Source organism: Aminobacter sp. AP02 (genome assembly GCF_003148805.1).
GTDB lineage: Bacteria > Pseudomonadota > Alphaproteobacteria > Rhizobiales > Rhizobiaceae > Aminobacter.
In genome coordinates this window covers 54540-103499 of sequence record NZ_QGGX01000018.1, presented here as the reverse complement: position 1 = coordinate 103499, position 48960 = coordinate 54540, and the positions used below count along the sequence as shown (strand labels likewise).

General features: G+C 62.5%; 46 protein-coding genes (1 of these 46 cut by a window edge). 20 read left to right on the top strand and 26 right to left on the bottom strand.

Annotated features, from left to right (window positions below; translation table 11 throughout):
- The first annotated feature begins 446 nt into the window (after positions 1–446).
- Positions 447–1367, top strand: coding sequence for an ABC transporter permease (locus C8K44_RS21285; RefSeq protein WP_109577772.1), 921 nt, complete (start codon positions 447–449; stop codon positions 1365–1367).
- A gap of 7 nt (positions 1368–1374) precedes the next feature.
- On the opposite strand, the gene C8K44_RS21280 is transcribed toward C8K44_RS21285, so the two are convergent.
- The 4 genes from C8K44_RS21280 to C8K44_RS21265 form a co-directional block, all read right to left on the bottom strand.
- A complete protein-coding gene (locus C8K44_RS21280; RefSeq protein ID WP_109577771.1) occupies positions 1375–2847 on the bottom strand; it encodes a M81 family metallopeptidase in 1473 nt (490 codons plus the stop codon).
- 53 nt (positions 2848–2900) lie between these two features.
- The gene (locus C8K44_RS21275; protein ID WP_199227161.1) at positions 2901–3728 is read right to left on the bottom strand and encodes a carbohydrate ABC transporter permease; all 828 of its coding nucleotides are present in this window, start codon (positions 3726–3728) and stop codon (positions 2901–2903) included.
- On the bottom strand, positions 3725–4594 hold the full coding sequence (locus C8K44_RS21270) for a sugar ABC transporter permease (RefSeq protein ID WP_109577770.1): 870 nt from the start codon (positions 4592–4594) through the stop codon (positions 3725–3727). The genes C8K44_RS21275 and C8K44_RS21270 overlap by 4 nt, the downstream gene beginning before the upstream one ends.
- An 81-nt stretch (positions 4595–4675) precedes the next feature.
- On the bottom strand, positions 4676–5911 hold the full coding sequence (locus C8K44_RS21265) for a sugar ABC transporter substrate-binding protein (RefSeq protein WP_109577769.1): 1236 nt from the start codon (positions 5909–5911) through the stop codon (positions 4676–4678).
- Positions 5912–6104: 193 nt separating this feature from the next.
- Between C8K44_RS21265 and C8K44_RS21260 the strand changes: the two genes are divergently transcribed.
- From C8K44_RS21260 to C8K44_RS21220, 9 genes are all read left to right on the top strand, one after another.
- Positions 6105–6869, top strand: coding sequence for an SDR family oxidoreductase (locus tag C8K44_RS21260; protein WP_109577768.1), 765 nt, complete (start codon positions 6105–6107; stop codon positions 6867–6869).
- A gap of 5 nt (positions 6870–6874) precedes the next feature.
- The gene (gene ugpC, locus C8K44_RS21255; RefSeq protein ID WP_109577767.1) at positions 6875–7945 is read left to right on the top strand and encodes a sn-glycerol-3-phosphate ABC transporter ATP-binding protein UgpC; all 1071 of its coding nucleotides are present in this window, start codon (positions 6875–6877) and stop codon (positions 7943–7945) included.
- Positions 7942–8823, top strand: a complete 882-nt coding sequence (locus C8K44_RS21250) for a MurR/RpiR family transcriptional regulator (protein WP_109577766.1) — start codon at positions 7942–7944, stop codon at positions 8821–8823. The genes ugpC and C8K44_RS21250 overlap by 4 nt, the downstream gene beginning before the upstream one ends.
- Position 8824: 1 nt before the next feature.
- Positions 8825–9298: a hypothetical protein gene (locus C8K44_RS21245; protein WP_109577765.1), complete on the top strand. Its 474-nt coding sequence runs from the start codon at positions 8825–8827 to the stop codon at positions 9296–9298.
- 167 nt (positions 9299–9465) lie between these two features.
- Positions 9466–10302: a MurR/RpiR family transcriptional regulator gene (locus C8K44_RS21240; protein WP_245417578.1), complete on the top strand. Its 837-nt coding sequence runs from the start codon at positions 9466–9468 to the stop codon at positions 10300–10302.
- 20 nt (positions 10303–10322) lie between these two features.
- A complete protein-coding gene (locus C8K44_RS21235) occupies positions 10323–11444 on the top strand; it encodes an ABC transporter substrate-binding protein (protein WP_109577763.1) in 1122 nt (373 codons plus the stop codon).
- Positions 11445–11556: 112 nt separating this feature from the next.
- Positions 11557–13302 (top strand): iron ABC transporter permease, encoded by a 1746-nt coding sequence (locus tag C8K44_RS21230; protein WP_199227160.1) that lies wholly within the window; start codon positions 11557–11559, stop codon positions 13300–13302.
- Complete coding sequence (locus tag C8K44_RS21225; RefSeq protein WP_109577762.1) at positions 13299–14396, top strand: ABC transporter ATP-binding protein; 1098 nt, start codon at positions 13299–13301, stop codon at positions 14394–14396. The genes C8K44_RS21230 and C8K44_RS21225 overlap by 4 nt, the downstream gene beginning before the upstream one ends.
- On the top strand, positions 14396–15001 hold the full coding sequence (locus tag C8K44_RS21220) for a histidine phosphatase family protein (RefSeq protein WP_109577761.1): 606 nt from the start codon (positions 14396–14398) through the stop codon (positions 14999–15001). Before C8K44_RS21225 ends, C8K44_RS21220 begins: the two co-directional genes overlap by 1 nt.
- A 292-nt stretch (positions 15002–15293) precedes the next feature.
- On the opposite strand, the gene C8K44_RS21215 is transcribed toward C8K44_RS21220, so the two are convergent.
- A complete protein-coding gene (locus C8K44_RS21215; RefSeq protein WP_109577779.1) occupies positions 15294–15689 on the bottom strand; it encodes a cytochrome c family protein in 396 nt (131 codons plus the stop codon).
- 241 nt (positions 15690–15930) lie between these two features.
- On the opposite strand from C8K44_RS21215, the gene C8K44_RS21210 reads away from it, so the two are divergent.
- The gene (locus tag C8K44_RS21210; protein WP_109577760.1) at positions 15931–16773 is read left to right on the top strand and encodes a DUF2189 domain-containing protein; all 843 of its coding nucleotides are present in this window, start codon (positions 15931–15933) and stop codon (positions 16771–16773) included.
- Positions 16774–16863: 90 nt separating this feature from the next.
- Here C8K44_RS21210 and C8K44_RS21205 read toward each other — a convergent pair whose 3' ends face one another.
- From C8K44_RS21205 to C8K44_RS21175, 7 genes are all read right to left on the bottom strand, one after another.
- Positions 16864–17334, bottom strand: a complete 471-nt coding sequence (locus tag C8K44_RS21205; RefSeq protein ID WP_109577759.1) for an aminoacyl-tRNA deacylase — start codon at positions 17332–17334, stop codon at positions 16864–16866.
- A 122-nt stretch (positions 17335–17456) separates the two neighbouring features.
- Complete coding sequence (locus C8K44_RS21200) at positions 17457–17837, bottom strand: cytochrome C oxidase subunit IV family protein (RefSeq protein ID WP_109577758.1); 381 nt, start codon at positions 17835–17837, stop codon at positions 17457–17459.
- A gap of 9 nt (positions 17838–17846) precedes the next feature.
- Positions 17847–18569 carry a heme-copper oxidase subunit III family protein gene (locus C8K44_RS21195; protein WP_109577757.1) on the bottom strand — a complete coding sequence of 241 codons (723 nt, stop codon included), beginning with the start codon at positions 18567–18569 and terminating at the stop codon, positions 17847–17849.
- A gap of 10 nt (positions 18570–18579) precedes the next feature.
- Positions 18580–19284 (bottom strand): cytochrome c oxidase subunit 3, encoded by a 705-nt coding sequence (locus tag C8K44_RS21190; protein WP_109577756.1) that lies wholly within the window; start codon positions 19282–19284, stop codon positions 18580–18582.
- Complete coding sequence (locus C8K44_RS21185) at positions 19281–21053, bottom strand: cbb3-type cytochrome c oxidase subunit I (RefSeq protein ID WP_109577755.1); 1773 nt, start codon at positions 21051–21053, stop codon at positions 19281–19283. Before C8K44_RS21185 ends, C8K44_RS21190 begins: the two co-directional genes overlap by 4 nt.
- Before the next feature lie 75 nt (positions 21054–21128).
- Complete coding sequence (coxB, locus tag C8K44_RS21180) at positions 21129–21974, bottom strand: cytochrome c oxidase subunit II (RefSeq protein ID WP_109577754.1); 846 nt, start codon at positions 21972–21974, stop codon at positions 21129–21131.
- A 246-nt stretch (positions 21975–22220) separates the two neighbouring features.
- On the bottom strand, positions 22221–22418 hold the full coding sequence (locus C8K44_RS21175; RefSeq protein WP_109577753.1) for a heavy-metal-associated domain-containing protein: 198 nt from the start codon (positions 22416–22418) through the stop codon (positions 22221–22223).
- 268 nt (positions 22419–22686) lie between these two features.
- Between C8K44_RS21175 and C8K44_RS21170 the strand changes: the two genes are divergently transcribed.
- From C8K44_RS21170 to C8K44_RS21140, 6 genes are all read left to right on the top strand, one after another.
- Positions 22687–25221: a heavy metal translocating P-type ATPase gene (locus C8K44_RS21170; protein ID WP_109577778.1), complete on the top strand. Its 2535-nt coding sequence runs from the start codon at positions 22687–22689 to the stop codon at positions 25219–25221.
- A 59-nt stretch (positions 25222–25280) separates the two neighbouring features.
- The gene (locus C8K44_RS21165; protein ID WP_109577752.1) at positions 25281–25550 is read left to right on the top strand and encodes a glutaredoxin; all 270 of its coding nucleotides are present in this window, start codon (positions 25281–25283) and stop codon (positions 25548–25550) included.
- A gap of 8 nt (positions 25551–25558) precedes the next feature.
- A complete protein-coding gene (locus C8K44_RS21160; protein WP_109577777.1) occupies positions 25559–26572 on the top strand; it encodes a 2Fe-2S iron-sulfur cluster-binding protein in 1014 nt (337 codons plus the stop codon).
- A 553-nt stretch (positions 26573–27125) separates the two neighbouring features.
- Positions 27126–28643, top strand: coding sequence for a multicopper oxidase family protein (locus C8K44_RS21150; RefSeq protein ID WP_109577750.1), 1518 nt, complete (start codon positions 27126–27128; stop codon positions 28641–28643).
- A gap of 115 nt (positions 28644–28758) precedes the next feature.
- Entirely contained in the window at positions 28759–29157 is a 399-nt protein-coding gene (cueR, locus tag C8K44_RS21145) for a Cu(I)-responsive transcriptional regulator (protein ID WP_109577749.1), read from the top strand.
- A gap of 16 nt (positions 29158–29173) precedes the next feature.
- Positions 29174–29614 (top strand): YqaA family protein, encoded by a 441-nt coding sequence (locus C8K44_RS21140; protein ID WP_109577748.1) that lies wholly within the window; start codon positions 29174–29176, stop codon positions 29612–29614.
- Positions 29615–29860: 246 nt separating this feature from the next.
- Here C8K44_RS21140 and C8K44_RS21135 read toward each other — a convergent pair whose 3' ends face one another.
- The 3 genes from C8K44_RS21135 to C8K44_RS21125 all read right to left on the bottom strand — a co-directional run bounded on the left by C8K44_RS21135 (position 29861) and on the right by C8K44_RS21125 (position 34427).
- Complete coding sequence (locus tag C8K44_RS21135) at positions 29861–30937, bottom strand: ABC transporter ATP-binding protein (protein ID WP_109577747.1); 1077 nt, start codon at positions 30935–30937, stop codon at positions 29861–29863.
- Between the two features lie 205 nt (positions 30938–31142).
- Positions 31143–33398, bottom strand: a complete 2256-nt coding sequence (locus C8K44_RS21130; protein ID WP_109577746.1) for an iron ABC transporter permease — start codon at positions 33396–33398, stop codon at positions 31143–31145.
- 3 nt (positions 33399–33401) lie between these two features.
- Positions 33402–34427, bottom strand: coding sequence for an ABC transporter substrate-binding protein (locus C8K44_RS21125; RefSeq protein ID WP_109577745.1), 1026 nt, complete (start codon positions 34425–34427; stop codon positions 33402–33404).
- Between the two features lie 197 nt (positions 34428–34624).
- Between C8K44_RS21125 and C8K44_RS21120 the strand changes: the two genes are divergently transcribed.
- Complete coding sequence (locus C8K44_RS21120) at positions 34625–35116, top strand: NUDIX hydrolase (protein WP_109577744.1); 492 nt, start codon at positions 34625–34627, stop codon at positions 35114–35116.
- A gap of 143 nt (positions 35117–35259) precedes the next feature.
- Complete coding sequence (locus C8K44_RS21115) at positions 35260–36279, top strand: substrate-binding domain-containing protein (RefSeq protein ID WP_109577743.1); 1020 nt, start codon at positions 35260–35262, stop codon at positions 36277–36279.
- Here the strand turns inward: C8K44_RS21115 and C8K44_RS21110 are convergent.
- The 10 genes from C8K44_RS21110 to C8K44_RS21065 form a co-directional block, all read right to left on the bottom strand.
- Positions 36237–37961, bottom strand: a complete 1725-nt coding sequence (locus tag C8K44_RS21110) for a metallophosphoesterase (protein ID WP_109577742.1) — start codon at positions 37959–37961, stop codon at positions 36237–36239. The genes C8K44_RS21115 and C8K44_RS21110 overlap by 43 nt on opposite strands.
- A 30-nt stretch (positions 37962–37991) precedes the next feature.
- A complete protein-coding gene (locus C8K44_RS21105) occupies positions 37992–38624 on the bottom strand; it encodes a dual specificity protein phosphatase (protein ID WP_109577741.1) in 633 nt (210 codons plus the stop codon).
- Between the two features lie 33 nt (positions 38625–38657).
- Positions 38658–39479, bottom strand: a complete 822-nt coding sequence (locus C8K44_RS21100) for an inositol monophosphatase family protein (protein ID WP_109577740.1) — start codon at positions 39477–39479, stop codon at positions 38658–38660.
- A 165-nt stretch (positions 39480–39644) separates the two neighbouring features.
- A complete protein-coding gene (locus tag C8K44_RS21095; RefSeq protein WP_109577739.1) occupies positions 39645–40508 on the bottom strand; it encodes an inositol monophosphatase family protein in 864 nt (287 codons plus the stop codon).
- A complete protein-coding gene (locus C8K44_RS21090) occupies positions 40505–41311 on the bottom strand; it encodes an HAD-IA family hydrolase (RefSeq protein WP_109577738.1) in 807 nt (268 codons plus the stop codon). The genes C8K44_RS21095 and C8K44_RS21090 overlap by 4 nt, the downstream gene beginning before the upstream one ends.
- 80 nt (positions 41312–41391) lie before the next feature.
- Positions 41392–42540 carry an ABC transporter substrate-binding protein gene (locus C8K44_RS21085; protein WP_109577737.1) on the bottom strand — a complete coding sequence of 383 codons (1149 nt, stop codon included), beginning with the start codon at positions 42538–42540 and terminating at the stop codon, positions 41392–41394.
- A 67-nt stretch (positions 42541–42607) separates the two neighbouring features.
- Positions 42608–43744: an ABC transporter substrate-binding protein gene (locus C8K44_RS21080; RefSeq protein ID WP_109577736.1), complete on the bottom strand. Its 1137-nt coding sequence runs from the start codon at positions 43742–43744 to the stop codon at positions 42608–42610.
- Positions 43745–43842: 98 nt separating this feature from the next.
- Positions 43843–44973 carry an ABC transporter ATP-binding protein gene (locus C8K44_RS21075; protein ID WP_109577735.1) on the bottom strand — a complete coding sequence of 377 codons (1131 nt, stop codon included), beginning with the start codon at positions 44971–44973 and terminating at the stop codon, positions 43843–43845.
- A 1-nt stretch (position 44974) separates the two neighbouring features.
- Positions 44975–46798 (bottom strand): iron ABC transporter permease, encoded by a 1824-nt coding sequence (locus C8K44_RS21070; protein WP_109577734.1) that lies wholly within the window; start codon positions 46796–46798, stop codon positions 44975–44977.
- Between the two features lie 534 nt (positions 46799–47332).
- Positions 47333–47791: a L,D-transpeptidase gene (locus C8K44_RS21065; protein ID WP_109577776.1), complete on the bottom strand. Its 459-nt coding sequence runs from the start codon at positions 47789–47791 to the stop codon at positions 47333–47335.
- 653 nt (positions 47792–48444) lie between these two features.
- Here C8K44_RS21065 and C8K44_RS27760 point away from each other — a divergent pair.
- Positions 48445–48609 carry a hypothetical protein gene (locus C8K44_RS27760; RefSeq protein ID WP_199227159.1) on the top strand — a complete coding sequence of 55 codons (165 nt, stop codon included), beginning with the start codon at positions 48445–48447 and terminating at the stop codon, positions 48607–48609.
- Between the two features lie 22 nt (positions 48610–48631).
- Here C8K44_RS27760 and C8K44_RS21055 read toward each other — a convergent pair whose 3' ends face one another.
- Positions 48632–48960, bottom strand: the 3' portion of a protein-coding gene (locus C8K44_RS21055; protein ID WP_109577732.1) for a response regulator transcription factor. 394 nt of this gene lie beyond the right edge of the window; 329 of the gene's 723 nt are visible here — the last part of the coding sequence; the start codon falls outside the window, past its right edge; its stop codon occupies positions 48632–48634.

Here is a 48960-nt window from a genome sequence, read left to right as displayed (position 1 = left end):
ACCAGCACCTCGCCCTCGCGCGGCCCCTCAAGGTCCACCTCCATGATCTCGAGCGGCTTTCCGGCTCCAACGGCTACGGCGGCGCGGGTTTTCATTTATCTGTCTCCCAGTCTCGGACGCCGGACCAATTGCCCAGCGTGGATAGTCGTTCCGGGCACGATTGCATCTGCAGCGGGTCGCCGGATAGTCCTGTCTGGGAACACCGGCTTGCCATGATTTTCCACGTCAGGCGGGCCGGAGACGTTGGGGCGGTGCCATGAGCCCCTTCTGCATCGCGGACTCGGTGGATTGTTAATGTCCCTGCTTTTCCTCAGCGGCGAAGCAGTGCAAATGAATTCTGGCCTGTCTGCTGCGTTTACCCGCATCTCCAGGGCATGTTGCTGTTCTTTTGATTGCCGCTGACTTTTTCATTTTCTACCGGCTAGCCGTATTCCGGAGCATGCCTGATGGACTTGTTCATCGCCATTTTCACCGGCACCATCATTGCCGCAACCCCACTCGTCTTCGCCGCCCTGGGCGAACTCGTCGTCGAAAAATCAGGCGTCCTCAATCTCGGCATCGAAGGCATGATGCTGGTGGGCGCGGCCTTCACCTTCTGGGCGATGATCGGCGGGCTTCCGCTGCCGGTCGCTATTGCGGCAGGCGCGCTCGCCGGTGCGGCTGCATCGCTGTTGTTCGGTGTGCTGGCACTTACCTGCCAGACCAACCAGGTTGCCACGGGCCTAGGGCTGGCCATTCTCGGCGCCGGCGTTGCAACCTTGGTGGGTCGCAACTTCGGCTCCGAACCTATCGATACGCTCCAGACACTCAACGTGCCGTACCTGTGCGACCTTCCGGTGATCGGGCCGATGTTGTTCCGCTTCGACCCGATGGTCTATTTCGCCATCGTCATGTTCTTCGCGGTCTGCTGGTTTCTGCACCGAACCAAGGACGGGCTGGTGCTGCGTACCATCGGCGAGGCGCCCGAGACGGCCTATGCCATCGGGTACCCGGTGATCAGGATCCGTTATCTCTCGGTGCTGTTCGGCGGGCTAATGGCAGGTCTTGCGGGCGCGTATCTGTCGCTCGCTTCCTCCCCGCTGTGGGTCGACAACATGACCGCCGGCAAGGGCTGGATCTCCTTGGCGCTGGTTGTCTTCGCCACCTGGCGGCCGCTACGCGTACTGCTCGGCGCCTGGCTGTTCGCCGGCATGAGTGTCCTGCAGCTTCAGGGACAGGCGCTCGGCGTCACGGTTCCCTTGGAACTGCTCCAGGCCATGCCCTACCTCGCAATCATCATCGTGCTGGTGGTCATGTCGCCAAACCGCCAGCTGCTGGCGCTGAACTTCCCCGCCTCACTCGCCAAGCCGTACCGGCCTCCAGCGTAACAGGCGCTTACGCCCAGGGATTTTCGACGCGCGGCCAGACCGGGCGGGTCAACTTGGTGTAGTTGGTCTCGCGCGGATCACTCGGATACGAACTCGGCGCTTCGACATAGATGATCTCGGCCGCCACCGGCGCGAAACCGGCGTAGAAATGGTTCGTCGACTTGACGAGCAGAATGTCCTTGCTTGCCGGATCGATGCCGAGATTGGAAAAGATGTCGGGCTCAAAGGTTTGGGTACGGTTGGTGTTGAGGATGACGTCGACCTCGGTGCCAACGATGCGAACCAATGCCGTAGGCCCGAGCGTCACGCGGCTCGGCCCGAAGCTCTGCCAGCCTTCGTCGGCCACCTTCAGCACCTGAACCTGGGCATCGATCGGCTCGCCGGCCTGAGGGCCTGCCTTGCCGCCGAAGCGTAGGTCGATCAGGGCACCTTCACCCGCGGCATGGCAGAAGGTCACGGCGATCGGGTCCCAGATGGTCGCGACGCCAACCCTATCGATACCGCGTTCCAGCATCCTTCGCAGCACGATGGTCCCGTCGCCGGCAACCCCGCCGCCAGGGTTGTCCCAGACGTCGGCAATGACGGCGGGCTTGGCCGGATGGGCCGCGCGCGCCGCAAGGGCCCTGTCGATGCCCTCGTCGGTGTCCACCATGTCCATCGCCGTCTTTCCGCGCATGGCGTAGAGTTCCATGCCGAGTCTCTCGGCCAGCGCGTCACCCTTCGCCTTGTCGTTGTCGGTGACGACGACGATGCGCGTGCCCATCTCCGGGACATCGGCGGCCATGAAACCGTGGATCACCGAAACCGACAATATTCCGTCCTTGCCGTGCATCGCCTTGAGGCGGTCGACGAAGGAGCGCATCGGCTCGCGGCTGGTTGGCAGGACGGCGATCATGCGGCAATCGAAGGCAGAGATGACGGGCGTGATCTCACCTTTGGCTGCGGCAAGCCCTAGCTCGACCACATGTTCGCCGCGCTCGTAGAAATCGGTGTGGGGGAACTCGAGGAAGGCCGCGAGGATATTGCAGGCCGCAACACGCTTGGGCGTCAGATGGCTGTGCGGATCGAATTCGCACGCAATCACAACGTCACGCCCGACGATCTCGCGCACCCGGGCCAGCAGATCGCCTTCGCAGTCGTCGTAGCCCTGCGCCACCATGGCGCCATGGAGGCCGAGGATCACCGCATCGACCGGCAGGGCTGCCCTGAGCTGGTCCAGGATTTCGTCGCGCAGTGCCTCGAAGGTCTGTTGCTGGATCAGTCCACCCGGCTCGGCCCAGGTGGCGGTGCCTTCGATGACCGTCAGACCTTCCCCAGCAGCGCGCTTGCGCAGCGCCACGATCGGCGACGAGCACAGCGTCGGCGTATCCGGATGTTGGCCCGGCCCGGCATAAAACGCCATCTCGAAGGAGGCGCGGTCCGTCGGCACCGGCGAAAACGTATTGGTCTCGGTGGCCAGCGAGGCGGTGAAGATGCGCATGCTCAATTCGTTTCTTTATGGTTGCGCCAAGAAGGCCCGTTGCGCGGCGTCATTCATTTGACCGCGCCGAGGGACAGCCCTCGGACGAGATAGCGCTGGAGCCATACGAACAGAATGGCGACCGGCACGGTAGCGATGAGCGTGGCAGCCATGACGTAGTGCCATTCGACCGTGTAGCGGCCAGCGACGAGAGAGAAGACCTGGATCGGCAGGGTGTAGCTTTCCTGACTGCGCAGCATGGTCAGCGCCACGACGAATTCATTCCAAGCATTGATGAAGGTGAAGATGGCCGTCACCGCGATCGCCGGCACGCACAGCGGCAAGAATACCTTGCGCAAAGTGAGCCAACGGCTGCCGCCCTCCATCCACGAAGCCTCTTCAAGGTCGCGCGGTATGGTGTCGAAGTAGCTCTGCAGCATCCAGACGGTGAAGGCGATGTTGAACGCCATGTAGACGCCGCCAACGGCGTTCAGGTTCTCGATCAGACCGAATGCCGCAAGCAGCCGAAACAGGCCGAGCACCAGCACGATCGGCGAGATCATCTGCGAGATGAGCAGGAACTGCCGGAACGCGCCATGGCCGGCGAAGCGGAAGCGGGACATAGCGTAGGCAGCTGGGATTGAGACGATGAGCGCGCCGATGGTTGCGATCAGCGATACATGCAGCGAGTTGACCAATGCGCGGCCGAAGCCTGCCGCCGCCCACATCCCAGAAAAATTGCTCCAGCGGAATTCGCTTGGCCACCAGTTCGGCGTCAGCACTTCCTGCGCCGGCTTGACGGCGGTCAGGAACATCACAGCGAACGGAAACAGGGTGACGACGACCAGCGGCAGCAGCAGGCCCCAGGCAACGATCGTGCGTTTGAATTTTGGGGACATCATGCCCGCTCTCCCCGCATGGCGAGCCTGACATAGATGGCGGTGAAGACCAGCAGGATCGCCAGCATGACCAGCGATACGGCCGATGCCTCGCCCAGTTTGCCGATGCGGAAGGCGAGCTTGTAGAGATAGGTGACCAGGATGTCGGTGGAGTTCGCCGGCCCGCCTTGCGTCATCACCCAGATGATGGGGAACGAATTGAAGACGTAGATCGTGTTGAGCACGATGGCGATGTTTATGAAGGGCTTGAGCAGCGGAAAGGTGATGCGCCTGAACTGCTGCATGGGGCTCGCACCTTCAAGTGCCGCCGCCTCGTAGAGATCGTCCGGGATCGACGAGAGGCCTCCCAAAAAGATGGTGGTGGTGAACGGCACCGTTACCAGGATGCCGATCATTATCTGCATCGGAAAGGCCGTCGCAGCACTCGCCAGCCACTGGATGTTCTGGTCGATCAGGCCTAGCCCGCGAAGCGCCGAATTGAGCATGCCGCTTTCGCCATTCAGCGCCCAGCGCCAGACGATCGCTGTCATGGTCAGCGACACGGCCCAGGGCAGCATGACGATGACGCGCGCCACCGAGCGGCCGTAGAAATCCGTATTGAGGATGATCGCCACCGGGATCGATACCAAAAGCGCACCGCCGACAACAGCAGCGGTCCACACGCCGGTGCGGATCAACGCCCTGATGAAATCCGGATCGGCCAGCAGGGCTCGGAAATTCTCCGCCCCGCTGAAATCGCGAAGTTGGCCGAAGCGGCTGACATCATGCGTCGCGATCTGGATCAGGTCGAGAACCGGCCAGAAGATCACCACCGCAGCCAGGATCAGGCTCGGCAGCGTCAACAGATATGGCAGTGCGCGATTGTGCATGGGAGCCTTGGCGAAGAGCGCATAATGGAAGCCGGCGGCGCATCCTGATCTAGGGTGCGCCGCCGTCCGAAGCAGGCGAAATTACTTCTTCAGGATCCCGTTGGCCTTGGCCGCCGCTTCCTTGAGGACGGCTTCGGGATCGCCTTCACCGAGATAGACTTTCTGCATCGCATCCGAAGTGATCTGCGCGATTTCCTCCCAGCCAGGAATGACCGGCGCAAAGCGGGCGTCGGGCAAAAGGGCTGTGAAGGCGGCAAGGTCGGCGTTGTTGACGTAATAGTCCATCTTCGCCTCTTCCTTGTTGACCGGAAGGAAGCCTTCGCCCTGCGTGAACTTGGCGCGCCAGTCGGTCTGGAACAGGAAGTCGAGCAGCTTCCAGGCCTCGTCCTTGTTCTTGGAGTTGGAGAACATGACGATGGAATCGGTCACGCCGTAGGTGCCGCGCGCACCGGTCGGGCCTGCTGGAATGGCGGCCACGCCATATTTCAGGTTAGGCGCTTCCTCCTTGATCTGGTTGGACAGGAAGGGCGCGGTAATCATCATGCCGACCTTGCCCTGCTTGAACAGGTTCTGGACGTCTTCACGGGCGTAGGAGGTGACGCCGGGCTGGGTCAGGCCCTCGTCGATCATCGACTTGTAGAGCTTGGCCGCCTCGATGGCGCCGGGGCTATCGAGGCCCGACGTTCCGTCCTTGTTCAGGATTTCAGAACCTTGCGACCACATGCCGTAATAGTAGTAGACGTCGGTTTCGATCTCCTTGCCCTGCAGGCCAAAACCGTAGTTCTCGCCGCCGAGCGCCTTGATCTTGGCGGCCGCGTCCTTGAGTTCGGCCCAGGTCGCCGGAGGGTTTGCGACGCCCGCCTTTTCGAGCAATTCCTTGTTGTAATACATGGCGCGCGCGGAGGCGGCGATCGGAAGGCCGTAGGTCTTGCCGTCCATGACAGATGGCGACAGGAAGGTATCGATGAAGCGGCCCTTGAAGTCGTCCGTGATGTAGCCGTCAAGCGGCTCGGCAACACCTTGCTGGACGAAATCGATCAGCCAGCGCGTGCCGATGATGGACAGGTCCGCATTGGTGCCGGCGGTGATGTCGGTGGTCAGTTTCTGCAGCAGCACATCCCACGGAACGATCTCGAACTTGACGTCGATTCCCGGGTTGGCCGCCTCGAACGCCTTTTCGACTTCCTGGAAATAAGGACCCGTCTTCGAGCTGTATTCCGCGACCGTCACCCGCACTTCGCCGGCATTCGCGTGAGCCGCCATCGCCAGCACGCTCAGCCCGGCCAGAAGGCCTGTCTTCCACTTCGCAATCGCCATGTCAGTGTTCCCTTGCTCCCACGGGCCGAGGCCCGCTCCTCAGGCGCTTTTGCGCGCCGTTTGATTAAGTGACTTTCTTACAGTATCCAGCAATTTCAGTATTTCAAGCCGAATATTTCTGTTGCTAAATTACATTTTCGACCATAGTCCTGAGGCAGTAAAGCGGCCAAGATCGCTTGGGAGCCTGCCAGGAATGCAACACAGCGAATTCAACGGAAAATCCGTATTGATTACCGGTGCCGGCGGTGGCCTCGGCCGCGCGCTGGTCGCAATGTTCGGCGAGCGCGGGGCCCGCATCATCGGTTGCGACCAGACTGTCGAGGCGATGAGCGGGCTCGCTCTCGCCGCGCACGCCTTTGACCTGCTGGACGGGACGAGCATCGAACCCGCAATGCAGGCGCTTGTCGAAGCCGAAGGGGTGCCCGACATCGTCATCAACAATGCTGGCTGGACGCGAGCAGAGACTGTGCCGGCGTTGACCCAATCGCGCATCGAAACAGAGATTGACCTCAACCTGACGGGTGTCGTCGCCCTTACCAACGCGCTGCTCAAGCCGATGGCGGCGCGCGGCTCCGGCTCATTCGTCTTCATCTCGTCGGTCAACGCGATCGCGCATTTCGGCAATCCGGCCTATGCTGCGGCCAAGGCGGGCATCAACGCTTTTGCCCGCGCCATTGCGGTCGAGCACGGCCGACAGGGAATCCGCGCGAATGTGGTGTGCCCGGGCTCGATCCGCACACCCGCCTGGGATCATCGCCTCGCCAAGGATCCGGCCATCCTTGGCAAGCTGCAGCGGCTCTATCCGCTCGGCCGCATTGTCGACACGCGCGAAGTGGCTGAAGCCGTCGCCTTCCTCGCGTCCGAGCGGGCGTCGGGCATCACCGGTGCAGTGCTGCCCGTCGATGCCGGACTGACTGCCGGCTGCCTGCCCTTCATTGACGATATTCTGGGAGCGTGAAGACAATGACTGGCGTCGCCTTCCGCAACCTCTCCAAGTCGTTCGGCCAGCACAAGGTGCTCGAAGACATCAATCTCGATATCGACAGCGGCGAGTTCGTCGTGCTTGTCGGCCCCTCAGGCTGCGGCAAGTCCACGCTGCTGCGCATGCTGGCCGGGCTCGAGCCGATCAGCAACGGCGATCTTTTGATCGGCGGCACACGCGCCAACGACCTGCCGCCGCAGAAGCGCAACATCGCCATGGTGTTCCAGTCCTATGCGCTGTTTCCCCATCTCACCGCGTCCGAAAACATCGGTTTTGGCCCCAAGATCCGCGGCGAGTCGGCAGCAGTCGTCGACAAGAAGATCAAGGACGCTGCCGCGATCCTCAACCTTCACGACTATCTCGACCGTTATCCTCGCCAGCTTTCAGGCGGCCAGCGCCAGCGCGTCGCCATGGGCCGCGCCATTGTGCGTGAGCCCAAGGTGTTCCTGTTCGACGAGCCGCTCAGCAATCTCGACGCGCAATTGCGCGTGCAAATGCGTACCGAGATCAAGGCGCTGCATCAACGCTTGAAATCAACGGTGGTTTACGTGACACACGACCAGATCGAGGCCATGACCATGGCCGATCGCATCGTGGTCATGAACCAGGGAAAGATCTTGCAAGTGGGCGCTCCGCTCGAACTCTACGATAGGCCCGCGACCAAGTTCGTCGCGAGTTTCATTGGCTCGCCTTCGATGAGTTTTGTCTCGGGCGGCCTGCGCAGCTCGGCATCGGGTGCGCATTTCGAGACGGCTACCGGCGAAAAGCTGTCGCTGAACGGCGGCAGGTCTTCGTCGTTCTCCGGCCCTGTCGAGGCCGGCATCCGTCCGGAACATTTCATCATCGATGACAGCACCAACGGCTTGCAGCTCAAGGTCGACGTCATCGAGCCGACTGGCTCTGAAACACATATCTACGGCTCGATCGGCGGCGAACAGGTGCGCGCCGTGTTCCGCGATCGCGTATCCGTGCGCCCGGGCGACACCTTGCCTGTGACGGCCGATCCGAAAAACATCCACCTCTTCGACAAGGCGACCGGCCTGCCCGTATGAGCAACATCGCCGACATCATCACCCGGCTTCAGGTCGCGGCGCAGGACGGTTCCAAATCCGACCGGCGCCTGGCAAGCCTGGTGCTGTCGGATCTCGACTTCGCCTCCAAGGCCGCCATCTCGGAGATCGCCGCCCGCGCCGGCGTCAGCGAACCGACTGTGACACGTTTCTGCCGTAACCTAGGCTGCGACGGCGTGCGCGACTTCAAGTTCTTTCTCGCCCAGGCCATCGCAATCGGCGGCCAATACCTGAAGCCCGAGCCGCTCAACCGAGATATCCGTGAGCAGCGTGTGGCCTCCGCCGTCACCGAAGCGGCCGTCGCCGCGATCCAGCGCGCATCCGACAACCTCGACATGGCAACACTGATTGCGGTCGCGGAGCGACTATCGGCCTCGCAGAACATTCTTTGCCTCGGCTCAGGCGGCATCTCGTCGATGATGGCGACCGAGATGCAGAACCGCCTGTTCCGCCTTGGCCTATCGGTCGTCGCCCAGGTCGACGGCCAGTTGCAGCGCATGTACGCGGCGGTCGCAACGCCTGAGACCACTGTCGTTGCCTTTTCCGTTTCGGGCCATGCGCGCTCGGTGGTCGATGCCGTCCAGGTCGCCCGGCAATATGGCGCCCGTACGGTTGCGATCACCGCCCCCGGCTCGGCACTCGCCAAGGTCGCCGACACGGTGATCGCGTTCCAACTGATCGAAGACGGCAATATCTACAAGCCGACGTCGTCGCGCTTTGCCCTGCTGGCTATCCTCGACATGATCGCAACGGCCACCGCCGAGACCCGGGAAACCAGGGTGCTCGAAGGCCTGCGCCGCATCAAGCAAAGCCTCAACACGTTGAAGGTCGACGACCCTCGGCTGCCTCTAGGTGACTGAAATGGCCCGTATCGAAAATCCGTTCGCCAATGACGCCGACCGCGCCGCTATCTGGGAGATGCTGGTCGAGCGCGACATCGCCGCCTTCGTCGGCCAGGACTGGTCTATGGTGGCGGATGATTTCGACGAAAGCCGCTTCCTCGGCATCCATGCCCACAACTCGACCAATCCCGACGAGTGGAACGCGGCCTTCCCGTCGCTTTCGGCCTATCGCGACGAGTGGCTGCGCCAGGCTGCCGAGACGGCAGCGACCGAATTCGCCGAGCCGCTTGCCGATGGCATCCACCGCGCCACGCGCCTGACCGAGATCGACATCACTGGCGACGTCGCCGTCGCCCGCAAGAAATTCGACGGCGCCGTCCGGCGCGCCGACGGCACCAACGACGTGCTCAACTGGCAGACACTCTACTTCTGCCGCAATGCCGGCGACCGCTGGAAAATCACCGGCTTCGTCGGCTACATGAAGTACAAGTGATGCCTTTCGCGCGCTTCTGACTAGCCTACTCGTCCATGCAAAGGCGCTCCCCGGAGCGCCTTTTTTCATTCCGCCTGCAAGACAGAAAAACCAATCTTGCACACGTTTGCACTTGACTGCAAGATACCTTGCATCATATGAGTCCAGTGCAACATGAGTGCAAGATCATGACATTGCTGGATCGCATCAAGAGCCATTCGACCCGCCTTACCGAGGCCGATCAGCGCCTCGTCTCCGCACTGCTCGAAAACGCCGCCGAAGCCGCATTTCTTTCGAGCGCCAGGCTCGCCGAACGCGCCAGCGTCCATGAGGCCGCAACAACGCGGCTGGCACAAAAACTCGGCTTCAAGGGCTATCCCGAACTGCGCTCGCAGCTGCAGCGCGAGCTGGTCGAGAGCCAGGATGCCGCCGAGCGCATGCGCCGCTCCGTCGCCAAGGTCGAGCATGGCGATTTCCTGCTCGACTTGATCGGCAGCGAGATCGCGGCGCTCGAACATCTCCGCCTTGCCGTTTCGCAGGAAAGCATCAACAGCGCCGCCGACATGATCGTCGACGCTGAGCGCATCTTCCTGTTCGGCCAGGGCCATGCCCAGTCGATCACCCAGTTCCTGCGCCGCCGGCTCGACCGTTTCGGCATGACCACCATCGTGCTTGAAGGTCGCGGCCGCGATATCGCCGAGCGCGTGGTCAGTATGCGCAAGGGCGATCTGGTGTTGGCGCTCACTTTCCGCAAGCAGCCGACCAGCTACGCTCCGCTGGTCGAGCATTGCCACGCCCAAGGCGCCAAGGCCGTCCTCGTCACCGACATTGCCGGCACCATGATGCAGCCTGAGGCCGATCTGGTGCTGGCAGCACCACGCGGCCGATCGGGCAGCGAATTCCAGACCCCGACTGTGCCCTTCGCCATCGTCAACGCCATCCTGCTGACCATTGCCGGCCGGCATCAGACGCGCGTCATGGGCGCGCTCGAGCGCTTGTCGGGCCTGTTCGACGAATTCGATTGAGAAAACCTGGGAGGGAAAACATGCTCAAGTCGATGAAACTGACGCTTTTCGCCGCCGTCGCCCTGCTGCCTCTGGCAGCCAGCGCCGCCGAACTCGATGCGATGAGCACGGCCGAATTGCTGCCGCTCGCGCAGAAAGAAGGCAAGGTCACGGTCTTTTCGCTGTCGAGCCGCATTGCCAAGGTCGAAAAGGCCTTCGAGGAAGCATATCCGGGCATCGATCTGGTCGGCATCGACATGAGCTCGGTCAAGCAGATCGCGCGCGTCGTTGCCGAGCAGACAGCCGGCGTCAACGCTGTCGACGTGCTCTATATCGCTGACACGCCGGTGGTCTATGAGGACCTGGTCAAGACCAACCGCGTGGTCCCATACGTACCGCCGCGCGTAGCCGGCGAGCTTGCCGACGAGTACAAGGCCCCGCTGCTGACGCAGCGCCTGTCGACCAAGGTGCTGATGTACAACGAAGCCGCCAATCCCAACGGCGCGCCGGTCAAGAATCTCTGGCAGCTGACCACGCCCGAATGGAAAGGTCGGGTCCTGATGGTCGACCCGATGCAGCGCGGCGAACTGCTCGACCTTCTGGTCGAATTCTCGCTGCGGCCCGACGAGATGGCCAAGGCCTACGAAGCGCAGTTCAGCAAGCCGATCGCCGTCGACAGTGACCTGCAGGGCGCTGGCGACCAGTTCATCCGCGACCTCTTCGCCAACGACCTCGTGCTGGTGCCCAACTCCGACGCCATCAACAAGGCAATCGGCGACAAGACAGCGGCCAATCCACCCGTCGGCTTCGCCACCTACTCGGATCGCCGCGACAATGAAAAGGAAGGCTGGGCGCTGCAGGTCGCCAACGACGTCGAGCCGACCAACGGCATCCTGTTCCCCGCCGTACTGGCGCTGGTCGACAAGGCACCGAGCCCGGCTGCCGCGCGCCTGCTGATCGACTTCATGATGGGCGACAATTCGGCAACCGGCGGGCCGGCCTTCGAACCCTTCAACGTTGCCGGCGATTACGCGGTCCGTCCCACCGTCAAGGACAATGCGGATTCGGTGCCGCTGAAGGATCTTAAGGCTTGGCGCATCGATCCGGTCAAGACGGCCGCCGCACGCAAGCGCATCGCCGATCTGGTTCTCACGCTGCAGTAGCGCGGACGGGGTGGCGCCTTCGGGAAGGCGCCGCCCCGCTCCCATGGCCTGTCACTTCGCCCCAGAGCGTGGTGTCAGGCCGTCCATTCTCTTGTCCGTGAGAAAGTTCGTCATGTCCGCCGTCACAACATCCGTGTTGTCCCGGAGAGGCTTTTTGCGCTCCGAAACGCTCGTGCCCATTGTCCTGATCCTCATCGTTTCAGTCCTTGTGATCGCTCCGCTGGTCAAGATCGTCTTGTCCACCCTGACCGTCGAAGGCCGCGACGCCTGGCAGGCCGTGCTCGCCTCCAAGATGTCCGAAAACCTTTGGTGGCGCCCGCTGTGGAACACCATCCTGCTTGGCGTAGGCGTTGCCGCCGGCTGTATCCTGATGGGCGGCTTCCTCGCCTGGCTGGTGATGCTCACCGACGTGCCCGCGCCCAAGACCCTCGGCCTGCTGGCCACCATGCCGTTCATGATCCCGAGTTTTGCGGCGGCGCTCGCGTGGGGCGCGCTGTTTCGCAACAGCAGGCTCGGCGGCTCGGTCGGCTTCTTCGAAGCCAATAGCTACGTCGTGCCGGACTGGCTTGCCTGGGGCCTTTTCCCGACACTGATCGTCCTCATAGCGCACTACTACTCGCTCGCCTTCACCGTCATTTCAGCGGCCTTGAGTTCCATCGGAGCCGATCTTGTCGAAGCAGCTCAAGTGGCAGGCGCGAAACGCTCGCGCATCTTCTTCGGCATCATCCTGCCGGTGGTGACGCCCGCGCTGGTCGCCGCTGCTTCGCTGACCTTCGCAGGCGCCGTGTCCAACTTCGCCGCCCCTGCCCTGCTCGGCTTGCCGGTCAGGATGCAGACGTTGTCGACCCGCCTGTTCGGCATGATCGAGACCGGCCAGACCGAACGCGGCTTCGTCATCGCGCTCCTATTGATTGTCGTATCCGCTTCGTTTCTGTGGCTCGGCGAAAGGCTGGTCGCCGGCCGCAAGAACTATGTCACGGTCACCGGCAAGGGCGGTCGCACCAAGCGCTTCCCCCTCGGCAAATGGCGCTGGCCGTTGTTTGGCGTGGCCGTTGTGCTTTGCCTGCTCACCACCTTCCTGCCAGCGCTGATCCTTACCGCTTCGAGCTTCGCGCTGCAGAACGGCTCGCTTTTCTCCAACTGGACGACGCATTTCTGGATCGGCGAAGGCGGTACCGACATGGCCCAGGGCCAGGCCGGCATATTCCGCAATCCCGTGCTGATCGAGGCTTTGTGGACGACGCTGAAGCTCGCCGTCACGGTGGCGCTGACCACCATGGCGCTCGGCCTGGCGCTGGCTCACACCATCTCCCGCAACAAGGGAACCCTGTTGGCCACCCTGCTCGGCCAGGTGTCGTTCACCCCGATCCTCATCCCCAGCATCGCCTTTGCCGCTGCCTACATCGCGCTGTTCGGTGCGCCCATCGGCCCGCTGCCGTCGCTCTATGGCACGTTCCTGCTACTGGTGCTCGCGGCTTCCGCCCATCTGCTGCCTTATGCGGTGCAGTCGGGCCGCTCGGTGCTCGGCCAGATCTCGGCCGACATAGAGGAAAGCGCGCGGCTCACCGGCGCCGGCTTCTTCCGCCGCATGGGCGCCATCATCATGCCGCTCGCCATTCGCGGCCTGCTTGCCGGCGCTCTGCTGGTGTTCGTCAAGATCGTCCGCGACCTGTCGCTGGTCGTGCTTCTCTTCACCTCGACCTCGCCCGTGCTCAGCATGCTCGCCTACCGCTACGCGGCCGAAGGCTTCATGCAGTTCGCCAACGCCATCACCATGGTGATCCTCGTCCTCTGCGTCGTCGCCACGCTCCTTGCGCACCGTCTGCAGAACCGCGTCCAGAAGTGGAAATCCGCATGAGCACGACAAACGGCTCCTCCGCACCGGCGATCGCGATCCGCAACATCACCAAGCGCTTCGGCGGCTTCACCGCCGTCGACAATGTCGACATCGCGGTGCCGCAAGGCGCGTTCCTGGTGCTGGTCGGTCCGTCGGGCTGCGGCAAGTCCACGCTTCTCCGCATGCTGGCGGGGCTTGAGACGCCGAGCGAAGGCGAAATGGCCTTCATGGGCCGCACTGTCTCCGACGGTACGCGCGGTCTCGTGGCCGATGCTGGCGCGCGCGACGCCGGCCTGGTCTTCCAGAGCTATGCGTTGTGGCCCCACATGACTGTCGCCGGCAACATCGAGTGGCCGCTCAAGGTCGCAAAATGGAGCAAGGCAGATCGCGCCGCACGCGTCGACGAAGTGCTCGGGCTGCTCGGCATCTCGGCTCTCAAGGAGCGGTACCCCGCCGAGATATCGGGCGGGCAGCAACAGCGCGTGGCGATCGCCCGCACCATCGGCCCCAAGCCGAGCATCCTGCTGCTTGACGAACCGCTGTCCAATCTCGACGCCAAGCTGCGCATCGAGATGCGCAGCGAGCTGATGCGCATCCACCGCGCCACTGGTGCTACGTCCGTCTATGTCACCCACGACCAGGTCGAGGCGATGACCATGGCAAGCCATGTCGCCGTGCTCAACAACGGCAGGGTCGAGCAATTTGGCGCACCGCTGGAGCTTCTGGAAAATCCGCGAACCACCTTCGTCGCGACCTTCCTCGGCACGCCTCCTGCCAATCTGATCGAAGTCAGGAAGAGCGGCGACGGCCTTGTCTATGAAGGCCTACGCCTGGCCGACGCCAGCCGAGCCGAAGCACGAGAGGATGCCCAGCTTCTGTATCGTGCTCACGACCTGATGGTCGGAGAAGTGCCGGGCCGACCGGCGATCACGGCACGCTTCGAGGAGGCGGCCCCCATCGCCGGGCGCACGATGGTGACGGCCTTTTCCGGCGGGCGGCGGCTTACCGCCATGGCCGATGGATATTTCCGAGCCGCGATCGGCGATCCGATACGCCTCAGCTTCCTCAACGAGCCGAGCGCGGTTTTTGCAATGACTGGTGAAAGGATCAACTGATGAGATTGGTAATGGTGCGCCATGGCGAGACCACCTGGAATGCCGAACACAGGCTCCAGGGCCACGACAACGCGCCGTTGTCGCCACGCGGAATCAAGCAGGTCGAGAGCTTTGCATCCTTCGCCAGGGCGATGGCGCCCGATCAGGTCATCGTCTCCGACCTTGGACGCACACGCCAGACGGCCAAGCTGCTCGGCTATGGTGATGCCCCGCTCGACCCGCGCCTGCGCGAGATCGACATGGGCAACTGGACCGGGCGGATCAAGCACGAGCTCGAAGAGGAACGGCCCAACGAGTATCTGGCATGGCGCGCCGGCACATTTACGCCCGACAGGGGTGAACCATGGGCGGATTTTTGCGCCAGGATCGTCGAAGGCTTGAGGGACTGCCTGAGAAGATGCAACGGCGACACCTTGGCCATCGTCCATGGCGGCGTCATTCGCGCTGCGTGCCATGCTTTCCTGGGCCTGCCGCCTTCACGTGTGGTGCCGGTGACGCCGGGTACGGCAACGATCCTGAGCTTTGATGCGGCGGAGGCGCCGACCGCGCGGCTCGAAGCCTACAACATCGCGGCGGTGACACCCGATTTCGACGCGCCGGACTGAGGGAGTCGAGAAAGGAAATGATGCGGCTGCCCAGCCCCCCAAGCAGGCCGCAATTTTCCCCTCGAGCGAAGGTAAGAATAGCTTAGTGAATTAAAACCAACGTGTAAGCACTATAGCCAAGCGATACATTGTTCATACAATGTTAGCAAGTTGAATCCTGCCGCCAACGAACCTGTGCAGTTTTCCCAAGGTAATGCACAAGGCATGCGAACCACCATACCTGTCGCCCGGGGCGGCTGGAGCAGGCAATCGGCCAGTGATGCGAGAGCGGTGGCGGCGGGATGCCGCCTCGCTACTTCGAGACTTCTTCGATGTAGGCAATCACATTGGCAATATCGGCATCGTCCTTGAGGCCAGGAAAAGCCATCTTGTTGCCAGGCACCTTCTCTTTCGGCGCCTTCATGTAGGCAGCAATGTTCGTCTCATCCCAGACGAGTCCGTCAGCGCCCGCCTTTTTCATCGCGTCTGAATACTTGGCCTGGAAACTCGGCAGCGAACCCGCCGTCCGGCCGATGACGCCATGCAGCGATGGTCCGACCTTGTCCTTTTCGGTGACCGCTTCATGGCACGCCATGCACTTGGTGAAGACCTTTTTACCCGCAGCAGGATCGCCTGCCGCATGAGCTGGATTGGTGGCTAGAACCGAAACTGCAAGAAGGGCCTGCGCGCCCCATGCGGTCAGTCTCATGGCTTTCTCCTCACTCTGGCCGGCGCTTTGCGCCGACACCAACGATACTAGCGCCGCGCAGACAAACGCGCCATGCACCATTCAGTTGCAACGCTGGAGCCAGTCCGCGAAAGGCGACAAGTGCGGCGATGATTGCTATTATCTTCAACGGTGCAGGTCGCGGTTTCGCGTGGCCAGACACGCTGGACGGCAGCACCGCAAGCCGCGACCCGAACCGGACCCGATCCCGGAGGAATGGTTCATGGCAAATTTCCATGTCTACGCAGCAGGCACTGGCAGCAACGTCGAACATCCCGCCATACGCCGAATTGGCGTCGCCGACGTCCTTGACGCACTCCGACGGGGTTTTGACGATTTTTGGGACAAACCCTCGCACTACGTCTTCTTGTGCCTGATCTATCCAGTCGTCGGCGTACTCCTGATCACGTGGACATCTGGCGGCAACGCGCTCCAGCTGATCTACCCGATGGTCACCGGCTTTGCGCTGCTTGGACCATTCGCTGCGATCGGCCTCTACGAGATCAGCCGCCGGCGCGAGAAAAATCTCGACACTTCGTGGACGCACGCCTTCGAAGTCAGGCAATCGCCCGCCATGCCGGCCATCGCCGTGCTCGGCATCATGCTCATGGCGCTGTTCGTGGCCTGGCTGTTGAGCGCGCATGCGCTCTATTCCTGGCTCTATGGAGACACCTTGCCGGCAACCTTCACCGGCTTCGTCAACGACGTGTTGACCACCAGCCGTGGCTGGACGCTGATCGTCCTTGGCAACCTCATAGGTTTTCTCTTCGCCTTGGTCGCACTCAGCACGACGGTCGTCGCCTTTCCGCTGCTGCTCGATCGCGATATCGGCGCCTATGCGGCGGTCGAAACTTCGGCGCGGGCGATCATGGCCAACCCTGTACCAATGCTGCTTTGGGGTCTGATCGTGGCTGCAGCCCTTGTCGTCGGGTCCATACCGCTGCTGGTCGGTCTGGCGATCGTCCTGCCGGTACTCGGCCACTCGACCTGGCACCTCTACCGCAAGCTGATCGAACCGGCGCCCGCTCCGGCACCCGTCAAGAAATCGCGCAAACGCGCGACCTAATCTAATTTGCCGGCGGCGACCAGCCCCCGGCTTCTCAAGCGCTGGCAAGACGCGCCCGTCCCTGCCAAGGGAGGGGCGCTTGTTTTTCAGTCACGCCGGGTGGCTGAAGCGAGCGACGCGCGCGCCTTGAAGCAAGTTGCGGAAGTCGCCGCCCGTAACATGCACCAGCGTCTTGTGGTCGCCAGCCTCGAAATAGACGTCGCCTTCCCCACCGAAACTTTCGTCGAGGAAAACCGGCACGTCATAGGCTGCCCCCACCGGCGGCACCGCGCCGATGTCGCAGTCGTTGAACAACTGGCCGACCTCGTCTTCGGATGCCAACCCGAGACGCTTGTCGATCACGTCCTGAAGCGTGTTGAGTTCGACCCGGTGGCTGCTTGGAACCACTGCCAGGGCGTAGCCCATTTCATGGTGAAGCAGCACCGCTTTGGCGAGCCTGCGGCCTGGAACATGGGCCGCCTGCGCTGTCTGGCTGCTGGTCGAGGTTCGGTGATGGGCAACGGTATCGTAGTGGATACCCCTGCCGGCTACGTAGTCTTGAAGTTTCCTTGCGATCGTCATCGTGGGCGTCCTTCTGTTGGAGGGCGACGCGTCGGAGAACGAGAAAACTCATTCTCCTCCCATCTTTTTCCCTGTCAACGAAGAACGCCTGTCGCGGGTTTCGCGGAGTGCACTGCGGCTACCTAACCCGCCCCGAATGCGAGGACGCGGGTGATTTCAGTGTAGCGAGATTCAAGCACCATGATCGCCACGAAGACGAGGATCGCCAGCGGCGGAATGATGATCGCATAGGCAAGCGCAAGCCGCTCCCAAGCCATGTGCATGAACACCGCGACGATCAGCCCTGCCTTGAGCACCATGAGGGTCAGGATCAGGCCCCATCTGAGATAGCCTTGCAGCGCGAAGTAGTCGACCGCATAGGAGCAGGCGCTGAGGATGAACAGCCATCCCCAGACGACGAGATAGAGCTTGATCGGATGCTGCTGGCCCTCGGCATGCGAGACCGAGTGAGCCGGCGCGACATGCCCATGCAGCCCGTGATCCTGCGCTTCGACCTGTGCCATCGCTTTACCTCACCAAAGATAGAAGAATGCGAAGATGAAAACCCACACCAGATCGACGAAGTGCCAGTACAGCCCCATGATCTCGACGCTCTCATACTGGCCTCGCCTGCTGGTGAAGAAGCCGCGCGCGCCCGTGTCGTAATCGCCGCGCCATACCTTGCGGGCGATGATCAGGAGAAAGATCACCCCGATCGTCACATGGGTGCCGTGGAAGCCGGTGATCATGAAGAAGGATGAGCCGAACTGGGCTGCGCCCCACGGATTCTCCCACGGCCGAACGCCCTCGGTGATCAGCTTGGTCCATTCGAAGGCCTGCATGCCGACGAAGGTCGCGCCCAGTGCAGCGGTCAGCAGCATCAGGATCGCCGTCTTCTTGCGATCCCGGCGGTAACCGAAATTGACCGCCATCGCCATCGTGCCGGAAGACGAGATCAGAACGAAGGTCATGATGGCGATCAGGATCAGCGGAATGTCGCGGCCAAACAGGTGCAGCGCAAACACCTCGCTCGGGTTCGGCCATGGCACCGTCGTCGACATGCGCGCGGTCATGTAGGACAGCAGGAAACATCCGAAGACGAAGGTGTCGCTAAGGAGGAAGATCCACATCATGGCCTTCCCCCAGGAGACGTTCTTGAACGCCCTCTGGTCGGACGACACGTCGGCGACGATGCCACGCAGGCCTTGCGGCCGCGGCGCGGTGTGGTCGGTGTGTCCCAGCGTGGTTTCGGCCATCCGCGTTCTCCTAGCTCAGCAGCCGCCGGCAGACGTCGATGAAGCCGGCGGCCCAACCCATCAGCACGGCAAACAGCACCAGCCACACGATCAGCAGCACATGCCAGTACATCGCGCACAACTCGGTCGACAGGACGAGCTTCGACGATTTTTCGCCCAGCCACACCCGCACGTTGGTCCTGCCGAGCACGACGAGGCCGCCTATGACGTGCAGCCCATGCATCGCCGTGATCAGGTAAAAGAAACTGACAGCTGGATTTTCGGCGGCAAAATAGCCTTCGGCCGCCAGATCGCGCCAGGCCAGCAACTGGCCGCCCAGGAATGCCACCGATGTCAGGGCGCCAGCCAGCAAGGCAAGCTTGAGATTGTCCAACTGGTCCTTGTGCGCGGCAACCACCGCGCATTGCAGGGAGACGCTCGCCAGGACCAGCATGCCGGTATTGAGCCACAAAAGCCGCGGCATCGGTGGCGCCTGCCAGTCGTCATAGACCATGCGCATGAAATAGGCGCTGATGAACAGCGCAAACAGCGTGCCCACGACCGCAAGAAACACGCCGAGGCCGATCTTTGCCGGATGCGTGAGCGGCGCTTCGGTTTGAGGGAAAGCATTGACCGTCCCCGCTTCGAGCCACGGCTTGGACATCAGCCGCTGCCGCGCCAGCCACCAGCCGGCGATACCGGTGATCAGAGCGAGGAAGATCAGGATGGCGCTCATGCCGGCCTGCCTTGCGTCAGCGGACCGGGATCGTTCTGCGGGATGAAATCTTCTGGCGCGCCTGGAACCGAATAGTCATAGGCCCAGCGATAGACCACCGGCAATTCCTTGCCGAAATTGCCATGCGGCGGCGGCGTGCCTGCGGTCTGCCACTCCAGCGTCGCTGCCCCCCACGGATTGTCGCCGGCATGCCTGCCGTGTCGAATGCTCCAGATGAGATTGAAAAGGAACACCATCTGGGCGAAGCCGACGGTGAGTGCTGCGACAGTGATGAACTCGTTGAGCGTATGAACCGAAGGTGGAATGAAAGCCGTGTCGCCGAGTTCGGGATAACGCCGGGGAACACCGACAAGCCCGACATAATGCATCGGGAAGAAGATCAGATACGCTCCGACGAAAGTTACCCAGAAATGGAAGCGGCCCATCCATTCATTGAGCATGCGGCCGGTGATCTTGGGATACCAGTGGTAGATCGCGCCGAAGATGACGAGGATCGGCGCCACGCCCATCACCATGTGGAAGTGCGCGACCACGAACATGGTATCCGACAGCGGCACGTCGACCACGACATTGCCGAGGAACAGTCCGGTCAACCCGCCATTGACGAAGGTAACGATGAAGGCGAGCGCAAACAGCATCGGGATCGTCAGGTGAATGTCGCCACGCCAAAGCGTGAGCACCCAGTTGTAGACCTTGATGGCGGTTGGAACGGCGATGATCAGCGTGGTAGTGGCAAAGAAGAAGCCGAAATACGGATGCATGCCCGAGACGTACATGTGGTGCGCCCAGACAACGAAGGAGAGCGCGCCGATGCCGATGATCGCCCAGACCATCATGCGGTAGCCGAAGATGTTCTTGCGCGCATGCGTGCTGATGAGATCGGAGACGATGCCGAAGGCCGGCAGCGCCACGATGTAGACCTCGGGGTGGCCGAAAAACCAGAACAGATGCTGGAACATGATCGGGCTGCCGCCATTGTGCGGCAACTGCTCGCCCATCTCGACGATCGCCGGCATGAAGAAGCTCGAGCCGATGATGCGGTCGAACAGCATCATGACGCAGGCGACGAACAATGCCGGAAAGGCCAGCAAAGCCATGACGGTTGCGGTGAAGATGCCCCATACGGTGAGCGGCAGGCGCATCAGGGTCATTCCGCGCGTACGGCCCTGCAGAACCGTCACCACATAGTTGAGCCCGCCCATGGTGAAGCCGATGATGAACAGGATGAGCGAAACCAGCATCAATATGATGCCCCAATCCTGCCCGCCCGGCGTGCCCGACAGGATTGCCTGCGGCGGATAGAGCGTCCATCCCGCCCCGGTCGGCCCGCCTGGCGCGAAAAAGCTGCCGACCAGCACCAGAACGGCGAGCAGGTAGATCCAGTAACTCAGCATGTTGACATAGGGAAACACCATGTCGCGCGCGCCGACCATCAAGGGGATAAGGTAGTTGCCGAAGCCGCCGAGGAACAGCGCGGTGAGCAGGTAGATGACCATGATCATGCCATGCATGGTCATGAACTGATAATAGGCGTCGGGCGTGATGAAGGAGAAGGTGTCGGGGAAGGCGAGCTTCAACCGCATCAGCCAGGACAGCACCAGAGCAACGAGCCCAATGCCGAGGGCCGTGCCGGCATACTGAATCGCGATGACCTTGGCGTCCTGCGAAAAGACGTATCGCGTCCACCAGCTGTGTGGGTGGTAAAGCTCGGCCTCCGCCACTTCGGCGGGAGGGATGAAGTCTGCTCCATGAGGCGTGACGTCGACCATCGGTACAGCTCTTCGCGTTCGTCGTTCCTGTTTCGCTGGCGAGACTGCCGTTCCGTACTCTCGCCCAATGCTGGTCTATTGCACCTTCGCCTTGCTAGCTGACGGCGCGACAAGCGCGCCCACCTTCGAGGGCTGGGATAGCTGGGCGAAAGTCGCCTGCTGCTGTAGCCAGGTCTGATAGTCCTGTTCGGAGTCGACCAGCACCGTGCCGCGCATGAAGGCGTGACCGACGCCACATAGCTCGGCGCACAGCACCTCGAACGTCCCCGTCCTCGTCGGGGTGAACCAGAAATAAGTGATCATGCCCGGCACCATGTCCATCTTGGCGCGGAACTCGGGCACGTAGAAATCGTGCAGCACATCGATCGAGCGCAGCACCATCTTGACCGGCTTGTCGATCGGCAGGTGCAGGTCGGCGGCCTGGACGACGACGTCGTCCTTGCTGTTGGGATCGTCCGGGTTGATGCCAAGCGGATTGTCCGCCGTGATGAGCCGGGCATTGGACGTGCCGAGCTTGCCGTCGGCGCCGGGCAAGCGGAAGCTCCATTGCCATTGCTGCGCCACGACCTCGACCTCGGTCGCGTCCTTGGGAACAGTGATGAACTGGCTCCACACGAACAGGCCAGGCGCCAGCATCGCCGCCACGCCAACGGCCGTCACGACCGTCAGCCAGGATTCAAGCTTCCTGCTTTCGGGCTCGTAGGCCGCCTTCTGCCCTTCCTTGTGGCGGAACCGGAAGATGCAATAGGCCATGAACAGCACGACGGCGGAAAAGACCGCTCCCGTGATCCAGAAAGTCATGACGAGAGTGCTGTCGATGTAGCCCCAGTTAGAGGCTATCGGCGTCCACCACCAAGGGCTCAGCACATGGAAGAGCACCGAGCCGACGACAATCAGAACGAGTACGAGCGCAATGGCCATCCTCTGTTCCTCCCGGCATTCCGAGGGACGCAATCCCCAGGGAAGGCCAGCCGCATCATAGCTTGATTTGGCGCGGAAATACTAGGGGAGGAAGGTTGAGAGGGGCCGCGTCATATTCGCAAGGCCTCATATGGCCCCGGAAACTCTTCCGCAACCGGGCCGATTTTCTTCGCAGCCAAGTTAAACACAAAGGGCGGTGCGTCGGATTGCTCCGTCCGCACCGCCCTTGATGGCATGCTTGACCGATCAGACAGCCTGCGCCGGATAGCCGGCAGCGTCGAGCGCCTGGGTGACCTTGGCAGCATCGGCACTGGTTTCGACGGAAACGGTCTGCGACTTCAGATCGATGTCAATGCGCGCGCCGGCATCCACGCTCTGCACGGCCTTGGTCACCACGCCAGCGCAATGGCCGCAGGTCATGTCGGGAACATTCATCTTCAGCATTTCAAATCCTCTTTCGGGCCGGCAACGCGCCGTGTCTGCAATGTGGTGTTTCCAGCAACTGGAAGGTCAAACAGTTTTTCGATCACGGGTTCGTTACCAAGTCAAAGGTCATACCAGAAAATCCGAAAAAAGCTGCATTCTACGATATTATTCAATAATTTCAGATCGTTATCGCCAATTCGAAAAACACGAGAAAAACCTGTTGACCTTCCCAACACTGGAAGCCTTAGACCTCGGTTCGAAATTGATGAAATAGAGGTCCATGACCATGAACGCTCCCGTAAACCCACCGGCCCTGGCCGCCAGCACTGTCCGCCAAAGCTTTCCGATCGAAGGCATGACCTGTGCTTCGTGCGTGCGCCGCGTCGAAATTGCCATCACCAAGGTGCCGGGCGTGACGGCGGCTGCCGTCAACCTCGCCACCGAAAGCGCCGATGTTGCCTTCGACCGCACGGCCAATTCCGCAGCGGTCATCGCCGCCATCAACAATGCTGGATACGAGGTTCCGGTCGAAAAGTCGGAAGTCGAGATCGAGGGCATGACCTGCGCCTCCTGTGTCCGTCGTGTCGAGCTGGCAATCGCCGCCGTACCGGGCGTTCTCAAGGCCTCGGTCAATCTCGCCACCGAGCGCGCCACCATCGAGGCCTTCGCCGGTGCAGCCCCCCGTGCCGCCATCGATGCCGCCATCCGCAAGGCCGGCTACGAGCCACGCCGCAGCGACAAGACGAGCGCCGAAGGCGACAGCCGCGAGGACGCGCGCAACCGTGAGTTCTCCAACCTCAAGCGCGACTTCGCCATCGCAGCCTTTCTGACGCTGCCTATCTTCGTGCTCGAAATGGGCTCGCACGCCATCCCCGCCATGCACCACTGGCTGCTGATGAATGTCGGCCAGCAGCCGCTCTACATCGCCTTCTTCGTGCTGGCGACGATCGTCCAGTTCGGCCCCGGCCTGCGCTTCTACAAGAAGGGAATACCGGCCCTGGTGCGTCTGGCACCCGACATGAACTCGCTGGTCGTACTCGGTTCGACTGCCGCCTGGGCCTATTCGGTGGTCGCCACTTTTGCATCAGACCTCCTGCCTGCCGGCACAGCCAACGTCTATTTCGAGGCGTCCGCGGTCATCATCACCCTGATCCTGCTCGGCCGCGTGCTTGAGGCAAAGGCAAAGGGCCGCACCAGCGAAGCCATCAAGCGGCTGATGGGCCTGCAGGCGAAGTCGGCGCGCGTCGAGCGCAACGGCGAGTTCGTCGACGTGGCCCTTGAAGATGTCGCCGCTGGCGACGTCATCCAGGTGCGGCCGGGCGACAAGGTGCCGGTCGATGGCATCGTCCTTTCCGGCTCGTCCTACATCGACGAATCCATGATCTCGGGCGAGCCAATTCCGGTCAGCAAGGGCGAAGGCGCTGAAGTCGTTGGCGGCACCATCAACAAGACCGGCAGCTTCACCTACCGTGCCACCAAGGTCGGCGCCGACACGCTGCTGGCCCAGATCATCCGCATGGTCGAAACCGCGCAAGGCTCGAAACTGCCGATCCAGGCGATGGTCGACAAGGTCACCTCCTGGTTCGTGCCTGCAGTCATGGTTGCCGCGGCACTGACCTTTGCCGTGTGGCTGTTCTTCGGCCCCGAGCCCGCCGTGAGCTTCGCGCTGGTCAATGCGGTCGCCGTGCTGATCATTGCTTGCCCCTGTGCGATGGGCCTTGCCACGCCGACCTCGATCATGGTCGGAACCGGCCGTGCCGCAGAACTCGGCGTGCTGTTCCGCAATGGCGAAGCACTGCAGTTGCTCAAGTCAACCCAGGTCGTGGCCCTCGACAAGACCGGCACGCTGACCGCAGGCAAGCCCGTCATGACCGACCTCGAAGTCGCCAAGGGTTTTGAGCGCGCCAAGGTTCTGTCGCTGGTCGCCACCGTGGAGGCCCAGTCCGAGCATCCCGTGGCCTCGGCAATCGTCGCTGCCGCCAAGGAAGAGGGGCTGACGCCAGGTGAAACCAGCGCATTCGAGGCTATTCCCGGCTTCGGCGTCAGCGCCAGCGTCGGCAAGAATCAAGTCGATGTCGGTGCCGACCGCTACATGGCCAAGCTCGGCATCTCCGTTCAGGACTTCGCGGAAGCGGCGATCCGCATGGGCTACAAGGCCAAGACCCCGCTCTATGCGGCCATCGACGGCAAGCTCGCCGCCATCATCGCGGTGTCCGACCCGATCAAGGCGACGACACCGCAGGCGATCCGCGCCCTGCACGACATGGGACTGAAGGTCGCGATGATCACCGGCGACAATCGCCGCACGGCCGAAGCCATCGCTGCCCAGCTTGGCATCGACGAGGTGGTTGCCGAGGTGCTGCCTGACGGCAAGGTCGACGCGATCAAGCGCCTGCGTGCGGGCGGCCGGGCGGTGACCTTCGTCGGCGACGGCATCAACGACGCACCTGCTTTGGCCGAGGCCGATGTCGGCATCGCGATCGGCACGGGTACTGACGTTGCCATCGAAAGTGCCGACGTGGTGCTGATGTCGGGCGACCTGCTCGGCGTGACCAATGCGATCGCGCTGTCGAAGGCGACCATCAGCAACATCCGCCAGAACCTGTTCTGGGCCTTCGCCTACAATGCCGCGCTCATCCCGGTTGCGGCGGGCGTGCTCTACCCGGTCAGCGGAACGTTGTTGTCGCCGATGCTGGCGGCAGGTGCAATGGCGCTATCCAGCGTGTTCGTGCTCGGCAATGCCATGCGGCTGAAGCGCTTCCAGGCTCCAGTGCGGGCGACGCCCGCCTCTGGCGCCCCGGCGCTCGCGCCCGCCGAGTGAAGCCCCCTCGGCCCGCCATCCAGGCGGGCCGCCCACACCTCATCCCAAAGGCAAGGCCCATGTCGACCGACACCACTCCTTGGATCGAGATTTTCACCACGCCGACCTGCCCCGATTGCCTCGCCCTCAAGCGCTGGCTGCTCGCGCAGAGCCTGCCTTTCGTCGAGCATGACTTGCGCGATCCCGAAATCGCCGAAGAAGCCAAGCGCCGCACCGGCGTTCGCGTGGCTCCCATCACCATTATCGACGGCAAGCACGTCTTCTTCGGGACCTTTGCCGTGCAGCGCGCCGAGATCGAGGCGCTGCTTGACCTGACCAAGGCCACGTGAGCAACACCATGCCCCATATCACCCTGCCCCAACTTGGACGCCGCTTCCCCATTGCTGCCGAACAGACCATCCTGCAAGCGGCACTCGAAGCCGGCGTTGCCTATCCGCATGGATGCCGTTCCGGCCGTTGCGGCTCCTGCAAGTCGCGCCTGATCAGTGGCGATGTCGAACTCGGCAAGCACTCGCCTTTCGCCCTTACCGATGAAGATCGGACCGCTGGCCTCATTCTCGCCTGCCGGTCGGTGCCGACAAACGACGTGACCGTGGAATGGCTGGACGATGCCTACGTCGCCAGGCTCGCTGTCACCCAGGAAGCCGAAGTCACCACCATCGAGCCCATGACCCACGACATCCTCGCTCTGCGCCTGCGGCTTTCCGATCGCGCAGCCTTCCGCTTCGCTGCCGGGCAGTATTTGACGCTGACCGTCCCCGGTGCGCCGCCGCGGCAATATTCAATGGCCAATCGCCCCGACGAAGAGCTTGTCGAACTGCACGTAAGAGCCGTACCCGGTGGCCGCGCCAGCAGCTTGATCCACACGTCGCTGGCAATAGGCGACACTGTCCACATCGAAGGCCCAGCCGGCGCGGCCTATCTACGCGAAGCGCATCCGGGACCGATCGTGGCCATTGCCGGCGGCAGCGGCCTGGCGCCGATCAAGTCGATCGTCGAGACAGCGCTGCGCGACGGCTTCGATGCGCCGATCCACCTTTATTTCGGCGCCCGCGCCGCGCACGACCTCTATCTTGTCGATCAGTTTCGCGCGCTGGAGAAGACGTTTCCCAACCTCGCCTTCATCCCGGTGCTGTCACAGACGACCTCGGATGGCTGGCGCAGCGGCTTCGTTTCCGATGCGCTCGCCGAGGACCATCGCGACCTGGCCGGCGCCATCGCCTATGTCGCCGGCCCTCCGGCGATGGTCGACGCGGCCATGGCCGTTCTCGGCACGCGCGGGGTGGCGGCAGGCGACATCCATGCCGACGTATTCTTCACGCCTGAGGGAAGCGACAATAACGCCGCTTGACCTTTACGGGTCCCAATACCCATTAATAGGGCATGCATTCGATGCGGCATATCTCGGCCACGACCCATCCGCTCCGCGCCATCAGGCGCGGGCGGGCTCGTGGACGGGTTGCTTCGATAGCCGATGGCAGGTCCCAGGCCTTGAAGGCTCTCCGCCTGATGCTTCCCCTGCTGCTTCTATTTCTGGTGGCCTTCGGCCAGGCTGCCTCCGCCCACCCTGCGGGCGGGCAACACCAGCCCCATGTCAGCCAGGCCGCCTCCCATCACGCAGCGGCCGACACCGCGTGTTGCGGTGATCTCTCGCAGGACGAGGACGGCAAGGCCTGCCTTGCGCAATGTCTGGCTTCTTGTGGTTACTGCGCGCCGTTGCCGTTGCCGGCGAACTTCGCGGTCACGACCGACAGGGCTCCAGAATCTCGCACCTCAGACCCGATGCACGGCGCCATCGCCGCACCCCATCCCCGACCACCGTCAATCTCCTGACTGACGCGCGCCAACGCGCTCGATCCGGCTCGCAATGGGCCGGAACCGTTTCAGTTTTGGAGAACATCGTAATGAATACCCTTTCACGCCGCGGTTTCCTCGCGGCATCCGCCGCCACGCTTTCCGTCGCAGCGGTTCCCTCACTCCTGCTTCCGGTGCGCCCGGCACGTGCTGACGGCCACAAGGTCATCACCGCCGCCAAGCGCGTCATCGAGGTCAAGGGCAAGGCCGCCAACGTCTTCGGCCTCACCCAGGACGATGGCTCTTCGGGCCTCGTCATGAACGCCGGCGAGAACTTTCGCGTCAGGCTGAAGAACCTTATCGGCGAGCCGACCGTCATCCACTGGCACGGCCTCACCCCGCCCTGGCAGCAGGACGGCGTCGCCGGCATCTCGCAGGATCCGATCCCCGACGGCGGCAGCCACGACTACGACTTCCCCGTCGCCCGTCCCGGCACCTTCTGGATGCATTCGCATTTCGGGCTGCAGGAGCAACTGATGCTCGCCGCTCCGCTGATCGTTCGCGATCCGGCCGAGGCAGGCCAGGACGTGCAGGAGGTGGTGGTTCTGTTCCACGATTTCACCTTCCGCGATCCGCAGGAGATCCTCACCGAACTCAAGGCCGGCGGCCACGACATGGGCGCCATGCAGGCGCCCGCCCCGGCGGCTGGCGGGCATGAAGGCCACAACATGTCGGGCATGGCGATGGGCAGTGGTCAGATGAACCACGGCGGCATGAACATGGGTGGCATGCAGATGGGCGGCCAGGTGGGTGGCATGGCCCACCTCCAGGACGTTCAGTACGATGCCCTGCTTGCCAACGACCGCACCCTCGACGACCCCGAAGTCTTTTCCATCGAGCCGGGCGGCCGCGTTCGACTGCGCCTCATCAACGGTGCCGCCAGCACCAACATGTGGCTCGACCTCGGCAAGCTCCAGGGCAAGCTGATCGCCGTCGACGGCATGCCGGTCGAGCCGATCGACGGCTCGCGCTTCGAATTTGCCGTGGCGCAGCGCCTCGACATCATCGTCGAGGTACCGAAAGAAGCGTCAGCCTGGCCGGTCTTTGCCGTCCAGGAGGGCGGGCGCATGCGCACCGGTATCGTGCTCGCCGCCAAGGGCGCGTCCGTCGGCAAGTTGGCCGACATGGCCGACGAGGACTTCCCCGCCGTCGGCGTCGAGCTCGAGCAGAAGCTGCGGGCGGCCAAGCCGCTCAGCGAAAAGGCTGCGACGCGCGAGCACACCATGATGTTGGGCGAAGGACCGAACTACGTCTGGACGCTCGATGGCGCCATGCACGGCGCAGACACGCCATTGGCGGTGAAGAGCGGCGACCGCTTTGAGCTCACCTTCATGAACCACACCACCATGTCGCACCCCATGCATCTGCACGGACATCACTTCCAGGTCGTTGCGATCAACGGCAAGCGCTTTGCCGGCGCGCTTCGCGACTCGGTTCTGGTGCCAGCCAACATGGGAATGGTGACCATCGCCTTCGACGCCGACAATGCAGGCAAGTGGGCGCTTCATTGCCACCATCTCTACCACATGGCGGGCGGCATGATGACTTCGCTGGCCTACGACGCCTGACCTGACAATTGCGGGCCGGCGCTTCTGGCGTCGGCCTCATCACGATTTCGCCAGCCCCTTGAACTTCCAGTTACTGGAAGCTTTATATGAGGCTAAGTTCGCTCAAGGAGTGACCATGAACATTGGTACAGCATCGGAAAAGTCGGGCCTGCCGGCCAAGACCATCCGCTATTACGAAGATATCGGCCTTTTGCGCCCCGACCGGGCCGACAATGGCTATCGCGACTACTCCATGTCCGACGTGCATCGCCTGCGCTTCCTGCAGCGCTCGCGCAGCCTTGGCTTCTCGGTCGAAGAGTGCCGCCAGCTACTGTCGCTCTACGGCGACAATGCGCGCGAGAGCGCGGACGTCAAATCCATCGCCGAGACCAAGCTGGTGGAGATCGACCGCAAGCTTGCCGAGCTGACCGAACTGCGCAACACGCTGCGCCATCTCGTCCACAACTGCCACGGCGACAGCCGCCCCGACTGCCCGATCATCGACGGCCTTTCCGGCCGGACGCAGACGCAATAGCCCGCGTGATATCGCAGTGACCGGTCTTGCCGCCTATGGCGGTCTCTTCGTCGCGGCCTTCGCTGCCGCGACGCTTTTGCCGGCGCAATCAGAGGCACTGCTTGCCGGGTTGATCCTCAACGGCGGCTACTCGCTTGCCCTGCTCATCATCGTCGCCACGATCGGCAACGTATTGGGCTCATGGGTCAACTGGCTGCTCGGACGCCAGGTCGATCGCTTCAAGGATCGCCGCTGGTTTCCGGCGAGCCCCGCCGCACTGGCACGCGCCGAAGGCTGGTATCGCCGCTACGGCCGCTGGAGCCTGCTGCTGTCGTGGGTGCCTATCATTGGCGATCCGCTGACGCTCATAGCAGGAACGCTGAAGGAGCCACTTTGGAGCTTCCTGGCACTCGTCGGCTCGGCCAAGCTGGTGCGTTACCTTGGCGTAGCGGCGGCGGCGCAGGGATTTGTTTCCTAGAGAAAAACAGCAGTGCGTCCTTCGACAGGCTCAGGATGAGGACCGCGGGCGCCATCGCTGTCTCTTCGAGCTTCGCGATGAAAACGCTGGCAGCGCTGGCGCCCTCATCCTGAGCCTGTCGAAGGACGCACCACCACCCAACCTCTCTTCAGCCGCGCAACCAGGAGCAGGACCAGCACCAAGCCGAGTGCTTTGGTTTGCTTGCCGGAGGAGGTAGCGGCCGCGGCGCAGAGTTTCATGTGAATCTTACGCCCTGATCAGCACCGGGCCTCGCGCCGCAAACCCGACGCCGACAATCTGCCCCGGCACGAACGGCGCATCGACGTCTGGCGACACTGCGAAGACTTCGCCAAACTCGGTGCCGACCATGAATTCAAGGTCGCTGCCGACATAGGTCACTTTGTCGATTCGGCCAGGAATGGTCCGGGGGGCGCCTGCAGGATGGATTTCGATCCGGCTTGGCCGCACGGCGAGCTTTGCCGCCCCTGGCTTCATGCCACGCGCATCGAGCCTGGTTTCAAGGCCTCCCAGCCGTACGCGCGCGAGCCCACCATCGACCGATGCGATCTCGCAATCGAAAATGTTGGCCTCGCCGATAAAGTCGGCGACGAAGGCATCGGCCGGCGCATCGTAGAGTTCGCGCGGCGTGCCGTCTTGCGCGATGACGGCATTGTTCATGACGATGATCCGGTCGGAAACCGCAAGGGCCTCTTCCTGATCGTGCGTGACATAGACCACCGTCAGGCCAAGCTTGGTCTGGATGTCGCGGATCTCCTCGCGCACCCGCCGCCTGAGCTTGGCGTCGAGATTGGACAACGGCTCGTCGAACAACAGCACCTGCGGTTCGAGCACCAGGGCGCGCGCCACCGCGACACGCTGCTGTTGCCCACCCGACAACTCGCTGGGCAGCCGGTTGCCGTAGCCGGCAAGGCCAACCAGTTCCAACCCGGCGCGGGCGCGCTCGCCGATTTCCTTCTTGGCGAAGCCGGAGAACTTCAGACCGTACTCGACGTTCTCATTGACGCTCATATGCGGAAACAGCGCGTAGGACTGAAACACCATCGACACGTCGCGATCCGTCGCCGGCAACGTTGTAACGTCTGCGCCGCCGATCAGGATTTTTCCGCGCGTCGCCATTTCGAGCCCCGCGATCATGCGCAGCGTGGTGGTCTTGCCGCAGCCCGAGGGACCCAGCAGCGTCACGAGCTTGCCCGCCTCGACAAACAGCGAGACGTTGTTGACCGCAGCGGTCGGGCTCTTGCCATAGATCTTGGTGACCTCGCGGAACTCCACCGAAGCGGCGTTGCTCTTGATCTCGGCCATCAGCGGCTCCTTGAGGTTGTCGGCTGGTGGTTGGCGCTACCCCCACCCCTAACCCCTCCCCACAAGGGGGAGGGGGATTGGTGGCGCGTTCCCATCACATCAGGGATGCGACTGGGAGGGACGGCGGAAGGATCCCCCTCCCCCTTGTGGGGAGGGGTTAGGGGTGGGGGTAACAAGGTCGCGGATGCGGCCAGCAACAAGTCCATCAGCCGCCTCCTGAAAATGCCGGTTGGCTCACATTCGTACGCGACTGCGATAAATCATGCCCGCGCCGGCCGATATTGCGCCGCCCCACCAAAAGCTGCATCAGCCCCACGACCGCTAGCATGACGCCGATCAACACCGCCGAATAGGCGATCGCGATGCCGTATTCGTTGTTTTCGACACGCCCGACGATGTAACTCGTCGACATGTCGTAGCGGGCACTGACAAGGAAGATGATCGCGCTGATCGCGGTCATGGCGCGGACGAACGAATAGACCAGCGCCGCAACGATCGCGGGTCTCAGCAACGGCAGCACCACTTTGCGGAAGGTCTGCCAGGAATTGGCGCCGAGCGTCAGCGATGACTCGTCGAGGCTCTTGTCGATCTGCGACATCGACGCCACGCCTGCCCTCACCCCCACCGGCATGTTGCGGAAGATGAAGGCCAGAACGAGGATAATGCCGGTGCCGGTCAGTTCGATCGGCGGCACGTTGAAGGCGATGACGTAGCTGACGCCGATTACCGTGCCGGGAATCGCGAAGGACAGCATCGTCCCGAACTCGAAGGCATTCTTGCCGGCAAAATTCTGCCGCACCAGAAGATAGGCCGTCAGCAAACCGATGGCTGCCGTCAGCGGCGACGAGATCAACGCGATCATCATCGTCGTCCAGAAAGAGCTCCAAGCCGAGCCCTTCCAGTGGATGCCGAACTCGTTCCAGCCGACGGCGAATGCCTTGACGTAATGAGCGAAGGTCAGGCTGTGATCGACGCCCCAAAGCTTGACGAAGCTGCCGTAGAAGATCGTCCCGTAGATGACGATGGTGAAGATCGCCCAGAAGCCGGCGACGCAGTAGACAGCGCGCCTGAGCCCGCTCGGCAATTGCGGGTGCACGCCGGAATCGCCCTTGCCCGACAGCGTCGTGTACGACTTCTTGCCGAGCCAGAAGCGCTGCGCGTAAAAAGCGACCAGCGTGAAGGCGAGCAACACCATCGCCAGTATCGCGGCTTGCGCCTCGTCGTTCTGAGCACCGACGATGGCGAAGAAGATTTCGGTCGAAAGCACGTCGAAGTTGCCGCCCAGAACCAGCGGATTGCCGAAATCGGCCATGCTTTCGATGAAGCCGAGCAGGAAGGCGTTTGCGAGCCCAGGCCGCATCAACGGCAGCGACACCGTCCAGAATGTCTGCCAGCGATTGGCGCGCAGCGTCTGTGCCGCTTCCTCCATCGACGGGCTGACGCCTTCGACAACGCCGATCAGCACCAGAAAGGCAATCGGCGTGAACGCCAGCAATTGCGCGATGAGCAAGCCTGGCAGGCCATAGACCCAACGGGTTGGCTGGACGCCCAACATCTCGGAAACAGACTGGTTGATCGCGCCGGACAGGCCAAACAGGAGAATGATGGCGAGACCAATGACAAACGGTGGTGTGATGATCGGCAGCACCGTCAGCGCGCGCAAAAGCTTGCCATGGCGAAAGCCGGTTCGGGTCACCACCAGCGCAAAGACAAGCCCCAGCACAGTCGTCAGCACACCGACGAGCACTGCCAGGAACAGCGAATTCCAGGCAACGCCGCAGCGGCTACCGCCAGCGAGACAATCGAGCCCCCACAGGCGGGCACTGAACAGCTTGCCGAGAAATGTGCTGAACGAATAAGTGCCTTCAGCCGTGATCAGGGCATTGGCCAGCATCTGCAGGATCGGCATGAAGATGAACAGCCCAACTGCCGCGACCACGAAGGCGATTGTCGAAACCACGAATACATCGCCGCCAACCGCACCGCGGGCGGCAAGCCCAAGCGAAAACAGGAAAATAAAGGCCAAGCCTACCAACAGCGCGCCATATCCCATTCCGAACTGGCGGTCGCCGAGATCACCAAACAGGCCTTGCAGCCAGCCGAACTGCCAGCCGCGCAGGCCGATGGCAAAACCCTGGAACATCATCCAGGCGAAGCCGGCAGCACCTATGGCGATCAGCAACTTGCCAAACACAGGGTCGGATTTCTTGCGCCCCCATAGCAGCAGCGGCGCGGCCAAGGCCACGCCAAGCGGAGCGAGCCACAGCTTCTCGCCCTTGAGGTTGAGCACCAGCGCGGGCGCGAACTCGCTGTCGAGCGGATAGCCTTCTAACAGCCATGAAAAGCCGAAGAACCCGTCTTCGACACCGAACCAGGGGAGCACGGCAAAGCCAAGCCAACCGACCGCCATCCACAGGATGACGGCCGGATGAAGGCCACCGCTAAAGTCGCGGGAGCGCATCGCTTACTGCGGCAAAGTCGAGACCTCGGTGTCCCATTTCGACAACAGCCGCTTGCGCTCTTCGCTCGAGCCGTATTTCGCGAAATCGTAGTCGATCAGCTTGATGGTCGACAGGTCGGGCGTCAGCTCCGACACCGCCGCCGATTTGTTCGACGGCAGCTGGAAAGACTTCACGTCCTTGGCCTTGCCTTGCATCTCGGCCGACAGCGCCCAGTCGTAGAACTTCTTTGCCGCCTCGGGATTGCGCGCGCCCTTGATGATCGACATCGAGCCGATCTCGTAGCCGGTGCCTTCGCATGGCGCGACGGTCACGATCGGAAAGCCGGCTGCGGTCTGCGCCACCGCGTCGTGCATGAATACGATGCCGATGGTGGTTTCACCCAGTCCCGCAGCCTTGATCGGCGCCGAGCCGGACTTGGTGTACTGGTTGACGTTCTTGTGCAGGGCCTTCATGTAATCGAAGCCCTTGTCCTCGCCAAACAGCTGCACCATCGTTGCCAGCGTCGTATACGCGGTACCCGACGAGTTCGGGTTGGCGATCTGGATCTGGCCCTTGTATTCGGCCTTGGTCAGGTCTTCCCAGCATTTAGGCTCGGGCAAGCCGTTCTTGGCCAAAAGGTCCTTGTTATAGCCGAAGCCCAGAGCGCCGGAGTAGACGCCGATCGTCTTGTTGCCGGCGGCTTCCGCTTGCTTGATCGCCCAGTCGTGCAACTCGCCGCGCATCGGCGACATGTACTCTTCCGTCAGCCCTTCCTGGGCTGCCTGCAAATGCGGATCGCCGGTGCCACCCCACCAGACATCGCCCTTCGGGTTGCCAGCCTCCGCGCGTACCTGCGCATAGGTTTCGCCGGAGCTTTTGCGCGTCATGTCGACGGTGATGCCGGTCTTTTCCTCAAAGCCGGTCTTGATCTGCTGGCACCATGCCTCATCGGCGGCGCAATAAAGTGTCAGGCTTTCGGCCTGTGCTGCAGTACCGCCGGCGACAAGAACGGCAGCCAAGGCGGCCGAACGCAAATAGGCAGATTTCATGTTTTGGTTCCCTCCGATTTATTTTTCGCCGTCTAACGATCTTATGTCGTTTTGGCCTGTTGCAGAGTGAGTGCTTTTTACGCATTTTGCAATCGTGTTCATCACACTATCTTAGGTGTCATGAACCTGACCCGGCCGGGGACGCATGGTAAATACACACTTTGCACGGCTGCATCGAAAGGAGAATTTGGGCGAAAATGCCAAAGGACAAGAAGACCCTGCGCAAGGCGACCAAGGGCGAGGTCATCGCTCAGGTTGCTGCCATCCCGTTCCGTGTGAATGGAGGCGGCGAACTTGAGGTCATGCTTGTCACATCGCGTGGCACGCGCCGTTTCATCGTGCCCAAGGGTTGGCCGATGAAGGGCAAGAGCGAGCGTCAGGCAGCTCTCGTGGAGGCCCGCGAGGAAGCCGGAGTGCGTGGAAAGGCCCTGAAAAGGCCGGCAGGCAGCTATTGCTACTGGAAACGACTGTCGACTAGCTTCGTCAATGTCGTCGTCACCGCCTACCTGATCGAGGTGTCCGAGGAATTGCAGGACTGGCAGGAAGCGGGCGCACGGCAGCGAGCCTGGCTGGCGCCGTCTGATGCGGCGGTGTTGATCGACGAGCCGGAACTCGCAACCCTCATACGGAACTTGTCGGCCAGCGATATCGCGACACCCGCCGAGGTGATGGCCGAAGCAGCGCGCTAGGTGACCGCCAAGCAATTGGCCTTTGCAAGATCGCAGTCGCAGGATTGCAGACGCAGCGATCCGATTGTATCAGGGATAGCGCGTTGCACATTTGTGCAATGCCAGGAATGTGGTTCGCCGCGTGGCCAAACTGGAGCTGTGCAATGTCCGAATTGAGGCCGGGCAGGTCATTCGTCAGCGCACAGCAGGTCGCTGAGCTGGCCGGCGTTTCGCGTTCGGCGGTATCGCGCACTTTCACCGATGGGGCGAGCGTCTCCGAGACCACACGCAAGAAGGTACTCGAGGCTGCCGAGCAGCTCGGCTACCACGTCAACCACCTCGCCCGCAGCCTGATCCACGAAAACAGCGGCATCGTTTGCCTCATCGGCGCCGACATCAATACGCCCTATCATTCGCGCCTGCTCGATGCGATCACCAGGCGCCTGCAGGCGATCAACCGCGTCGCCATGGTCATCAACACTTCGGGTGACAGCGACAGTGTCGAGGCGGCCCTGCGTCAGACGCTGAACTACCGCGCAAATGCCACCGTCGTCCTTTCAGGCACGCCGCCTGCGTCCCTCATCAATACCTGCATCAACAGCGGCCAGCACGTCATCCTGATCAACCGCGACGATCATCTCGACGGCCCCGAGAGCATCACCGTCGACAACGGTGTCGCTGCCCGCGAGGCGTTCCACATGCTGCACCGCGCAGGCTGCCGCCGCATCGCGGTCGTCTCCTCGCAAGCGGGCACGCCAAGCCTTGTTGCCCGCGAGCGCGGCTTCCAGCTCGCAGCGAATGAGGCCGGCCTCGATGTCTCCGTTACCCGCGCCGGCCCGACTGGCTATGGCGCCGGCTTCGAAGCCGGGCGCCTGCTGCTCAGCGGCTCGGAACGGCCCGAGGCCGCCTTCTGCGTCACCGATCTCCTGGCCTGCGGTTTCATGGACGCCGCGCGTGTCGAGTTCGGCATGAACGTTCCGGAAGATCTCTGCGTCGTCGGCTTCGACGACATCGAGCAGGCGAGCTGGGCGTCATATCAGCTGACCACGTTCCGCCAGCCAATTGCCCAGATCGCCGAACACATCACCACCCTGCTGGAACGCGAAGATCCGGCCAGTGTCAGTGGCGGCCGCGCGTGCTTTCACGCCGCCCCGGTCTGGCGCCGCACCGTACGGCCCAAGTGATCGTTGCGCTCGACCTCGCCCGTAGCAAGGTTGACGGAAAAATTGACAGAAGGCTGACTCTCGAGCCAGTCCATCAACATGCGCATGAAGGCAGCCAGCCGGCCTTGCAGGCTGCCATCCGGCCATGAACCGGCGGCATATCGCTGCGCAGTCTGGCGATAGGCGGAGATGCGCGCGGGGTCGATGAAGTCGAGCGCGATCTCCCGGCCCTTGCGCAACCGGTACCAGTCGACGACCATCTCGAAGAACTGCAGCGCTGCCATCGCGCCTACGCCATTGCGCCCGCGCCCGACGATGGCGCCCGCTTCCTCGACGGTGAGCGGTTGGGACAATCCGGCAAACGCATCCAGGTCGCCAAGTGTGAGCTGCGGCACCAGACAGGCCAGATCCTGTGGCCACTCCTTGGGCAGATAGCGATGACGCACCATTTCGGCGAGATGCCGGCTGAGAAAGTCGGCGTGGTTTTGCGCTTCCGTGACCGCTGCTGAAAGCCCCTCTCTTGCCGCTTCGATACGGTAATACGGAAAGGCCGCGTCGTATCCAGGTACATCGACGATGGTCACAGTCTCGACATCGAGGCGCTCGCGGCCAACGTCCACGATCTTGTAGGCTGGTGGAAAGCCGACCATCGATGGCACTGCGATGTTGATGAGGAAATTGTCGCCGTCGCGGAAGACGGCCGTGTCGTTGATGTGCAGGTGGCCGCTGAAATGCACCTTGATGCCGGTCGCCGCAGCGGCCTGCGACACTTCGGGCCGCGGCGTGCGGCGCAGGAAGCTGGTGTCGTTGAGCAGCTTGGCTTCGTCGGCCGAGGTGCCGTTGAGTGGATCGATGATCGGATAATGTGAAAAGGCGACCAGCCGCTTGCCCGACGCCTTGGCCCTCGCCGCCACGTCCTTCATCCACTTAAGGACGAACGGCTTGTTGCTCAGCATCGAGTTCCAGCCGGCGTCCGTGCTGTCGAGGTAGCTCTTTTCCAATGCCGGATCGAGATCGCCATTGCGTGGCTCGAACACGTTGGCGTCGATCGACAATAGCCACAGCCCTTCGACCGGCTCGACCAGGAAGGATGCGTCGATGATGCGTCTCTTGGTCAGGCCGTCAGCCGAGGCGATCTCGAACGTACGCGCTTCAAGCGCGTCATCGGCACCGAATGGGCATTCCCAATGCAAATCGCTTTCGCCGCGGAAGAAACCATAGGAGCCCATGGCGGGTATGGCGGTGCCATAGCCGCCACAATACATCTCGGCACTGACGATACGGTCGACAGAGCCTTCTTGCCCCACCCCCGCATCGCTGGTGACAAGCGTATGCGACCCGTCGGCGTTGAGAAAGCGCTTGCTCTGGTGGCGGCCATGGATCGCATAGAGATCGTGATTGCCAGGTGTTGCCACAAAGCGCAGGCCGAAACGCCTGCTGTAGTCGGCGAAGAGCGCGGTCGCCGCGGCCATTGTCGAGGCCTGCCCGTCGTCGGTCAGGTCGCCGGCAACAACCACCAGCGAAATCCCCTTGCGTACGATGTCGTCGAGCAGCGCTCGGGTCGCATGATAGCTCTCGTTGAACACCCGCGTCGACGCAGCCGTATCGGCAAGCGTGCGAATTGCGGCCCCTTCGCCCGACCACCCGCCCTGGCGGTGGGTGATGTCGTGGAAATGCGGGTCGGCGATGACGGCAATCTTCATGTCAGTCTCGTAGCTGGACGGCCACGGCCGTCAGTCCTTGAAAGCCAAGGCCGGCGCAGGCAACCCCTTGTCGATCATGGCAATCCACTGCGCCGCCTTGCGAGCGGCCTCGACCAGCATCGGCTTTGGCGCTTCATGCCATTCATCGCGGCGCAGCTCGCGCTGGGTACGCACATGGTCGAGGGCAGCGTCCAGCGTCGGGAATTTTTCGGGCATCTCGACATGCAGGAACAGCGCCACCAGCGACACTGAACGGCTGCGGCCCCCACGGCAATTGACCAGCACATTGCCTTTCTCGCGCCGCCTGTAGGTGGCCTTCTCCGGCAGCACCTGGCTGAGCGCACCGCGCAGCAGATAGAAGCCCGACAGCATCATGGTCTCGGGATTGCCGTGACCGTCGATCAGCCCGAGCTTGTAGTAGCGCACCGCGCCGACACCGTAGATCGCGTCAGCCGCCTCGCCCTCGCCGAACGGCTCGGTCGCATAGTTGAAGTCAAGATTGACCGCGCAGTTGACCACCGTGGTAATATTCTTCTCGCGCAGCAAATCGAGGTCGCCCGCGCCGTCCATGCCGCCGACATATATGTCGACACCGTAGCCGGCGATGTCGCGTTCGATCAGGCTGAGCGCCGGGCGCTCATATCGCGGGCTGTTGGTGTCCATTTGGGCGGCCTTGATGTTTGGTGTCTGGAAAATTCACTGGCCGGCTTCGAGCGCGATGCCGGTCGCCTCGCTCATGCCGAGCGCCACGCCTGGTGCCGCGGCAAGCACCGCCCCGCCCTTGGTCAGCCCGCCAAGCGAAAGGAAGGGAGCGACAACGCCACCGGCTTCCTTGACCATCAGCAGGCCCGCGAGGCAATCCCAGGCATGCATGTGCAACTCGGCATAGGCATCCGAGCGGCCATCGGCGACATAGGCAAGCCCCAGCGCGCCCGACGCACCGCGCCGTACATTGGCGCCGCGCTCGAGGATATTAGACAGCACTTCGAGATAGCGCTTGTTGGTCTTGCGGTTCGACCATCCGAACTCGACGCAAGCCGCATCGAAATCGCTTGTCCTCGCAACCGACAACGGCTTGCCGTTGCGTGTTCCACCGTGTCCGCGGCGGGCGAAATACAGCTCTTCCAGCACCGGGTTGTAGATCGCCCCGATCTCGGTCTCGCCATTGCTGACGAAGGCGATCGAAATGCAGAAATGCGGGATATCGCGGGCGAAATTGGCCGTGCCGTCGATCGGGTCGACGACCCAGATGTCCGACTTGATCGCCCCGCCGCCCTCCTCGCCGAGGAAGCCGTCTTCGGGGAATTCTTCGGCGATGCGTGCCTTGAGATGCCGTTCCACCGCGGCATCCGTCTCGGTCAGGAAATCCTGCGGCCCCTTCATGCCGAAACCGGCCACCCGGTTGATGAAGCCGTCGAGCGCCACCGCGCCCGCCGAGCGGGCGATGTCGCGGCAAAAGTCAGCGCGCCGGTCGAGCCCGGTTTCCGCAGCTTGTGTGGCCGTTGCGTGAACTGTCATTTCAATGCCACCCGTGGGTCGTTGCTGGCGTCAATTTGCACAGGAGTGCAATATCGTCAACGCCATATATTGGATATTGTTTTTGACCAAGCGCAGATGCCAACGGCTCACCTTCGCCACATGAATGCACACGCGTGCCACAAGATTCCAGGGCGCTGTGAACGGTCATGCGGCATCCCTCGGACGCTTGGCCCGCGCAGCATCGCGGCTATCAGAAATGCCGCGGGCCACGCGCATCAACGTCGGATAGTCGGCACCCTCACCCAGCGCGACATATCCAGGACATATGAAGTCAGGGGTATCGGCATCCACCTTGCCAAGGGTCAGGGGATGGTAGCTGCCCCCGGCCTGCTTGAGGATGAGCACCGCCGCCGCCACGTCCCAGGGGTTAGAGCCGAATCCGGCCGAGGCATCGACCCAGCCGGCCGCGACATGACAGAGGCTAAGCGCCCCGCTGCCAGGCCGCCGCAATGTCGAAAAGGTCTCGACCAGCTGGCCGAAATTCCCGAGCGCCTGCTCGCGCCCGTCCAACCTGAAGTCGCGCTCCACCGGATAGCCCGTGATCAGCGTCGCATGCCGCTCGTCTGGAATGGCGCGCGAGCGCAACGGCTCCCCATTGAGCCACGCGCCGGTCAGGTCGGCCGAAAACATCATGTCGGCGACCGGGTCGTAGACGGCGCCGGCGACGATCTCGTTGTCGACCGCCGCCCCAATCGACACGCACCAGAAGGCAAAGCCGCGCGCGAAGTTAGAAGTGCCGTCGATCGGATCGACATACCATTTCACCCGGCCCTCGCCGCTGGCCCCGTCTTCCTCGCCGAGTACGGTTGAATCGGGCACCGCGCGCAGAATGAAGTCACGGATCGCCAGTTCCGATTCCTTGTCGTGCCTGGTCACGACGTCGTGCAGATCGACTTTGTAGTCGACAGCCATGTTAGACCTGAAAGCCTCCAGCAGCGGCTCGCGCATCAGCTGTGACGCTTGCTCGGCTACCGCTCGGAGGCGCTTTGATTCTTCGATGCCCGTCATGCTGCGATCCCGCGCGTTGCCTGTCTGAAAAGACCCAGCAGTCCGACAGGATCGGCAACGATGGCGTCGGGCTTGAGCTTCAATTCGTAAGGCAGATCGTAGGTGCCCTTGTCTTCCATCAGGATGTTGCCGCCGATGCCGGCACGTTTGCCGCACAGCACGTCGCGGTCGAAATTGTCGCCGACATACCAGGCCTCGGACGGATCGACACCGAGCGCTCGCGTTGCGAGATGTATCATCTCGGGATTTGGTTTGCGGACCTTCACCTCGTCGCTGTGGATCGCCACCGCAAACCGGTCGGTCAGCCCGTGCGCATCGAGGAAGTCGAGATGCACCCGGCCACAAAGCGCGTTGGAGACGATGCCGACCGGCACGCTTGCCGCATCCGCCGCATCGAGTAGGTCGAGCATGCCGTTGCGCAAAACGCGGGTGCTCTTCCAGTTGCCCATCTTGCGGCACAGGTCGAAGGCCGAAGCGACCACGACGTCGTTAGCCGGCTTCACCCAGTCACCGGCAACGAAATCGCCCCAGAACTCTTCATGCCGCAGTTCGCGCGGAGCGAAGGGGCGTGACATCGCGTCCTTCCAATGCGAGTCGGCGATGCCCGCAGCCTTGATGTCATCTGCGATCTGCTCGACCGAAAGTTCCGGCGCTGCCACGCCGGCCGCGTCGAGCAGGCCGCGTACATGGCCGGCCAGACGCGCCTGCCAGCCAGGCAGATGCTTCGTCGACACAATGACACCGCCAAAATCGAGCAACAGCGCTTTGGGAGCCGCGAGTTTCCTCGCCAAGGTTCCGGTCATCCAAACAATCTCCAATTCGAACCGGTGAAAAAAGCGGGCGGAGCCGAAGGAGAAGGGCTCCGCCCCAGTCCACCGGAAAGCTATTTCTTGTAGGCGACGCGCCAGAGGTCCTGCCAATCCTGGCGAGCGTCCCAGTCCTCGAGCGCCGTCGAGGCGTCGTATTGCTGCAGCTTGTCGAGCACCTTGCCGATGCCCGATGGCTCGTCGGCGGGCAGGCCTATATCGGGGTTGGTCGGCAGCTTGCCGTCCTTCACCTGGGGCGCAATGCCCTCGTCGGTCAGGATGTAGTGGATGAACAGCTTGGCCGCGTTCGGGCTCTTGGTGCCGGTGGCAATCAGCCCGAGCTTCACATAGGTCCAGCCCGGCCATGGCTCGAGCCCCTCGCACAGGCCGAGCTTGAAGCCCTTGTCGGCATTGTCGCGGAACTTGGCCGAGCTCATCAATCCGAAGAACGGCTCTTTCTGTCCGGGAGCGCCGACTGCTTCCGAGATCGCATCGTCGGCGTCGGCAAGCAGCGGCGAGTTGCCGGCAAAACTCTTCACCCAGGCGGCCGTGGCGCTGTCTTCGCCAACGTCGATGTCCTTGCCGAAATGCGCCTTGTATGCAGCCTTCATCTTGTCGTCGTCATGGGTCGCTGTCTGGTTGAACCAGTCCGGGTACGTGCCCTTCGACAACGGGTCGTAGAAGGCGACCTTGCCCTTCCATTTCGCGTCGGTCAGCTCCCAGATGTTCTTCACCGGGCATGCGTCATAAGCCTCGGTGTTGTAGGCCCAGACGGCCGCATTGGTGGTGATCGCCAGCGGGTTCTGGAACTTGGCCGGGATCTTGTCGGCCATATCAGGCGGCAGATAGCTCTCGACGAACTTCTGCGGCAAAAGCTGCGCCAACCCGGCCGGCGCGTCGGTGATCAGCACCACGTCGCCCTTGACGTTCTTGGCCTGTCCTTCGCGTACGATCATCTCGAGCTGCGCGCTTGCCGACACCTTGATCCCGGTCGCCTTCACCCCGTACTTGGCAGTGAAGTTCTCGGCCATCTCGACGATCTTGCCGGTGCTGTCGTAGATATTGATCGGCGCTTCCTTCTTCGCCGCCTCGACCAGCGCATTGAGGTCGAAGGTCTCGGCCCGCGCCGGAGAGATAGCGAACATCGCTGCCGCAAGCACGCCAGCCAGCGCGGTCGAGGCCAACGCCCTGTTTGTCTTGCTGCTCATGTCAAATGCCGGTTTCATGGTTTCCTCCCGTTTAAATCCGGCCAGACGCGCCCGGCATCATGCCGGGCGCCGCAGTCGCATGTGTCTATTTCTGGTAGTTGACGCGCCAGAGGTCCTGCCAATCCTGGCGCGCATCCCAGTCGCTCTGGGCGGACGCGGCATCGTAGGGGAAAATCTGGTCGAGCACCTTGCCGATGCCGGAAGGCTCGTCGTCGGGCAGCTTGGCGTCGCTATTGGTCGACATCTTGCCGTCGGCCGCCTGCGGAGCAATGCCCTCCTCGGTCATAAGATAGTGGATGAACAGCTTCGAGGCATTCGGGCTATCGGTGCCCTTGGCGATGAAGCCGAGGCTCGGATACATCCAGCCGGCGAAAGGCTGCAGGCCCTCGCACAGCCCGAGCTTCGAGCCGACATCCTTGTTGTTGCGGAACTTGGCCGAGCTGACGAGACCGACGAACTGCTCCTTCTGATCCGGCGCGCCAACCGCCTGCGCTGCCCCTTCGTCGGCGTCGGTCAGCAGCGGGCCGTTGGCGGCCAGTGCCTTGACCCAGGCAGCGGTCGCACCCGACTCGTCGGTCACCAGATCCTTGCCGAAATGGGCCTTGTATGCGGCAGCGACCTTGTCGTCGGCGTTGGTTGCCATCTGGTTGAACCAGTCGACATAGGACGCCTTGTTGAGCGGGTCCTGCATGGCGACCTTGCCCTTCCACTTGGCCTCCGTCAGCTCCCAGATGTTCTTGACCGGGCAGCTTTGGTTGAGCTGGGTGTTGTAAGCAAAGACGTTGGCCTCGTTGGAAACGACCAGCGGGTTCTGGTATTGGGCCGGGATCTTGTCGGCGAGATCCGGCGGAAGCCAGCTGTCGACGAAGCCCTGCGGCACCAGCTGCGCCACGCCTGCCGGCACGTCGCTGATCTGGATGACGTCGCCCTGCACGTTCTTGGCCTGGCCTTCGCGGATCACCATTTCGAGCTGCGCTGCGGCATTGGCCTTGGTGCCGGTCGCCTGCACGCCATACTTCTCAGTGAAGGCCTCGGCCTGCTTCACAATCTTGCCAGTGCTCGAATAGACGTTGATCGGGGGCTCCTTCTTGGCAGCCTCGACCAGCGCGTTGAGGTCGAACTTTTCCTGGGCCTGCGCGGCGGTGGCGAGCAGCCCCGCTGCAACCGCCAGCGCAGACGCCGACAGAAGCCTTTTCGTCCTGGTGTCGAATATTCCGGTCATGCTTTCCTCCCTGTGTCGGCAACGTTGTTTCCCGTTGCCCAAACCATTTCCCATCAACTTCAAACGCGAAGCTCCTCCCGCAGCGCGCTTTCTCTCCTTCAATGCATCTTGCCTGGCCTGAGCAGCCGGTCGGCAGCTTCGAGACGGTCTCCCTTGGTGTCGAAGACATGCAGCGCCTTGGGCTTGGCCCAATAGGCCACGGCCTCGCCCACCTCGATTTCCGGGGACTGGTGTGTGGTCATGAACAACTTCTCGCCGGCACGCGTCAGCTCGATGATCCAGCTTCCCCCGGTCGGCAGGATGCCGGTCACCTCGGCCTGGCCCGAAAATGCGCCCTCCGGCACTTCGGCTGCTTCGCTCGCCAACCGAATCGACTCCGGCCTGATCCCGATGGACCCGGCCTCGCGCAGTTCCGCATAGCGCTCGCCCAGAAACGCTCCGGCACGAGCTGAGATCTCTGACTTGGCGTTGCCGAGTTCCACGATGTTGATCGGTGGGTTGCCGACGAATTGCGCAACGAAGCGGTTGGCCGGCCTGTCGTAGATGTCGTTGGGCGTACCGACCTGCTGCAGCTGTCCCTCGCTCATCACCGCGATCGTGGTCGCCAGCGTCATCGCCTCCCACTGGTCGTGGGTAACGAACACGATCGTCGTCTTGAACTCGTTATGCAGACGCTTGAGTTCTGCCCGCATCTCGAGCCGAAGCGCCGCATCGAGATTGGACAGAGGTTCGTCCAGCAGAAGAACTTCGGGATTGACCGCCAGCATGCGGGCGAGCGCCACGCGCTGTTGCTGCCCACCCGACAGTTGCGAAGGATAGCGGTCGCGATATTTCTCGATGCCGAGGGTCTTCATCACCTTGTCGACGCGCTGTTCGCGCTCGGCCTTGGGCATATTGCGCAGCCGGAGGCCAAAGTCGGTGTTGCGCTCGATGGTCAGATGCGGCCACAGCGCATAGCTTTGGAATACCAGCCCCATCTCGCGCTTTTCCGGCGGGACGAACACGCCTTCGACCACGGAGTCGACGACGCGCGGCCCGACCCTGATCTCGCCGGCGGTCAGATGCTCCAGCCCGGCGATCATGCGTAGCGTCGTTGTCTTGCCGCAGCCCGAGGGGCCGAGAAGGCACATGAACTCGCCGTCGCCGATTTCGAGGTCGAGGTCGGCCACCGCATTGGCGGCATTGGCCCCATAGTTCTTCTCGACGCCGCGCAGGTTGATTTTCGGCATGTCAGTTCCCCAGTCCTTGGGCGAGATTGGTTTTGGTCAGCTTCTGTCCGAGCAGCGCGCCGAAATAGGCGAGGCCGGCGATGATCAGCACCACCGCGTTGGCGGCCTGGGTGTAGTGGTAGTCGACCAGGCGCAGCGAATAGGTGGTCAGCACGTCGGTCGAGGGCACAGCCAGCACCACGAACAGGCTGAGCCCCTTGATGCCGGAAATGAAGGGCAACAGGATGCCGGTCGTCAGTGAACCCTTCTGGATCGGGATGACGATGGAGGTCATGCGGCGGAACCAGCCGGCACCGGCGATTTGCGCGGCCTCTTCGGGATCCTTGCCGAGCTGCATCATGGCCGCGATGCCGGCACGCGAGGCGTAGGGCATCTGGTCGGCGATGAGCGCCAGCATCAGGATCAGCGTGGTGCCGTAGAGTGCGGGGATCGGCCCGCGCGGCACGGCAAACAGCGACAGATAGGCTGCGGCGAAGGCGATGCCCGGCACGAGATAAGGCAGGAACGTCACCTGGCGAAGGAAGGTGCCAAGCGGCTTGACCGGCGTGCGCACCACTACATAGCCGACGAGCAGGCCGAGGATACCAGAGGTTACCGAGGCGACGCCGACGATGCGCAAGCTGTTCCAGGCAGCGTTCCACAGGTCGGGGCTGAGCAGGATGCCAGTCTGCAGGGCAATCGTGTTGAGGTCGGTGCCGATCCAGTATTCGAGCGTGAAATTGTCGAGATTGAACTGCGCCGGCACCCGCATGATCGTCGAAAGGAACAGTGTCGCGATCGGCAGGCCGACGCTGAGCAGGAACATTAGAACGGCAAAGCCGGTTGCCGGCAGGCGCATGATGCCGAGTGGGCTCAGCCTGTTCATCGAGCCTTTCGAACCGATGGTGACGAAGCGGCGCGCTTCTTTCATCAGCTTTGCATCGATGGTGATGGTGATGATGCCGATCAACATGATCGAGCCGGCGAGCACGGCACCCACCCCAACCTGGCGCGAGGCGATGTTCTGGTAGAGCGAAGTCGCCAGCACGTCGAAATTGACCGGCAAGCCAAGCACGTAAGGCACGCCGAACTCGCCGAGGCATTTGGCGAAGATCAGCACCATCGCCGAGATCAGCGACGGGCGCATCAGCGGCATGATGATCTTGCGGGCGACCGTCAGCCGGCTCGCCCCGAGAATGCGAGCCGAGTCCTCGAGTTGCGAGTCGAAGCGACGCAATGCGTTGCCGAACAACAGGATGACAAAGGGCGAGTAGTGCAGCGCCAGGATGATCGTCACCGGCAGCTGGCCATAAGACAGCCAGTCAGGCGGCGAGAAGCCGAGCGACTCCATCCAGCCGGGTTGGCCACCGACGGTGCGGTTCTTGAACAGCGTCGTCCAGGCCAGCGCGAAGGTCCAGGCCGGCAGCATGTAAGGCACGATCAGCGCGGTCGAGAACCACCGACGGCCAAACATGTCGGTTCGGCTGAGCAGCCAGGCGAGCGTGCCACCCACCAGCATGGAAAGCGCGATGGCACCGACGGCCACGCTCAACGTATTGACCAGTGGCTCCCAGAACAGGTCACGTGATACCCGCGAGGTGAACACGCGCTCGATGTAGTACCAGGTTAGTTCGCCGACATCCTGCTTGATGCGGCGTTCGTCGCCGAACTGGACGCGCGCGGCGTCCGACAGCATCGAGATGATCGGCACGACGATGAGATAGGCAAACAGTGCCGCGGCAAGGAAACCGATGGTGGTCGTGGGCTCGCGGAGCGCGACCTTCAGCCGGTAGCGCAACCGCTGGCCGCGCGTCGGCGCCGCAAGCGAACCCTTCAGGGGGCGCATCGCTGCCGCCTTGGCGGATGTCTGGGACGATGAACCGCTCACGAGGCGTAGCCCCGCTCATACCGGCCGGCCGGGACGACGCCACGCGCGCCCATCTGCAGATGCGCGGTACGGTTTTCATGCAATGGCACGAACATGAACCCTCCTCCCTTGGGCGCTCGAAGCTGATGGCTGGCCAAGCGCGCTTCGCCGCACGGCCCACTCGTTGCTATCCCGCTTGCAGCGCCACCGCCCTCCTCCGGGCGGTGCGGTACATTCCCGTACCTGTTGGCATATTCATTCCATCGCCGGTACGTTCGTGTCAATCCAGATTCCGCAAATTTTTGCACAGGCGTGCAAAATGTATTGCATCCCCATATTTTCTGGGCCTATTGCAGGAAATTGCACCGCAATAAAAGCAGATTGTGGGATTTTGTGCACTGCCGTGCAAATCCGCCAGCCGACGTGGAAAAAAGCTGTTCCCGCCCAGGATCAGCCTTCGCTGGCCTTGGGCGGGTGCAGGTAGGAGCAACTTTGGCGTGCCAGCGCTAGCGCTTATTTGACGATGACGATGCTGGTGTTCGACGGGCCATAGGCCCGGACCAGTTCGTAGAAGTTGGCTGCATTGTCCGGATGCAGGCGAACGCAACCATGCGAAGCCGGCCGGCCGAGCCGGCTGATATGGTTAGTGGCATGAACAGCATAGCCGCCGTTGAAGAATACCGAATGCGGCATCGGCGCGTTGTCATACTTCTTGGAATACCACATCTCATGCATACGCGTCGGCTTGTACGCACCCCTCGGCGTGACATACCCCCTGCCTGCGGTGGAGACCTTCCAAACATAGGTCGTGCGGCCGTCGATCAGGATGCGCATTCGCTGTTCGCCGAGCGATATCTTGGCAACGATCTTGCTCGCCGCATCGGCGCTGCCTCCAGCCGCCAGCAACAAGGCGGCGCCGGTCATGGCAGTGGCAGCAACATTGATCAGCATTCCCTTGAACCCGCTTTTCATAGTGTCCCCTCGGCCGGCCGCGCCGGCAAAATGCGTTTCGGAATGCACGCCTTTTGCCATTCGTATGTTTCGCAATTATTTCGTTTAATTATCTTTTGTGTTTCATATACGTTTCCGCAAAGCTGTTTCGCATGAACGGGCCCCGCCTGCGAGGACACGTCAGGGGCGTGGCCATCGCAACAATCCTGAAACATTTCGAAGCACTAAAGCGCGTCCGGCGGCATCTTCCCGATACAGCCACGCTGCACATTCAGCGCGACGAAACGGACAATTCAAAAGCTGGATGGGCGCGATACGGTTGGCAGCAAGATGGTTCCTGCGGGTGGGGGTCGCTACGGCGGTCCTGGCGGGAATTGGCATCCTGGCCGACCCCGGTAACGCGATGGCTATGGAATTCTTGCCGGCGCAGGACATGGCCCGGCAGCCCGCGCTGCCCCCCATTTCTCAGCAGCATTGTTCGTCGCAACTCTGCGCATCCGCCGGGCCCATGGGCGTGGGTGCCCGGCTTGATGCCGGGCGGCGGTGAACAGAAACCTCGCGCGTCTTTCGCAGCGAGGACAGAGTACCCGCGCCGTCCACGGCAGGTCAGGCGGCGCGGGTATCTCGGTGGCTGGTTAGTCAAATCCATGGGAACGGAAACAGGGCCGACGTCGATGAAAAGAAATGTCGCAGCATCAGTGCTTTCGGCACTGCTTTATGCCCAGGGGCTGCTTGGCTTTGCCGGCCTGGCAACCGTGCTTCTCAAGGACAGGGCAAACGCTCAAACAGTTTCCATCGTCGAGACCGCCACGCCGGCTGTTGCCGCGTCGGCGCGCTGAAATCTTGGGCGCCCGTGAGAGATCAGTCCTGATTTTCGGTTGGAGCAATGCCGGCCTCACGGCCGGCTGTTTTTGTCGGTGGATCGAAACGGTAGCCCGATCCGCGGATCGTCGTGATGCTTTCGGTGTCCAGCTTGCGCCGAAGGCGTACGATGCGCGAGTCGATGGAGCGGTCGAATGCGTCGGCACTTTCGGCTGGCGCCGCCGCCATGATGTCGTCGCGCGTCAGCACTCGTTGGGGTTTCGACAGAAACAGCTTGAGCAGCGCGATCTGACCGGGCGAAAGCTGCTCCTCCTCGCCCGAACGATGCATCACCAGCGCCGAGCGCAAATCAACGGTCGAGTTCTCCA

Excerpts from the sequence above, each read along its gene's own strand:
- C8K44_RS21190 (WP_109577756.1), bottom strand. The coding sequence starts at position 19,284 with ATGAGCGCCATCCTGATCTTCCTCGCTCTGATCACCGGTATCGCCGGC.
- C8K44_RS21285 (WP_109577772.1), top strand. The coding sequence starts at position 447 with ATGGACTTGTTCATCGCCATTTTCACCGGCACCATCATTGCCGCAACC.
- C8K44_RS21085 (WP_109577737.1), bottom strand. The coding sequence starts at position 42,540 with ATGAAACCGGCATTTGACATGAGCAGCAAGACAAACAGGGCGTTGGCC.
- ugpC (WP_109577767.1), top strand. The coding sequence starts at position 6,875 with ATGACTGGCGTCGCCTTCCGCAACCTCTCCAAGTCGTTCGGCCAGCAC.
- C8K44_RS21105 (WP_109577741.1), bottom strand. The coding sequence starts at position 38,624 with ATGGACACCAACAGCCCGCGATATGAGCGCCCGGCGCTCAGCCTGATC.
- C8K44_RS21110 (WP_109577742.1), bottom strand. The coding sequence starts at position 37,961 with ATGAAGATTGCCGTCATCGCCGACCCGCATTTCCACGACATCACCCAC.
- C8K44_RS21235 (WP_109577763.1), top strand. The coding sequence starts at position 10,323 with ATGCTCAAGTCGATGAAACTGACGCTTTTCGCCGCCGTCGCCCTGCTG.
- C8K44_RS21205 (WP_109577759.1), bottom strand. The coding sequence starts at position 17,334 with ATGACGATCGCAAGGAAACTTCAAGACTACGTAGCCGGCAGGGGTATC.
- C8K44_RS21280 (WP_109577771.1), bottom strand. The coding sequence starts at position 2,847 with ATGCGCATCTTCACCGCCTCGCTGGCCACCGAGACCAATACGTTTTCG.
- C8K44_RS21125 (WP_109577745.1), bottom strand. The coding sequence starts at position 34,427 with ATGAAATCTGCCTATTTGCGTTCGGCCGCCTTGGCTGCCGTTCTTGTC.
- C8K44_RS21240 (WP_245417578.1), top strand. The coding sequence starts at position 9,466 with ATGACATTGCTGGATCGCATCAAGAGCCATTCGACCCGCCTTACCGAG.
- C8K44_RS21095 (WP_109577739.1), bottom strand. The coding sequence starts at position 40,508 with ATGACGGGCATCGAAGAATCAAAGCGCCTCCGAGCGGTAGCCGAGCAA.
- C8K44_RS21115 (WP_109577743.1), top strand. The coding sequence starts at position 35,260 with ATGTCCGAATTGAGGCCGGGCAGGTCATTCGTCAGCGCACAGCAGGTC.
- C8K44_RS21135 (WP_109577747.1), bottom strand. The coding sequence starts at position 30,937 with ATGGCCGAGATCAAGAGCAACGCCGCTTCGGTGGAGTTCCGCGAGGTC.
- C8K44_RS21165 (WP_109577752.1), top strand. The coding sequence starts at position 25,281 with ATGTCGACCGACACCACTCCTTGGATCGAGATTTTCACCACGCCGACC.
- C8K44_RS21130 (WP_109577746.1), bottom strand. The coding sequence starts at position 33,398 with ATGCGCTCCCGCGACTTTAGCGGTGGCCTTCATCCGGCCGTCATCCTG.
- C8K44_RS21225 (WP_109577762.1), top strand. The coding sequence starts at position 13,299 with ATGAGCACGACAAACGGCTCCTCCGCACCGGCGATCGCGATCCGCAAC.
- C8K44_RS21120 (WP_109577744.1), top strand. The coding sequence starts at position 34,625 with ATGCCAAAGGACAAGAAGACCCTGCGCAAGGCGACCAAGGGCGAGGTC.
- C8K44_RS21175 (WP_109577753.1), bottom strand. The coding sequence starts at position 22,418 with ATGCTGAAGATGAATGTTCCCGACATGACCTGCGGCCATTGCGCTGGC.
- C8K44_RS21270 (WP_109577770.1), bottom strand. The coding sequence starts at position 4,594 with ATGCACAATCGCGCACTGCCATATCTGTTGACGCTGCCGAGCCTGATC.
- C8K44_RS21185 (WP_109577755.1), bottom strand. The coding sequence starts at position 21,053 with ATGGTCGACGTCACGCCTCATGGAGCAGACTTCATCCCTCCCGCCGAA.
- cueR (WP_109577749.1), top strand. The coding sequence starts at position 28,759 with ATGAACATTGGTACAGCATCGGAAAAGTCGGGCCTGCCGGCCAAGACC.
- C8K44_RS21170 (WP_109577778.1), top strand. The coding sequence starts at position 22,687 with ATGAACGCTCCCGTAAACCCACCGGCCCTGGCCGCCAGCACTGTCCGC.
- C8K44_RS21275 (WP_199227161.1), bottom strand. The coding sequence starts at position 3,728 with ATGATGTCCCCAAAATTCAAACGCACGATCGTTGCCTGGGGCCTGCTG.
- C8K44_RS21065 (WP_109577776.1), bottom strand. The coding sequence starts at position 47,791 with ATGAAAAGCGGGTTCAAGGGAATGCTGATCAATGTTGCTGCCACTGCC.
- C8K44_RS21215 (WP_109577779.1), bottom strand. The coding sequence starts at position 15,689 with ATGAGACTGACCGCATGGGGCGCGCAGGCCCTTCTTGCAGTTTCGGTT.
- C8K44_RS21195 (WP_109577757.1), bottom strand. The coding sequence starts at position 18,569 with ATGGCCGAAACCACGCTGGGACACACCGACCACACCGCGCCGCGGCCG.
- coxB (WP_109577754.1), bottom strand. The coding sequence starts at position 21,974 with ATGGCCATTGCGCTCGTACTCGTTCTGATTGTCGTCGGCTCGGTGCTC.
- C8K44_RS21245 (WP_109577765.1), top strand. The coding sequence starts at position 8,825 with ATGGCCCGTATCGAAAATCCGTTCGCCAATGACGCCGACCGCGCCGCT.
- C8K44_RS21260 (WP_109577768.1), top strand. The coding sequence starts at position 6,105 with ATGCAACACAGCGAATTCAACGGAAAATCCGTATTGATTACCGGTGCC.
- C8K44_RS21200 (WP_109577758.1), bottom strand. The coding sequence starts at position 17,837 with ATGGCACAGGTCGAAGCGCAGGATCACGGGCTGCATGGGCATGTCGCG.
- C8K44_RS21150 (WP_109577750.1), top strand. The coding sequence starts at position 27,126 with ATGAATACCCTTTCACGCCGCGGTTTCCTCGCGGCATCCGCCGCCACG.
- C8K44_RS21250 (WP_109577766.1), top strand. The coding sequence starts at position 7,942 with ATGAGCAACATCGCCGACATCATCACCCGGCTTCAGGTCGCGGCGCAG.
- C8K44_RS21080 (WP_109577736.1), bottom strand. The coding sequence starts at position 43,744 with ATGACCGGAATATTCGACACCAGGACGAAAAGGCTTCTGTCGGCGTCT.
- C8K44_RS21220 (WP_109577761.1), top strand. The coding sequence starts at position 14,396 with ATGAGATTGGTAATGGTGCGCCATGGCGAGACCACCTGGAATGCCGAA.
- C8K44_RS21075 (WP_109577735.1), bottom strand. The coding sequence starts at position 44,973 with ATGCCGAAAATCAACCTGCGCGGCGTCGAGAAGAACTATGGGGCCAAT.
- C8K44_RS21210 (WP_109577760.1), top strand. The coding sequence starts at position 15,931 with ATGGCAAATTTCCATGTCTACGCAGCAGGCACTGGCAGCAACGTCGAA.
- C8K44_RS21070 (WP_109577734.1), bottom strand. The coding sequence starts at position 46,798 with ATGCGCCCCCTGAAGGGTTCGCTTGCGGCGCCGACGCGCGGCCAGCGG.
- C8K44_RS21090 (WP_109577738.1), bottom strand. The coding sequence starts at position 41,311 with ATGACCGGAACCTTGGCGAGGAAACTCGCGGCTCCCAAAGCGCTGTTG.
- C8K44_RS21100 (WP_109577740.1), bottom strand. The coding sequence starts at position 39,479 with ATGACAGTTCACGCAACGGCCACACAAGCTGCGGAAACCGGGCTCGAC.
- C8K44_RS21265 (WP_109577769.1), bottom strand. The coding sequence starts at position 5,911 with ATGGCGATTGCGAAGTGGAAGACAGGCCTTCTGGCCGGGCTGAGCGTG.
- C8K44_RS27760 (WP_199227159.1), top strand. The coding sequence starts at position 48,445 with ATGAAAAGAAATGTCGCAGCATCAGTGCTTTCGGCACTGCTTTATGCC.
- C8K44_RS21230 (WP_199227160.1), top strand. The coding sequence starts at position 11,557 with ATGTCCGCCGTCACAACATCCGTGTTGTCCCGGAGAGGCTTTTTGCGC.
- C8K44_RS21160 (WP_109577777.1), top strand. The coding sequence starts at position 25,559 with ATGCCCCATATCACCCTGCCCCAACTTGGACGCCGCTTCCCCATTGCT.